Raw genomic sequence first — 57,671 nt, forward strand, 5'->3', positions numbered from 1 at the left:
GGAGAGGGCGCCTGGGCCCTCGGTGACAGCAAGCGGCCGGAGCTGGAGCCGTTGCGGTTCACCTCGGCGGAGCTGGAGGCGGCCGGCATCGACCCGGCGCGCTTCGGCCTCGGCGTCTGATCCCCTCCGTCGGCCGGGCCGCTCTGCGTCCGGCCCGGCCGGCGCTTCTGGCAACGGGAACGGCTGATGCACCACCACGGCTATCTCTGGACCGGTCCGAAGGAGCGCTTCGACACCGAGGCCCTACGGCGGCCCCCGCATCCGGAACCCCCTCCGCCGCCGGGCCCCGAGGACCCGGCGGCAGAGCGGCTGTTCCGGCGCTACCGTGACGTCGCGAGCGAGTTCCCCCTCGTGGATCTGCCGCCGCTGGAAACGGCGTACTGGCTCGTCAAGCCGCGTTCGCTGATCCGTGGCAGCTGGGACGAGGCCACGGACGCGGCGGTCTGGCTGGGGGAACGGCTCGCCGAGTTCGCACCCCGGTTCGCCAACGGCTGGGAGCGTGACAGCGGCCGGCTGGCCGCCCTGGTCGATTCCGCCGTCGAGCGGCTGCGCTCCGGTGGGGACGTGTCGGTCGGGGCCTACCTGGAGCACCCCTCGTTCCTGTCGCTGGCCGTCGTGACCTGTTCCCCGAACCTCGGTCTCCGCCACCTCCCCTGCCCCGCGGCGCCGGGAGCGGCGCAAGCCTCTGGAACTCCTCAAGTTGTTTGAAGAGGGCGGCTCACGGCGGTCACCCTGGTGCGTATGAAGGGATTCGCGGGGTTCGGCAAGAAGCAGGATCTGGTGTTGGTCATCCGGGACTCCGACCTGGTCGCGGCGGCGCTGCGGGAGGCGTTGGACGGAGCCCCGGAGGAGGAGCGGGCGGGGCTGGAGCGGGCGGTCGCGCTCGTCGGGGCCACCGCCGGCGCCAGTGAGGGACGGCTGCGGGCCGACTGGGTCCGCGCCAGGCTGGCCGACGTCGGGTTCACCGGGGACCTCGCCTCCGTCGCCGCCGTGAAGGCGCTGCGCCAGGCCGAGCCCGGTCTGAGCCTGCTGGCGGCGGTGCAGTTGCAGAAGGACGCCGTGGCCCACCAGGAGTAGGGGCTTCCGGTCAGCCGGCCGGGGTCGCCTCCGGGACCGGGGGGCGCTCGGCCGGCGGTGCCGCCACCCCGCCCGTGCGGCGGAGCTTCTGCCAGCGCAGTCGGCCGCCGGTGAGGGCGGTGATCCAGGACTGGAGCAGGACGACGTACATCAGTTGGCGGTAGAGCAGCTGTTGGAGGGGGAGGGTGAGGAGCGGGGTGAGGGGTTCGCGGTCCAGGTGGAAGGCGTACGCCGCGCAGAGCGCCTGCACGGCCAGGACCGCGCACCAGGCCAGGATCGTCTTGCCCGTCGGGCCGAAGACCAGGCCGTAGACCAGGAAGAGGTCGATCAGGGGGGCGAGGAGCGGGGCCACGACCATGAAGAGCGAGACGAGGGGCAGGCCCACACGGCCGAAGCGGCCCGACGGGCCCCGGTCGAACAGCGCGCGGCGGTGCTTCCAGATGGCCTGCATGGTGCCGTACGACCAGCGGTAGCGCTGGGACCACAGCTGCTGGACCGACTCGGGCGCCTCCGTCCAGGCGCGGGCCTTCTCGGCGTACACCACGCGCCAGCCGTCGCGGTGCAGGGCCATCGTGACGTCGGTGTCCTCGGCGAGCGTGTCGTCGCTCATGCCGCCGACCCGGCGCAGGGCCGAGCGGCGGAACGCCCCGACCGCACCCGGGATCGTCGGCATGCAGCGCAGGATGTCGTACATGCGGCGGTCGAGGTTGAAGCCCATCACGTACTCGATGTGCTGCCACGCGCCGATGAGCCGGTTCTTGTTGCCGACCTTGGCGTTGCCGGCGACGGCGCCGACGCGCGGGTCGGCGAAGGGCTGGACGAGTTCGCGGACGGTGGCCGGTTCGAAGACGGTGTCGCCGTCCATCATCACGACCAGCTCGTGACGGGCGTTCGCCAGACCCCGGTTGAGCGCGGCCGGCTTGCCCGCGTTGGCCTGGCGGATCACCCGTACGTCCGGCAGGTCCAGCGCCTCGACGATGTCGGCCGTGCCGTCCGCCGAGCCGTCGTCGATGACCAGCACTTCGATGGGGTGCTCGCTGCGCATGAGCGAACGGACCGTGTTCTCGATGCACTTGGCCTCGTTGTACGCCGGCACCAGCACCGACACCGGCTCGGTGACCGGCTCCCCGCCCCAGCGGAAACCGGGGCGCCGGGTGCGGCGGGCGTGCGCGCCGGACAGCAGCAGCATCAGGCCGAAGCGGGCGAAGACGAGGCAGCCGACGACGGCGAGACCGGCGACGAGGACCGTGGTGATGTCGTCGGACGCCTTCACCAGGAAGATCCAGGCCCTCCCCTTCCACAGGTCGAGGCCGGTGACCGGAGTGTCGGCGCTCGGGGCCCGCAGCGCTCCGGTGAGGGTCTGGAAGGTGTAGCCCTGCTGCTGGAGCCGGGGCAGGAGACGGTCGAGCGCCTGGACGGTCTGGTGCCGGTCGCCGCCCGAGTCGTGCATGAGGACGACCGCGCCCCGGCCGCCGTGGGGCGTGGCGTTGCGGATGATCCGCCCGACGCCCGGCTTGCGCCAGTCCTCGCTGTCGGTGTCGTCCACGACCGTGAGGTAGCCCCGGCTGCCGATGTACCGCGTCACCGGCCAGGACCGGTTGTCGATGGCGTCGGCGGAGGAGGAGTACGGCGGCCGGAACAGCGAGCTGCGGATACCGGCCGCCCCGGCGAGCGCCAGCTGGTTCTGCGACAGCTCCCAGTCGATGCGCTTCGTGGAGTGGTACGACAGGTCGGGGTGGCCGAAGGTGTGCAGGCCGACCTCGTGGCCCTCGGCGACCATGCGCCGGACCAGCTCGGGGTGGCGGGAGGTCATGGTGCCGGTGACGAAGAAGACCGCGTGCGCGTGGTGCTTCTTCAGCACGTCGAGCACCTTCGGGGTCCAGGTCGGGTCGGGGCCGTCGTCGAAGGTGAGGACGATGCGGTGGTCGGGTATGCGCAGGCTGTCGCTGCGACCGTCGCGCGTGTCGATGACCGGGCCGCCGTCCAGGATGCGCTGCGGAACCCTGTCGTGCGCCGCGGAGGGCCGGATGCGGTGGTCGGCGAGGATCTCGTTGTGCACGTAGCCGCGCAGCATGAGCATCGCCAGGGTCGCCACCAGGACCAGGAGGGGGAGCAGGTAGCGCAGCGGCAGCCGGGTACGGCGGCGGGGGTGTGAGGCCATCTGGGGGTGTTCCGCCTGGTCGTCAGAGGGAGAGCTTGGGGTGCGGGCGCCGGGTGTGACCGGGCGGGGTGTGGGTACGGCCCGACGGGGTCGGCGTGGGTGCCGGAGCCGTGGCGGTGGCGGTGCCGGTGGCGGACGGTGCCGGGGACACGTCGGTGGCCGGGGCCGACGGGGTCGGCGAACCGGTGGTGCCGGCGTCGGCGGCGGGCGCGGAGGCGGTGCCGCCGTCCGGCCCGGTGGACGCGGAGGCGTCGGCGCCGGCGGGCGCTCCGCTGCCCGGTACGGCCGTGCCGCCCGCCTCTGCGCCGACGACGGGTGCGGTCACCGTGCCGGCTCCCGGCGGGGTCGGGGTCGTGGAGACGCTGGGCAGCGGCGAGGTGTGCACCTTGCCGGCCGGCTTGTCCTCGTGCTGGCCCGGCACCGGCAGCCAGGGGGCGGCGGAGTTGCCGGACAGCAGGGTGGCGACGATGACGGCGGCGTAACCGGCACACGCGACGGCCACGGCCACGCCGAGCCGACGGAACCGGCGGCTGCGACGGCCCGACTCGTCCACGAAGACCGGCCCGTCCGAGCCACGGGTGTCGCGTACGGCCGACTCCGCGCCCACAGCGCCGAGTTGTACGTCACCCAGCTCGATGGTCTCGTCCTGCGGGGCGGAAGCGGGGGCGGGGGCGGGGGCGGGGGAAGGTGCCGGGGCGTCTGCGGCGCCGTCGGAGGTCTCGGAGGGCTCCTTCACTGCGGCGGGGTCGACCTGGTCGGCCGGCTCGGCGGGCATGCCGGGTCCAGCGGCGACGGGCTCGGCAGACTCGGCGGACGCACCCGGTCCGGCCGGGTCGGCGGTCTTGCCGGCTTCGGCGGACTCCGCCGACGTGCCGGGCTCGACGGGTTCCGCGGGCTCGGCCGCTTCAGCGGGCCGCTCCGCTTCGGCGGACGCCTCGGATTCGGCGCGCGCCTCGGTCCCGGCGGGCTGCCCGGGTTCGGCGGAGTCGCCCGGCTCACCGAGCCCGGCGGACCCAGCCGACTCGGCCACCGTCTCAACAGCCTCCGAAGCCTCGCCGGACTCGACGGCAACGTCGGCACCAGAGTTCGCGACAGCCCTCGAAACGTCACCACCGGCATCGGCACCGGCGCCGGAGTCGGCGACAGCCCCCGCGTCCGAATTCATCCGCTCGTCGCCCCCGCCCACCGGCTCACCGCGCCCCGTGGACGCCACCTCTCGCCCCTCAGGTTGGGCGTCTTCAGGACACTTTTTCACGCGCGTTCATCCCCCCACGGGACAGTTCCGGGCGCGCTCACGATCCGGGCACCCGTCGACCGGACCAGGCCCCCACCCGGCCCGAGCGCCCCCACTACCACCCTGTGCCCGGGCCAAGAATGTAACGCACGCGAAGGGGTGCTGCGCGCCGGGCCGGCACGGGCGCCCGCCCGTCGCCACCCGTCACACGCCGTTCATCACCTCTTCATCCATGGCGGGAATCCATCCATCGACGGGCCGCCGCAGCCACCCCTCCACCCGTGCGATCTCGGCCACCGCCTTCCGCAGCGCGGTCAACCCGGGATGTACCAGGCCCTTCCGCCAGACCAGGGAGACGGGCGACAGCGGGACGGGGTCGACGAGGGGCCGTCGTACCGTCCCGGGCATGGGCGGGAAGTCCACGACGGCCAGCACCGGATTGCGGGTCTTCGCCATGATGCGGCCGAACTCCTCGTCACCGACGGCCAGGGGGGACGGCGGGGCGAGCCGGACGGCGCGGTCCTGGAAGAGGCGCCGGGCCAGGTCGGTCCACTCCCGGGTGCGCGGGTTGCCGGCACCGGCGTACACCGTCTCGCCGGCCAAAGCCGACAGCGGCACCCGCGCCGACGCGGCCAGCGGATGGTCCTCGGGCAGCACGACGGCCATCGGCTCGTACCGCACCGGCCGCTGCTCCAGACCGGAACGGAGCGCCGGGTCGAGGCCGGCGAACCGGCCGAAGGAGACGTCCAGACGGCCGGCGAGCAACTCCGCGGCGGCTCCGGTGAGGCCGCTCTCGTAGCGGGCCATCAGCTCGCAGTCGGGGGCGAGTTCGCGGGCCCGGTGCAGTACGCGGCGGCCGGTGGCCAGGCCCGGTGAGTTGAGGTCGACCAGCAGCGGGCGGGCCTGGCCGGCGGAGAACGCGGCGAGCAGGTCGTCCTGGGCGGCGAGGACCCGGCGCGCGTGCGGCAGCAGGCGTTCGCCGTCCCGGGTCAGCGTGACCTGCCGGGTGGTCCGTACGAACAGCTCGGCGCCCAGCTCCCGTTCCAGCCGCCGTACGTCCCGGCTGAGCGCCTGCTGGGCGACGTACAGCCGGGCCGCCGCCCGGGTGAAGTGCAGTTCCTCGGCGACGGCGACGAAGGCACGCAGCAGGCGGGGGTCTATGGGGGCGGCGGGGGCGGACATGGCGGCGAATTTACAACGAGAGCGCGTGGATCGGGTCGCGGAAGGTGTTGGACCTGCTGATCCACTCCGGGCGACTGTTGGGCCATGCCCCAAGAGACCACCCAAGACGCTCAGGACAGCCGAATAGACGGCGAGGGAGGTCAGGCCGGCGGATACCGCCGCTTGTTCCGTCTCCCCGGCACCCGTGCCTTCACCGCCGGCAACCTCCTCGCCCGCCTGCCGATGGGCATGTTCAGCGTGAGCGCGGTCGTGATGATCGCCGGTTCCCGTGGCTCGTACGCCCTCGCCGGTGCCGTCACCGCGACGGGGCTCGCGGCGACCGCGCTGGCCGGCCCCTGGCTCGCCCGGCTGGTCGACCGGCACGGGCAGGCCCGGGTCGCGCTGCCGGCCACGGTCGTGTCCGTGCTGGGCAGCCTCGCGCTGCTGCTGTGCGTCCGCTACGACGCCCCGGACTGGACCCTGTTCGCCGCCTACGCCGGCACCGCGGCCACCCCCAACACCGGCGGCCTGTCCCGCGCCCGCTGGGCCCATCTGCTGCGGGACGAGCCCGGGGCGCTGCACACCGCGAACGCGTTCGAGCAGGCCGCGGACGAGCTGTGCTTCATGCTCGGGCCGGTGCTCGCGTCCTTCCTGACCGGCACGTTCTTCCCGGAGGCGGGCACGCTCACCGGGGCGCTGCTGCTGCTCGCCGGCATGCTGCTGTTCCTCGCCCAGCGGGCGACCGAGCCGCCGCCGACGCCCCGCTCGCAGGGGCCCTCGCCGCTGCGCAGCCCGGGTGTCCCGCCCCTGCTGGCCTGCTTCACCGCGACCGGCGCCGTGTTCGGTTCCATGGAGGTCGTCACGATCGCCTACGCCGACGCGCAGGGGCACCGCGCGGCGGCCGGTGCCGTGCTCGCGCTCCAGGCGGCGGGCTCGTGCGCGGCGGGGCTGGTGTACGGGGCGCGGAAGCCGGCGGGGGTGCGCTTCTCCTGGTGTCTGGCGGCCATGGCCGGGCTCATGACGCTGCCCTGGCTCGCGGCCACCACCCGGTCCCTGCCGGCGCTGGCGGGTGCGCTGCTGGTGGCAGGGATGGCGACGGCGCCGACCATGGTGACGGCGATGACGCTGGTGCAGCGGCGCACCCCGGGCGACCGGCTCAACGAGGGGATGAGCCTGATGGTGACGGGGTTGCTCGCCGGTATCGCGTGCGGTTCGGCGACGGGCGGCTGGGCGGCGGAACACCTCTCCCCCACCACCGCGTACGCCGTACCGGTGGCCGCCGCCGCCCTCGCCCTCGGCGTGGCCACGCTCACCCGCGCCGACAGGGCCACCCCATGACAGAGGCCCCGCCGCTCGGAAGCGACGGGGCCTTTGCCCACATGGGGTCGACCCCCGAAGGGGCCTCGTGGAGATGGCGGGAATCGAACCCGCGTCCAACGGTGCGGAATCAGGGCTTCTCCGTGTGCAGTCCGCTGCGATTTTCTCGGCCCCGGAGATCACGCGGACAAGTCTCCGACGGGCTCAGTCACTGTTTGATTTCCCTCTACACCCCGTGACCGGGTCTAGAGGTTTAGTTCCCTAGCTGATGCCAGGATCCGGGTCGGGAACAGCCCCGGGCTGACACTTCGCAAGTCGCTACTTAGGCAGCGAGGGCGAAGGAATCGCGCTTGGTGTTGGCGATTATTTTTTGCGACATATGGTTTACGAGATCATTGCCGCTTCCTCGACACGCTTCCCCTGCTTCGACAGCCGCTGTCGAAACCGATCATCCCCATGTTGCTGTGTTTAATTAACAACAGTTCAATCCCTCCCGGAGGAGGGTTCGCGCACCCTCTGTGGAGTGCGCTGCCATCGTACGTGACCAACGCCCGACGATGCCAGCCTATTCCCGTCGGCCCGTCGGCCCGTCGGCCCGTCGGCCCGTCGGCCGGTCGGCCGGCTAGACGCCGCGCTGCCTGCGCTTCGCCGCCGCGATGGCCCGGTCCGCCTCCCGCCGGTCCTGATGCTCCCGCAGCGTCTGCCGCTTGTCGTACTCCTTCTTGCCCCGCGCGAGCGCGATCTCGGCCTTCGCCCGGCCGTCCTTGAAGTAGATGGCGAGGGGCACGATCGTGTGTCCCGTCTCCTGGGACTTCGACTCCAGCTTGTCGATCTCCTCGCGGTGCAGGAGCAGCTTGCGCTTGCGGCGCGCGGAGTGGTTGGTCCAGCTGCCCTGGTGATACTCGGGGATGTGGGCGTTGTGCAGCCACGCCTCGCCCCGGTCGATCTGGACGAAGCCGTCGGTCAGCGAGGTCCGTCCCTCGCGCAGCGACTTGACCTCCGTGCCGCTGAGCACGAGCCCGGCCTCGTAGGTGTCGATGATCGCGTAGTCGTGCCGGGCCTTCTTGTTCTGGGCGACGATCTTGCGCTTGCCGCCCTTCTCGCCGTCCCTGCCTTTGGCGGCCCCGCCGCCCTGCTTGGGCTGGGACTCCTTCGGTACGTACATTCCCTTGTTCATAGTGCCCACCATTTTCGCACCACACAGGGGGTGTGCGTACAGCCGATTACGGCTGGCTACGAGGGGTCGCCCAGCCCGGTGAGGACGGTCCGCGCCCGGGACAGGGCCTGCCCCGGCCCCGCCTCCAGGTCGGGGGTGATGCCCCGGCCGTCCACGGTGCGGCCGGAGGGGGTGCGGTAGTGGCCGACGGTCAGCTCGGCCACCGAGCCGTCGGGCAGCTCGGTCGGCATCTGGATCGAGCCCTTGCCGAAGGTGCGGGAGCCGATCACCACCGCGCGGCCCCGGTCCTGGAGGGCGCCGGTGAGCAGCTCGGCCGCGCTCATGGTGCCGCCGTCGACGAGGACGACCAGGGGACGGGTGGTGTCGCCCCCGGAGGCGGCGTGCAGGGCGCGCTGGGCGCCGTCGACGTCGTAGGTGGCGACCAGGCCGCCGTCCAGGAAGGCGGAGGCGGTGTCCACGGCCTCGGTGACCAGGCCGCCGGAGTTGCCCCGCAGGTCCAGCACGGTCCGGCCGTCGGCGGGGGCGGCGCGCAGCGCCTCGCGGACCGCGTCGGCCGAACCCTTGGTGAACGCGGCGATCTTGAGCACGGTGACGCCGTCGGACAGCCGGCGCACGGTCACGGAGTCGGTGGACAGCCGGGCCCGGTGCAGGGTCTCGGTCCACGCGCGCGTGCCGCGCTCCAGACCGAGGGTGACCGTCGTACCGGCCGGGCCGTCATCGCTGTCGCCGCGCAGCGCGTCGCCGCGGAGCCGGGCGACCACCTCGGTCACCGGCCACCCCTCGACCTTCTTCCCGTCGACGCTGCGCAACCGGTCGCCCGCCCGGATCCCGGCGTCGGCGGCGGGCGAGCCGGACCGCACCCGGGTGACCTCGATCCCGCCGTCCGCCTCCTGCCGCGCCCACAGGCCGACACCGGTGTACCGGCCGTCGAGCGCGTCCTGGAACTCCTCGTACTCGCCCTCGGAGTAGACCGCGGCCCAGCGGTCCCCGCTGCGGCTGACGGCCCTTTCCGCCGCCTCCATCGGGGACTTGCCGTCGGCCAGCGCCTCCGCGGCGGCCCTCTCGACGGCCTCGTGCCGGGCCGCCGGGCCGGCGGCGGCCTTCCGCGCGGGAGGGTCGGATTCCGGGAAGGAACCGGTGGCGGCACCGGCGATCAGCACACCGGCGAAGACCAATGTCAGGGTGGCCCCACGGCGGACGCGGCGGGGCTGACAGAACGGGTCATGGCCTGACATGGCGGCGAGTCTAGGGCAACGCGAAGGGGCCGTACGGCCGGATGCCCGTACGACCCCGTTGGCGTGCGTCACACCTTCAGATACTTGCGCAGCGCGAAGAACGCGGCGAGCGACGGCATCAGGACACTGGTGGCGAGGATCAGCGGCAGCTTGGTCAACACCGCGTCCCAGCCCACGAAGTTGATGAGCGTGAGCTTGTGGGACAGCTCCATGCCGTGGTCGATGGTGAAGTACCGGCCGACGACGAGCGCCACGCAGGCGAGGCCGCCGCCGATGAGTCCGGCGACCGCGGCCTCGGCGATGAACGGCGCCTGGATGTAGAAGCCCGAGGCACCGACCAGGCGCATGATCCCGGTTTCCCGCCGTCGGCTGAACGCCGAGACGCGCACGGTGTTGACGATCAGCAGGAGCGCGACGATCAGCATCATCGCCATCACGCCGAGCGCGCCCCGGTTCATCAGGTTCAGCAGCTGGAAGAGGTTGTCCAGGATGCCCTTCTGGTCCTGCACCGACTGCACGCCGTCCCGCCCGTTGAACGCGGACGCGATCACCTGGTACTTCTGCGGGTCCTTGAGCTTGATCCGGTACGACTCCTGCATCTGGTCCGGCGTCAGCGAGCCGGCCAGCGGGGAGTTGCCGAACTGCTCCTTGTAGTGCTTGTACGCCTCGTCCTGCGACTCGTAGGTCACCTTCTCGACGACCGGCATCTTGTCCAGGTCCACGAGGATCTGCTTCTTCTGGTCCTCGGTGACCGCGCCCTTGGCGCAGTGGACGTCGTTCTCCGCGTCGTGCTTGTTGCACAGGAAGATCGAGACGTTGACCTTGTCGTACCAGTAGCCCTTCATGGTGCTCACCTGGTCGCTCATCAGCAGCGAGCCGCCGAACAGGGCCAGGGACAGGGCGACGGAGACGATGACGGCGAAGGTCATCGTCAGATTGCGGCGGAGACCGACACCGATCTCCGACAGGACGAACTGGGCGCGCATGGCGGGTTCTTCAGGCCTTTCCGGAACTGGATGCTGGTGCGGTCAGTGCTGGTAGCCGTAGACGCCGCGGGCCTGGTCGCGGACGAGGCGGCCCTTCTCCAGCTCGATGACGCGCTTGCGCATCTGGTCCACGATGTTCTGGTCGTGCGTCGCCATGATGACGGTGGTGCCCGTCCGGTTGATGCGGTCGAGCAGCTTCATGATGCCGACGGAGGTCTGCGGGTCGAGGTTGCCGGTGGGCTCGTCGGCGATGAGCAGCTTCGGCCGGTTGACGAACGCGCGCGCGATGGCGACGCGCTGCTGCTCACCACCGGACAGCTCACCGGGCCTGCGGTCCTCCTTGCCGCCGAGCCCGACGAGATCGAGCACCTGCGGCACGGACTTGCGGATCTCGCCACGGGACTTGCCGATGACCTCCTGGGCGAAGGCCACGTTCTCGGCGACCGTCTTGTTCGGCAGCAGCCGGAAGTCCTGGAAGACCGTGCCCAGCTGGCGGCGCATCTGCGGCACCTTCCAGTTGGACAGGCGCGCGAGGTCCTTGCCCAGCACGTGCACCTGACCGTGGCTGCACCGCTCCTCGCGGAGGATGAGCCGCAGGAAGGTCGACTTTCCGGAGCCGGAGGACCCCACGAGGAAGACGAACTCGCCCTTCTCCACCTCCAGGGAGACATCCCTGAGTGCGGGCCGGGTCTGCTTGGGGTAGACCTTGGAGACATTGTCGAATCGGATCACGGATGCACCACGGGTCGCCGGGGGTAGATGAGCGTGACCATACGCGAACCGGGTGTGCAAGTGCAGTCGCGGGACGAGGTTGGGCAATACTTGTACGTTTTTGTACCGGCCGCTTCCCGCGCCCCCCTTCCCGGAGGCCCCGCGCACGCGCCGCGGGAACCTGGCACAGTGGAAGGGAGACGAAGGACGACGGGAACGCGGGGGAACGTTCTCGTCCCCGTGAGCGTTGTGCATGTGATGGCCGGTGCAAGGAGGGCGAGCGCATGACGTACGACCGGTTGGTGTGCGCGAACTGCGCGGCGCCCGTGAGCGAGGGCCGGTGCCCGGTGTGCCGTGCCAACCGCGAGCGACTGCAGCAGGAGGGCTTCTTCGGAGGCCTCGGCGGTGTGAACCCGATGGCGCTGATCGCGCTGCTGGCGGTACTGATCGCCGCGGTGGCACTGCTGGCGCACCAGACCGCCTGACCCGAAGCGCCGCAAGGGCCCGGAGCCGAGGCTCCGGGCCCTTGCGCGTGTGCCGTGCGTGACCTTGTGGCTACGGTCAGGCGGCGGCGCCGCGACCGCTCACCAGGCGCGGCAGGACGCGGAAGCCGATGCCGCCGGCGATCATCGTCGCGGCGCCGACGAGCAGGAACGCGGTCTGGCCGGCACCGGTCTCGGCGAGCTGCTTGTCGCCGCCCTGGGCCGAGGTGTCGGAGCCGGTGTCGGTCAGCGCCGAGGAGCCCTCGTCCTGCGGGACGTTGTTGTTGCCGCCGTCGGGGCCGGTGTGGTTGCCGCCGGTGGTGGAACCGCCGCCCGTGGAACCGCTGGTGCCGCTGTCGCCACCGTCGGTGGAACCGCTGGTGCCGCTGTCGCCACCGTCGGTGCCGTTGCCACCGCTGTTGCCGTTGCCACCCGAGTTGCCGTTGCCGCCGTCGGTGCCGTTGCCGCCACCGTTGCCGTTGCCACCCGAGTTGCCGTTGCCACCGTCGGCACTGTTGCCGCCCGAGTTGCCGTTGCCACCCGAGTTGCCATTGCCGCCGGAGTTGCCGTTGTCGCCGCCGGTGGAGGCGTCACCGCCGTTGCCGTTGCCGCCGGAGGTGCTGTCGCCACCGCCGATGGAGGCGTCACCGCCGATGGAGGCGTCACCGCCGATGGAGGCATCGCCACCGATGGAGGCGTCACCGCCGATGGAGGCGTCACCGCCCGTGGAGGCGTCACCGCCCGTGGCCGCGTCGCCACCCGTGGAGGCGTCGCCACCGCTGGCAGCCGCGCCGCCCGAGCCGTCGGTGCCGGCCGAGCCGGTGGTGGTGCCGCCGTCGGTGCAGATACCGACCGGGCAGCCGCCGCCACCGTCCGTGTTGCCGCCGTCGGCGCCCACACCGCTCACGCCGAGGCTGATCGGGCCCGCCTGGACATCGAGGTCCAGGGCGGAAGCCGCGCCGGCCGCCGTCAGCGACGCACCGGCCGCGATCACGGCGCCGGCGGCTATCCGCGCGACCCGGATCCGCGTCTTCTTCGTCATATGGTTGCTACCCCCAGTAGCTGTACGTCAATGAGGCTTCGCGTGGGGCGTGCCGTGATCGACGGAGGCAGCTGGTGACGAAGTGGCGTCAACTCGATCCCCCGGTTCACATGCGCCCCAAGAGTACGCATGCCGCGCCCCACCCTTCCGACTTTTCACAGCAACGTCAAGGCCGTTGCGGGCGCAATGTCCGGTGGGAGGGCGTTTGCGGAGAGCCGAAGCCTGTGAGTGTGATGCAAAACCCAGACAAACGAACAACTGCCGCCTCCCGGGCGGCAGTTGTCATGTCGACAAAGTTACTTCTCGTGCTGCTTGCGCCAGCGAATCCCGGCCTCCAGGAACCCGTCGATCTCGCCGTTGAACACGCCCTCCGGGTTGCCCACCTCGAACTCGGTGCGCAGGTCCTTGACCATCTGGTACGGGTGCAGCACGTACGAACGCATCTGGTTGCCCCAGGAGTTGCCGCCGTCGCCCTTGAGGGCGTCCATCTTGGCCTGCTCCTCCTGCCGGCGCCGCTCCAGCAGCTTGGCCTGGAGGACGTTCATCGCGGTGGCCTTGTTCTGGATCTGTGACCGCTCGTTCTGGCAGGAGACCACGATGCCGGTGGGCAGGTGCGTGATGCGGACCGCGGAGTCGGTCGTGTTGACGCCCTGGCCGCCGGGACCGGAGGACCGGTAGACGTCGATGCGCAGCTCGGACTCGTCGATCTCGACGTGGTCGGACTGCTCGACCACGGGCAGCACCTCGACACCGGCGAAGGAGGTCTGCCGGCGCCCCTGGTTGTCGAAGGGCGAGATGCGCACGAGGCGGTGCGTGCCCTGCTCGACGGAGAGGGTGCCGTAGGCGTACGGCGAGTGCACGGCGAAGGTGGTCGACTTGATGCCGGCCTCTTCGGCGTACGACGTCTCGATCAGCTCGGTCTTGTAGCCGTGCTGCTCGGCCCAGCGCAGGTACATGCGCTGGAGCTTCTCGGCGAAGTCGGCGGCGTCGACGCCACCGGCCTCGGCGCGGATGTTGACGAGCGCCTCACGGGCGTCGTACTCGCCGGACAGGAGGGTGCGGACCTCCATCTCGTCCAGCGCCTTCTTCACCGCGGTCAGCTCGGACTCGGCCTCGGCGCGGGTGTCCGGGTCGTTCTCCTCCTCGGCCATCTCGAAGAGGACCGCGAGGTCGTCGATCCGGCCGCGCAGCGCCTCCGCCTTCCTGACCTCGGCCTGGAGGTGGGAGAGCTTGCTGGTGATTTTCTGCGCCTCGTCCGGGTTGTCCCACAGGGACGGGGCCGCCGCCTGCTCCTCAAGCACGGCGATATCTGCCCTCAGCTTGTCGAGGTCCAGGACGGCCTCGATCGACTCCATGGTCGAGGAGAGGGACTTCAGCTCTTCGGATACATCGACGACTGCCACGCCTTCCAGCGTAACGGCTGTGGCAAGCGACCCCGGCCCGCCTCCCGGCCGACGGGGTCGGAGGCAGGCGGGCCGGGCCCCTGTCAGGGGGCCGACGTGCTGTGGGTGCCCGGGGCCGGCTGGTCGTCGTCCCCGCCGGAGGAGGCGAACCAGGCGCCGACGGCCACGGCGGCGGCCACCACCACCCCGGCCACCCCGAGGGTCACCCGGCGCCGCCGCACCGCGGCCTTGTGGCGGGCCGAGCCCGGCCGGGGCGCACCCGTGGCCCGGGGGGCCCGAGCGGTCCCGTGCGCGCCCCCCGCCAGCTCGTCCGGCCCCGGCACCCGCATCGAGGTGTGCGTGTCCCGGTTGGAGTCGGGCTTGGCCCCGGGGACCAGGGACACCGCCCCTCGCCGCCGTACCGGCTCACTCTGCGGAGCCGGCGGCACGGACTCCTCGGCGGCCTCCTCGGAGAGGTCGGGCTCGTCCACGTCCAGCGGCGGCATCCCGGCCAGCGTGGGCAACTGCTCGCGCAGCCGCGCCGCGAGCTCCGAGGCGCGCAGCCGGGAGGCCGGGGCCTTGGCCAGGCACTGCACCAGCAGCTGCCACAGCTCCTCGGGGATGCCGGGCAGCGGGACGACGGTCTCGGTGACGTGCCGTCGCAGGACCGCGCCCGGGTGGCCGCCGCCGAAGGGCGTGAAGCCGGCCAGCAGCTCGTACAGGACCGTGGCGAGCGCGTAGATGTCCACGGCGGCCCGGGGCGGCAGGCCCTCCACGATCTCCGGGGCCAGGTAGTCCGGCGTACCGATGATCTTCGTGGCGCGGGTCCGCCGGGGCGAGTCGATCAGCTTGGCGACGCCGAAGTCGGTGAGCAGGGCGGGGTGGGAGCCGCCCGGCCCGATCGGGCCCCGCATGTCGAGCAGGACGTTCTCTGGCTTGACGTCCCGGTGCACGACCCCGGCCGCGTGGGCCGCCGCCAGCGCGTCGGCGACGTCGGCGACGATCGCCACGGCCGCCTCGGGCGCGAGCCGCCGCTCCCGCTCCAGCCGGGTGCGCAGGTCGGTGCCGCGCACGAGGTCCATGACCAGGGCCAGGTCGTTGCCGTCGACCACCAGGTCGCGCACGGTGACGATGTGCGGGTGCTCCAGGCCGAGCAGCGCGGTGCGCTCCTGCACGAAGCGTCCGACGAGCTCCTGGTCGGAGGCGAGGTCCTCGCGCAGCAGCTTGATGGCGACGGGTCCGTCCGGTCCCTCGCCCAGCCACACCGTGCCGGCGCTCCCCCGCCCCAGGATCTGGTTCGCGGTGTACCGGCTGCCGATCTTCCGTGCCAAGACTGCTCCTACAGACGCGTGTTGTCGCCAAAACTACGCGTCCGACGAGCCAACCTTCACCGCGGAGGCGGAAATCACCCGGCAGATGTCGACAAATCTCCGAACCGGCGATCAGTTTCCGCTGCCGGAGCCGCCCAGATCCTTGATCCAGCCGCCCACCGTGCCGATCCAGTCGGTCATCTGGTCCCAGTAGCCCTTGCCGGTGCCGATCCAGTCCTGCAACGGGGTCAGCTCCCAGATCAGCCAGCTCGCCACGATCAGGATGACGATCGTGAACAGGCAGCCCTTCAGACAGCCCAGCCCGGGGATCTTCATCCGGTTGGCGCTGCGCTGCCGCGGCTCCCGGGGCTCCCGCGCGGGCCGCTGCGGCGCGGGCGGGGCGGGAGGCGCGTACCGCTGCGGCTGCTGGGGCTGCTGCGGCGGGGCGTACTGCTGGGGCTGCTGCTGCGGATAGCCGTACCCGGCGCCCTGCTGCCGGCCGCGCGGCTGCGGCTGCTGCGGGCGGCCCTGCGGGGCCGGGCGCGGCTGCTGCTGGGGCCGGGCCACCTGCCGCTGGGGACGGCGGCGCAACGGGTCCTCGTCCGGGTCCAGGTACTGGATCTGCGTCTGCTCGTTGCGGTCGCGGGCGGCCCGCAGCTGGGTCTGCCAGGGATGCTGCTGCTCGCCCTGCCCCTGCTGCCCCTGCTGGCCCTGTTGCTGGCCGTACGGCCCCTGCTGGCCCTGCGGGACGGGCGGCAGGACCGCCGTCGGGTCCGCCGCGCCCGTGTTCGGCAGTACGGCGGTGGGGTCGGCGGCACCGGCCGGGCCGCCGGTGTGCGGCAGCACGCTGGTCGCGGCATTCGGGTCGTACGCCCCCTGCGGCGCGTTCGTCGGCAGCACCTGGGTGGGGTCGGCGGCACCAGGCACGCCCGGGACGGCGGCCGGGGCCGGGTCCGGGGCGAGCAGCGCGCCGACGCCCTCGGCGGCGGCGATCTGCGCGGCGTTCGCGTGCACCCCGACGCCCTCGGCGACGACCCGCAGCCCGCGCGCGAGGTTCTCGGCGCTCGGCCGCTCGTCCGGGTTCTTGCGCAGGCAGCGCTCTATGACCGTCCACAGCGGCTCGGGGACGGTGGAGGGACGGCGCGGCTCGGCGCTCAGGTGCTGGTGCAGGACCTCCAGCGCGGAACCGCCGGAGAACGGCGGACGGCCGGTGACCAGCTCGTACAGCAGGATGCCGGCGCCGTAGACGTCGACGGCGGAGGTCTGCGGGCGGCCCTCAGCGGACTCCGGCGCCACGTACGCGGGCGTGCCGACGAACTCGTGGGTGCGGGTCAGGCCCGGGGAGTCGGCGAGGCGGGCGATGCCGAAGTCGGTCAGCATCGGGTGCATCTGGCCGCCGTGCTGCATGAGCAGCACGTTGGCGGGCTTCAGGTCGCGGTGGACGACGCCGTCGGCGTGGCTCGCGGCGAGGGCGTCGGCGATCTGGGCGGTCAGCAGGGCGGCGGCGACCGGGGTGAGGGGTCCGTTCTCGCGCAGGTAGCGGTGCAGGTCCGGGCCGTCGACGAGGTCCATGACCAGCGCCAGCAGATCGCCCTCGACGACCAGGTCACGGACCCGGACGATGTTCGGGTGGGTGAGCCGGAGCAGCACGGAACGCTCGCGCAGGAAGCGCATCACGATGTCCGGGTCGCCCGCCAGCTCCTCCTTCAGAACCTTGATCGCGACCGTCTCTCCCGGCTGTCCGGGCACGGCCGCCTCGGCGCCCGCGGTCTCGCGCTGGCGGGCACGCCAGACGGTGCCTGTGGCGCCGCGTCCGAGCGGTTCCTCAAGCAGGTATTTGCTGCCGACTGGCCGCACGTCTCGCGCTCCCTGCTGGTTGCTGTTGCTTCGCTTGCCTGCGTTCCGGTGCTCCGACCCACTGTAGGCCGTGCTCCACGGCACCACGCACGCGTTCCCGACCGCGTTCGAGGGCTCGACGGGAAGACGCGTGTCCTGGTCCGCTGGTTGCCGCGGAGGGACGTGACCGATCTCAACTGATCGCCGATGACGTATTGGTCAGGCATTTTTGGGGGCAGAGCCGACCAATCAAGATCACTTCTGTCCGGGTCACGGGCGCGTTGTCGGTGGCAGGTGCGAGGATGCGTGCAGCAGCTCCCTGGGATGCCTTCAGTGACTGCTGGCCGACGTGCTCGTGCGGGGGTGGGGGGAAGTCCGCGCCCGCGCAGATCCGCGCAGAAGGGACCGCTGACGCCGATGCAGATCCGGCTGACCGTCGTAGACCCGCTCGGCCCGTCCCCGCAGCGGGGCCGCGCCGCGAGCCGCGACGTGCTGGTCACGGCTCCCGCGGGCACGGAGCTGGCCGCGGTCGCGTCGGCGCTGGCCGGGGCGGTCACCGGAGAGGGCGGCACGGGGCGGGAGACCGGCGGCGCGTCCGTGGTGCTGTACGCGGGCACCGAGCGGCTCGACCCGCGCCGCAGCACGCTCGGCGAACCTCCGCTGGTCGACGGCGCCGTGCTGTCCCTGGGCGCCCCGGCGGCACCCGAGCCGCATCCCGAACTGGACGACGCGCCGACCCAGCTGCACGTGGTCGCCGGCCCCGACGCGGGCGGGGTCCATCTGCTGCACGGCGGCCGTATCACGGTCGGCCGCTCCGCCGACGCCGACGTCCCGCTGGACGACCCCGACGTCTCCCGGCTGCACTGCGTGGTCACCGTCGGCGCGGACGGCCGGGTCTCGGTCGCCGACCTCGGCTCCACGAACGGCACGTCCCTCGACGGCGTACGGGTGACGGAGCGGCCGGTACGGGTCCCTGCCGGGGGCCTGCTGCGGATCGGCGAGTCCGCCCTGCGGGTGACTCCGTCCGGGGGACCCGGGATGCGGGTGCGGACGGTGGCCGACGGCGAGGGGTGCGTGCGGGTCGCCGTGGGCGAGGAGCGGGGGTCGTCGGAGGCGGGTCCGCCGGGGGCCGGCTCCGCTGTGCCACCCCCACGGACGCCTTCCGCCGCCGGGGCCGCGGGGCATCCGCACGGCGTGGCGCCGTCCGGCAGTGGGCGTTCCGGTGCGTGGGGGGCCTCCGGCGGTGCCCGGCACGCCTATGACGACGGCTCCGCCGGCTGGGACGCGGGCGCCCAGGAGCACCGGCGTGGGCAGTCGCCCGTCGTGCCGGGGCAGGGCGGCGCGCCGAGCGTGGAGAGCCCGGACGGTGGCTCCGCCGGTGCGCGCGGCACGACGTCCGGTGCGGCGTCCGGTGCGGACACGCACGCGGGCCGGTTCGGTGTCGCCGGCACCGGTGACGAGGACGCACGGGCGCACGGGCGCAAGGGGACCCCGCTGCGGGGCACCGACGTCCCGCACGGTGTCCGGCGGCGCGGGCTCGGGGCCTGGGCGCGTCGGCTGGCCGGCGGGCGCGGGGAGCAGCCGGCCGGACCGCAGGAGTACGGCGGCACGGCCGCCCCCGCCGGCGGCGCCCCGGCGGCCGATGCCCCGCGGCAGCCGGAGACCTGGCCGGACCCGGCCGCCGTGCTGCTCACCGCGCTGGGCCCCGGGCCCCGGCTGTGGGAGCGCGGGCCGGGACACCCCGAGGCGCTGACCGTGCGGCTCGGCACGGCCGACCGGAGCACGCCGGACGGCACGGGCCTGCTGCCGGCGGTGCCGGTGACGGCCGCGCTGCGAGAGGCGGGCGCGCTGGGCCTGGCCGGTCCGCGCCCCCGGCTGTCCGGGCTGGCCCGCGCGGTGCTGGCCCAGCTCGCCGCGCTGCACTCCCCCGACCTGCTGGAGATCGTGCTGATCAGCGCGGACCACTCGCGGCCGGTGGCGGACCGTACCGCCGAGTGGGCCTGGCTGGGCTGGCTCCCGCACGTCCGGCCGGGCCACGGCCAGGACTGCCGGCTGCTGCTGGCCTACGACCGTGAACAGGCGGCGGCCCGCGCGGAGGAACTGCTGCGCCGGGTGGAGGACCACGCGGCGACGGGCCGTACGACGGCCCACCCCACGCTCGCGCACGACGCGGCTCCCACGGCGGGGGCGACGGGCGTCCAGGGGCCGACCGCGGTCCCCGGCACCCCGACCGCCCCGGGAGCGGCCGGCACCGACGCCTCCCGCGGGACCTACGACCGGACCCACGGGACCTATGGGTCCTACGGTGGCCCTGGACACGCGGTACGCCACGGCACGCCCACCCCGGCCGCCGCCCCCTCGCACACCGAGCCGCCCGCCCGCCGCCCCTCCTGGGCCAAGGAAGGCCCCGGTGCCGGTGGCGGCTTCGGCGGACCGTTCACCGTCGTCGTCGTGGACGGGGATCCGGGCGGTGCCGGACTGCGGGACGCGCTCGCGCGGCTGGCCGTGGCCGGACCGCGGGCCGGGGTCCATGTGGTGTGTCTCGCCGAGACCCCGACCGCGTCGCCCGCCTCCCCGGTGACGGAGACGTACGAGGCCGCCTGCGCGGTGACGCCGACGTTCCGGCACTGCGGTGCCGTGGCGCTGCTCAGCGGAGACGTCGCCGCCACGCTGCGGCTGACGCGGGTCGCGCCGAGCGGTCCCGTGGGTCCCGGTTCGCCCGCCACCGTCGACGCCGTCTCCGCCGCCTGGGCCGAGCGGTTCGCGCGGGCGCTCGCACCGCTGCGCCCGGACGGCCCCGCAGGCGAGCACCACGCGCGCGTGGCCACACCGCTGCCCCAGTCGGCCCGGCTGCTGGACGAGTTGGGGCTGGCCCGGGCCACCCCGGCGTCGCTGATGGCCCGCTGGGCCGACGCGGCCGACGACACGCGGTCGCTGGGCGGCCGGGCCCGCGCGGTGCTGGGCGCGGGGCCGCGCGGGCCGGTCACCGTCGATCTCGTGGCCGACGGGCCGCACCTGCTGATCGAGGGGCCGGCCGGCAGCGGCCGTACCGAGCTGCTGCGGGCCGTGGTCGCCTCGCTGGCCGCGGCCGAGCGGCCGGACCGGCTGGCCATGGTCCTGCTCGACGGCCGGGACGGGGTCGGCACGGGCGCCGGCCGCGGTGAGGGCCTGCGCGTGTGCACGGACATACCGCATGTGACCACGCACCTCATCGCCAACGACCCGGTCCGGATGCGGGAGTTCGCGCAGTCGCTGGCCGCCGAGCTGAAGCGCCGGGCGGAGCTGCTGGGCCGGACCGACTTCGCCCAGTGGCACGCCGGGCAGGAGGTCTCCGGCCGACTGGTCTCCCAGCGCACGCCCCACCCCGGTGCCGCGCCCTCCTCCGGTGACATCGAGACGCCCCCCAGTTCCACGCTCCGGCTGCGGCCGGGTGCCGCCGCCCGGCAGCGGGCCGCGGCCGTGTCGCCGTTGCCCCGGCTGGTGGTGGTCGTGGACGACCTGGACGCACTGGTCTCCCCGGCCCTCGGCTCGCCGGGCCGGCCCGCCGCCGGTTCGGTGATACGGGCGCTGGAGGCGGTGGCCCGGGAGGGCGAGCGGCTCGGCGTCCACCTGGTGGCGGCGGCCGGGACCGGCGGCCGTACGGCGGAGTCCGAGCCGGCGCGCCGGGCCGCGCTGCGGGTCACGCTGGACGCCCCGCAGCCGGGACCGGACCAGCCGGCGCCGGGACGGGGCACGCTGCTGCACGCGGACGGGCGGCCCACCGGCTTCCAGGGCGGCCGGGTGACGGGCCGCATCCCGCGGACCGCGACCCAGCGGCCCACCGTCGTCCCGCTGGACTGGGAGCGCATGGGCGACCCGCCGGCCCGTCGGCCCGTGCGGGAGCTGGGCAACGGCCCGACCGACCTGGCGTTGCTGGCGAGCGCGGTGGAGCGGGCGGCCCGTGAGGTCGCGGCGGCGGAGGTGCCCTCCCTTCTCTGACGGAACCGCGTCACCCCTCCAGGTGAACCCGGCCCCTCCCCGGCGTACCCGCCCGGCCCCCGCGCCGTCGGAAGTCCGCGGGCATGCGCCCCTGGTCACGAGCCGGTCACGATGAGCCGATGGACACCGCAGGCGCTCTTGCCCACCCGTCGCGGCCCGGCGTACACCGGACCGCACGGGACAGAGTTCTGACGTTCAGCAGCGTTCAACGAAAGAACGACGAACGGGGAAGTGATGCGCAGCAAGAGCAGCACGTTCCGGACACACAGGGCCGTCACCACACTCGCCGCACTGCTCACGGGAGCGCTCGCGCTCTCCGCCTGCTCCGGAAGCGACGACGACAAGAAGGACAACGGGGACAAGAGCAGCGGGGCCACCGCCGGCTCCACCGTCCCGTTGCCGAAGCTGAACGGCGCCCATCTGGAGGTGGCCGCCGTCTGGACCGGCGGGGAGCAGGCCAACTTCAAGAAGGTCCTCGCCGAGTTCGAGAAGCGGACCGGCGCGCAGGTCACGTTCGTGCCCGCGCAGGACCCGATCATCAACTTCCTCGGATCGAAGATCGCGGGCGGCCAGCCGCCGGACGTGGCGCTGCTGCCGCAGCCCGGCGCGATCAAGCAGGCCGTCGACAAGGGCTGGGCCAAGCCGCTCGGGGCCGAGGCCCGGCAGGAGCTGGCGAAGAACTACTCGCAGGGCTGGCAGGACATCGGCAAGGTCGGCGGCAAGCAGTACGGCGTCTACTACAAGGCCGCCAACAAGTCGCTGATCTGGTACAACGCCAGGGTCTTCGAGAACGCGGGCGCCCAGGAGCCGAAGACCTGGAAGGACCTGCTGAAGGCCACGCGGGCCGTGTACGACTCGGGGGTCACCCCGTTCTCGGTGGCCGGCGCGGACGGCTGGCCGCTGACCGACTGGTTCGAGAACGTGTACCTCTCGCAGGCGGGGCCGGAGAAGTACGACCAGCTCGCCCAGCACAAGATCAAGTGGACCGATCCGTCGGTGAAGCGGGCACTGACCACGCTCGCCGAGATCTGGGGCAAGAAGGACTATCTCGCGGGCGGCCAGAAGGGCGCGCTCCAGACGGAGTTCCCGCAGTCGGTCACCCAGACCTTCACCGGAGGCGACCAGCCGAAGTCCGCGATGGTCTACGAGGGCGACTTCGTGCAGGTGAACATCGGTGAGACCAAGGCGAAGGTGGGCACGGACGCGAAGGTGTTCCCGTTCCCCGCGGTCGGCGCGGGCGCGCCGGTGGTCTCCGGCGGTGACGCGGCCGTGATCCTGAAGGACTCCAAGGCGGCACAGGCCCTCGTCACCTTCCTCGCCTCCCCGGACGCGGCCACGATCCAGGCGAAGCTCGGCGGGTACCTCTCGCCGAACAAGAACGTGCCGATCTCGGCGTACCCGAACGCGGTGCAGCAGAAGATCGCCAAGGCGCTGATCGCGTCCGGTGACGACTTCCGCTTCGACATGTCCGACCAGGCCCCGCAGGCCTTCGGCGGGACGCCCGGCAAGGGCGAGTGGAAGGACCTCCAGGACTTCCTGAAGAACCCGGGGGACGTGGCGGGCGCCCAGGCGAAGCTGGAGAAGGACGCGGCGGCGGCGTACGGGAACGGGGGCTGATCCGGTCATGGCGTCGGCAGCGGCGGCCGGGGCCCCACCGGGTCCCGCCGCGCCCCGCAGTCGCAAGAGCGTGACCGGCACCCGCAGGACCGTGGCGGTGCTGTTCCTGCTGCCCGCGCTGGTGCTGCTGGGCGCGCTCGTGGTCTACCCGATCGGGTACTCGCTCGTCCGCAGTTTCTCCAACGCCTCCGGCGACGGCTTCGTCGGCTTCGACAACTACAAGACCCTCTTCACCGACGACGGCATCCGCACCGCGCTGAAGAACAACGTCCTGTGGGTGGTGTTCGCGCCGACGGTCTCCACCGCCCTCGGCCTGGTCTTCGCGGTGCTCACCGAACGGGTGCGCTGGGGAACGGCGTTCAAGCTGGTCGTCTTCATGCCGATGGCGATCTCGATGCTGGCCGCCGGGATCATCTTCCGGCTGGTGTACGACCAGGACCCGGACAAGGGCGTCGCGAACGCCGTGTGGGTGGGCGTGCACGACACGTTCGCGCAGTCGTCGGCGTTCCCGAAGGCGCACCCGGGCCGCCGGTCGCCGCTCGTGGCCCAGGGCGGGGGCTTCGTCACCAAGGCCGCGGTGCACGCCGGGCAGCCGGTCGCCCTGCCGCTCGTCGGCGTCGCCCCGGACCAGTTGCCGGACGACGCGAAGAAGGCCGCCGCCGCACGACCGGAGCCGGGGAAGGTCACCGGCACCACCTGGCAGGACTTCACCCGGGGCAAGGGCGTCGGGAAGCTCGGCGCGCCCGATCCGTCCGAGGTGGGCTATGCCGGGATGCGGATCGAGGCGGTGAAGGACGGCAAGGTGGTCGCCTCGGCGAAGGCGTCCGGCGACGGCACCTTCACCCTGCCCGCGGCGGCCGACGGGGCGCTGCTCCGGCTGCCGGCGAGCAACTTCAGGGAGCCGTACAACGGGGTCGACTGGCTCGGCCCGGCACTGGTCACCCCGGCGATCATCGGGTCGTACGTGTGGATGTGGGCGGGCTTCGCGATGGTGCTGATCGCGGCCGGGCTCGCGGGCGTCCCCCGGGAGCTGCTGGAGGCGGCACGGGTGGACGGCGCCACCGAGTGGCAGGTGTTCCGCAAGGTCACCGTGCCCTTGCTGGCACCGGTGCTGGCGGTCGTCGTCGTCACGCTGATGATCAACGTGCTGAAGGTGTTCGACCTGGTGTTCATCATCGCGCCGGGCTCCTCCCAGGACGACGCGAACGTGCTGGCGCTGGAGCTGTACCGCAAGGGGTTCGCGGAGGGCCGGCCGGGCGTCGCGAGCGCGATCTCGGTGTTCCTGCTGCTGCTGGTGATTCCGGTGATGCTGTTCAACGTTCGTCGGCTCAGGCGGGAGGTGCGGCGATGACGGCGACCGCCGGAAGCATCGGGAAGGCCGACCCGGCCGGGACGGTGAAGGCCGGGCAGTCGCTGGCGTCCCGGATCACGGAGCGGCTGAGCGGCGGACTGGTCCGTGTGGTCCTCATCGTGGTGGGCCTGTTCTGGCTGGTGCCGACCATCGGCCTGCTCATCTCCTCGCTGCGCGCCCCGCAGGACATGAGCGCGAGCGGCTGGTGGACGGTGTTCACCAAGCCGTCCCAGCTCACCGTGGACAGCTACCAGAAGCTGCTGGAGAACTCCGACATCACCCACTCCCTGGTGAACACGGTGCTGATCACGGTTCCAGCGACCGTCCTGGTCGTGGTGGTCGGGGCGCTGGCCGGGTACGCGTTCGCGTGGATGGAGTTCCCGGGCCGGGACTGGTGGTTCCTGGGCGTGGTGAGCCTGCTGGTGGTGCCCGTGCAGGTGGCGCTGATCCCGATCGCCGAACTGTTCGGCAAGATCGGTCTGTTCGGGTCGATCCTCGGGGTGATCCTGTTCCACACCGGCTTCGGTCTGCCGTTCGCGGTGTTCCTGCTGCGGAACTTCTTCGCGGAGATCCCGCGCGAGCTGCTGGAGGCGGCCCGGCTGGACGGCGCCGGTGAACTCCGGCTGTTCGCCCGGGTGGTGATGCCGCTCGGCGGGCCGGCCATCGCGAGCCTCGGCATCTTCCAGTTCCTGTGGGTGTGGAACGACATGCTGGTGGCGCTGGTGTTCACCAAGTCGGGCACGCAGCCGATCACGGTGGCGTTGCAGACGCAGGTACGGCAGTTCGGCAACAACATCGACGTACTGGCGCCCGGCGCGTTCATCTCCATGGTGATCCCGCTGGCCGTGTTCTTCGCGTTCCAGCGGCAGTTCGTGTCCGGGGTGATGGCGGGCGCGGTCAAGTAGCCGCAGGAAGGGCGCAGTCGAGGGGCGGGCCGTCGGCGGTCCGCCCCTTGGCGTGCGCCCCGGTGTAGCCCGAATGCCGCAGGGGCCGTAACCAAGTCACTCCATCGGCCGTTCCCGGGCACAACGCCCGCGCCGAGCCGACCCATGGATGTCCCTTGCCCAGGTTCAGTGTCATTGTCCCCGCGTACAAGGTCCAGGCGTATCTCCCCGAGTGCCTGGACTCGGTGCTCTCGCAGTCGTATCCCGATCTGGAACTGATCGCCGTGGACGACTGCTCACCCGACGCCTGCGGCGCGGTCATCGACGAGTACGCGGCCCGGGACGCGCGCGTGAAGCCCGTCCACCTGGACGCGAACCAGGGGCTGGGCCGGGCCCGGAACGCGGGGCTCGCCGAGGCGACCGGCGACTACCTGGTCTTCCTGGACGGCGACGACACGCTCACCCCGGGCGCGCTGCGGGCCGTTGCCGACCGGCTGAAGGAGACCGGCGACCCGGACGTCCTGGTCTTCGACTACGCGCGCACCTACTGGGACGGCCGCCAGGTCCGCAACCAGCTCGCCGCCCAGCTCACCGAGCAGGGCCCGGCGCCGTTCCGGCTGGAGGACCGGCCGGGCCTGCTGCGGGTGCTGATGGTGGCCTGGAACAAGGCGTACCGGCGGGAGTTCGTCGCCCGGCACGGCTTCACGTTCCCGCCGGGCTACTACGAGGACACCCCCTGGACCTTCCCGGTGCTGCTGACGGCCGAGTCGCTCGCCACCCTGGACCGGGTGTGCGTGCACTACCGGCAGCGCCGGCGGGGCAGCATCCTCGGCACCACCAGCCGCAGCCACTTCGACCTGTTCGAGCAGTACGACCGGGTGTTCGCGTACGTCGAGGAGCGGCCCGAACTGGCCCGCTGGCGCCCGGAGTTGTTCCGCCGGATGCTCGACCACTACGCCGTGGTGTTCACCAGGCGGGGCCGGCTGCCGCGCGGCAGCCACGGCGAGTTCCTGCGCCGGGCCCGCGCCCACTACCGCCGCCACCGCGTGCCGGGAGCGCGCCCGCGGCTGCGGCACGGCCTGATCCGCTTCGGGCTGCACCGCACGTTCCGTGCGCTCCGGCTGGCCGCGGCCGTCCGCCGGCGCGTGCTGAGGTCGGCGCTGAAGCTCGCCCGCGCCCTGCGCGCCGGCGCGCTCCGGCTGCACTACGGCATCCAGCTGCGGCTGCCGCTGCGGTCCGACCGGGCGGTGTTCGCCGCCCGGGAGGGGTACGGCGACCCGGCCGCGCTGGAGGAGGCGTTCCGGGCGCACACCCCGCGGCTGCGCACGGCGTGGGTCGCCACGCCCGGGGGCACGGTGCCGCCGGGCCCGCGCCGGCTGACGCCCGGCACGGCCGCCTACTGGACGGCGCTGGCCCGCTCCCGCTACCTGGTCAGCGACGCCCGCTTCGAGCGGCGGCTGCGCAAGCGGCCCGGGCAGGTCGTCGTGCGGGCCCTGGAGGGCACCCCGCTCGGACACGCGGGCCTGGACCTGCTGGAGCGCCCGGCGGCGGCCCGTGACCTGGACTTCTCGGAGCTGCTGCGGGACGTCGACCAGTGGGACTACGTCCTGTCGGGCAACCGGCACGCCACCCTGACCTGGGAGCGGGTCCTGCCGGGCGGCTACACCACGCTGGAGTACGGGCTGCCCCGCAACGACGTCCTCCAGCGGGCGACCGCGGCGGACGTGGCCCGGATCCGGCAGAAGCTGGGCGTCCCGGAGGGCGCGGTCGCCGTCCTGTACGCGCCCGCGCACCGCGACCACCGGCGCACCCAGCGCCCGCTGCTCGACCTGGAGCGGATCCTGCGCCGCCTCGGCCCGCGCTTCGTGGTCCTGGCCCGCACCCACGCCCCGGTCCGGGGCGCCCGGATCATCGACGTCTGCGGCCATCCGGACCTGGCGGAGCTGTGCCTCGCCTCGGACGCGCTGCTCACCGACTACGCGCCGGTCCTGTTCGACTACGCGGGCCTGGACCGGCCGATCGTGGTGCACACCGAGGACTGGGCGGCGTACGAGGCGTGCCGTGGCGCCTACTTCGACCTGCGCCGGTTCCCGCCGGGCGCGGTGGCGCGCAGCGAGGACGAGCTGATCGACATCTTCGCCTCCGGGCACTGGCGCGGCTCGCGCTCGGCTCAGTTGCGGGCGGCGTTCCGGGAGCGGTTCTGCCCGTGGGACGACGGGCACGCCGCCGAGCGGGTGGTGCGGCGGGTGGTCCTCGGCGAGACGGAGCCGCCGCCGGCGGTGCCCCTGGCGGACCGCACCCCGGCCCCGTCGTCCTGCGCGCGCTCCCCGCTGGCCACCGTGCCGCAACCTTCCGGCCCCGTCCCCGTCACCGAGAGCCGCTGAACGGCGTTGGTCATACCGGGAGTTCCCATGCCCCTCGGCTCGACGCGGCCCACCCCGAGCCGGCCGTCCACCTGGCGTCCGGCGGGACGGCCCGGCCGCGTCCGCAAGACGACAGAAAGAACAGAATGCCCCGCTTCAGCATCATCGTCCCGTCCCACGGGGTCACCGGCCGGCTGTCCCAGGCGCTGGACTCGGTCCTCGGCCAGTCCTTCGGCGACCTGCAACTGATCCCGGTCTGCGACGCCCCCGACGCCCCGGCCGCCGAGGTCGCCGCCGGGTACGCCGAGCGGGACTCCCGGGTGACCCCCGTGCACTCGCCGCCGTCCGCCGGGCTGAGCGGGGCGCGCAACGCCGGGATCCGGGCGGCGACCGGCACGTACCTGCTGTTCCTGGACGGCGACGACCTGCTGCTGCCGGGCGCGCTCGCGGCGCTGGACGCCCGGCTGTCCGAGACGGCCGGCGTGGACGTGCTGTACACCGAGCACGAGCGCGCCCCCTGGTGGGAGGGCGAGCCGACGAACCCGGCCGCGCCGCTGCTCGCCGGGGCCCCGAAGGGCGCCTTCGCCCCCGCCGACCGGCCCGCGCTGACCGGCGTCCCGTTGCCCGCGTGGAGCGCCGTCTACCGCCGCGCCTTCCTCGCCGAGCGGGAACTCACCTTCCCGGAGGGCCACTTCACCGACCTCGGCTGGGGCGGGCTGGTGACGGTCGCCGCCGAGCGGATCGCGGTGCTGCGCCGGACGGTCGTACGGCACCGGCTGCGCCGCCAGGGCAGCCGGCTCAATCTGCCCGGACCGCACCAGCACACCCTGCTGGACCAGGTGGAGCGGGTGCTGACCCGGGCGGCCGAGCGCGCCCTGCCGGCCGAGCGGACCGGGCCGCTGTTCGACCAGCTGTTCGCCGTGGTGCTGAAGACGGCGTCCCGCCCGGAACGGCTGCTCTCCGGGCGCCGGGCGTTCTTCCGCCGCGCGGCCCGCCTCTACCGGCGGCACCGGCCGGCCGGCCACCGGGTGCCGGGCGGCAGCCTGGGCGTGCAGCACCGGCTGCTGGCGGCGGGCGCGTACACCGCGTTCCGCGCCCTGCGCGGCGCCAACCGGGCCGCCGACGGCGCCACCGACCGGCTGCCCCGCCCGCACAGCGTGCGCACCCGGCTGCGCTACGCCCGCGACCTGCGCCGCCCGCTGGACCCGAACCTCGCGGTGTACTGCGCCTACTGGGGCCGCGGCTACACCTGCAACCCGGCCGCGATCCACGCCAAGGCCCGGGAACTCGCCCCGCACATCCACTCGGTGTTCCTGGTCGAGGCCGGCCAGGAGCACGCCGTGCCGCAGGACGTGGAGTACGCGGTGATCGGCTCCCGCCGCTACTGGGAGGTGCTGGCCCGCGCCACGTACCTGGTCAACAACGCCAACTTCGCCGAGGGCGTCGTCAAACGGCCGGGCAGTGTGCACGTGCAGACCCAGCACGGCACCCCGCTGAAGACGATGGGCGTGGACCAGTCGACGTTCCCGGTGGTGGCCGCGCGGTCCGGCAGCTTCACCAAGCTGCTGGGCCGGGTCGACCGCTGGGACTTCAACCTGTCGTCCAACCGCCACTCCACCCAGATGTGGGAGCGCGCCTTCCCCGGCTCCTACGAGCACCTGGAGTACGGCTATCCGCGCAACGACGTCTACTGCACGGCGACCGCGCGGGACGTGGCCCGGATCCGGCGGGAGCTGGGCGTCCCGGAGGGCCGGACGGCCGTGCTGTACGCGCCGACCCACCGCGACCACCACACCGGCTTCGAGCCCGGCCTCGACCTGGAGGCGTTCTGCGCGGCGGCCGGCGAGGACGTCGTCGTGCTGCTGCGCGCCCACTACTTCTACGACCGGGGCGGTGTCCGGGGCTCCGACCGGATCATCGACGTCACCGCCCACCGCTCCTCCGAGGACGTGTGCCTGGCCGCGGACGCGCTGGTCACCGACTACTCGTCCATCATGTTCGACTACGCCAACCTGGACCGGCCGATCGTCGTCTACGCCGACGACTGGGACGTCTACCGGGAGACCCGGGGCGTCTACTTCGACCTGCCGGCCGAGCCGCCCGGACTGGTCGCCCGGACCCCCGCGGAACTGGCCGCCGTCTTCCACGACGGCTCGTACGCGGGCCCGGAGGCCAAGGCGCTGCGGGCGGCGTTCCGGCAGCGGTTCTGCCAGTTCGACGACGGGCGGGCCGCCGAGCGGGTCGTGAGGCGGGTGCTGCTCGGCGAACCGCCGGAGGCGGTCCCGGCCGTGATCCCGCTCGCGGAACGCATCCCCGCCCCCGCCGCCGCGACCCTCGTGAGGAGCTGACCCGCCGTGCCCCGCTTCAGTGTGATCGTGCCCTGTTTCAAGGTGCAGGGATTCCTGCGCGAGTGCCTGGACTCGGTGCTCGGCCAGTCCTTCGGCGACTTCGAACTGATCGCCGTGGACGACTGCTCCCCGGACGGCTGCGGCGCGATCCTGGACGAGTACGCCGAGCGCGACCCGCGCGTGCGGGTGCTGCACCTGCCGGAGAACGTGGGCCTCGGCCTGGCCCGCAACGCGGGCATGCCGCAGGCCACCGGCGACTACCTCTTCTTCCTGGACAGCGACGACACCCTCACCCCGGGCGCGCTGCGGGCCGTGGCCGACCGGCTCACCGAGGCCGAGGACCCGGACGTGCTCGTCTTCGACTACGCGCGCACCTACTGGTGGGGCGGCACCCGGCGCAACGTCCTCGCACACGTCCTGGCGGAGGCCCCCGGCACGTTCGCCGTCTCGGAGTACCCACAGATCCTCGACCTGCTGATGGTGGTCTGGAACAAGGTCTACCGGCGCGAGTTCGTCACGGAGAACGGCTTCGCGTTCCCGCCGGGCTACTACGAGGACACCCCCTGGACCTTCCCGGTCATGCTCAGCGCCCGCCGGATCGCCGCCCTGGACCGGATCTGCCTGAACTACCGGCAGCGCCGGCAGGGCAACATCCTGTCCACCACCAGCCGCAAGCACTTCGACATCCACGACCAGTACGAGCGGGTCTTCGCCTTCGTGGCCGAGCGGCCGGAGCTGGCGGCCTGGCGGCCGTACCTGCACCGCAAGATGGGCGAGCACTGCCTGGACATCCTGGCCAAGCCGGACCGGCTGCCGCCCGCCGACAAGGCCGAGTTCTTCCGGCGGACGGCGGAGATGTTCCGCCGGCACCGTCCGGAGGGCGCACGGCCGGCCGGCGAGGTCTCCGTGCTGACCGGTTCCTGGGCCGGGTACCGGGTCAAGCGGCAGGCGGCGCGGGCCGGGCGGGAGGCGGCCCGGCGGGCGGACCGGGCGCGCCGGGCCGCCGCCGCGCGGGCCCGCACCGGCTGGACGGCCCTGCACGCCCGCCGGCCGCTCGACGAGAACCTCGTGGTCTACTCGGCGTCCTCGCACCAGGGCCTGCTCGGCGACCCGGCGGCCGTCCACGCCGCCGCCCGGGAGATCGCCCCGGGGCTGCGCGGCGTGTGGGTGGTGCGGGACGCGGAGACGGCCGCGCGGCTGCCGCCCGACGTCGAGCACGTGATCGTCGGCTCCCGGCGCTACCTGGAGGTGACCGCGCGCGCGAAGTTCTTCGTCAACGACGTCAACTGGCCCGGCGGCCTCGCCAAGCGCGCCGGCAGCGTGCACATCCACACCCATCAGGGCACCCCGCTGAAGTACCTGGGCGCCGACCTGCTGGACAAGCCGGGCGCCCGGCTGGGCTTCGACGTGCCGCAGATGCTGCGCCGGGCCGACCGCTGGGACTACAGCCTGGTCGCCAACCGCCACTCCGAGCTGGTGTGGGAGCGGGCCTACCCCTGCCACTTCACCTCGGTGCGCACCGGCAGCCCGCGCAACGACGTGCTGGTGAACGGGGGTCACAGCGACTTCCGGGAGCGGCACGGCATCCCGGCGGACCACACGGTCGTGCTGTACGCGCCGACCCGGCGGGACTACCGCCGCGGCGGGTACGTGGAGCGGTTCGACCTGGCCCGGTTCGCGGCCGACCTCGGCGAGGGGCACACCCTGGTGGTCCGGCTGCACCCGTCGCTGGCGAACGGTCCCGCGCGCGGCATGGGCCTCGCGGAGCTGGCCCGGCGCGGGGTCGTGGTCGACGCGACCGACGAACCACGGCTGTCCGACGTGCTGCTGGCGGCGGACGCGCTGGTCACCGACTACTCGTCCGTGATGTTCGACTACGCCAACCTGGACCGGCCGATCGTGGTGCACGCCGACGACTGGGCCGCGTTCACGGCGAGCCGGGGCACGTACCTCGACATCACCGCCGAGCCGCCCGGCCGTGTCGCGCACTCCCACCGGGAGCTGGCCCGGCTGTTCGCCTCGGGCGGGTGGCGGGACGAGGAGTCGGCGCGGCTGCGCGCGGACTTCCGGGCCCGGTTCTGCGCGTACGAGGACGGGCGGGCCGCCGAACGGGTGGTACGGACCCTGCTGCTGGGCGAGCCGATGCCCGCTCCGGCGCCCCGGATCCCGGGCCAGGCGGCCTCCCCGGACGCGCTGACGTCGGCCTAGCGGGGACACCGAGGGGGCCGGCCCCGACCGGGCCGGCCCCCTCGGACGTGCGTGGTGCCTACTCGATGACGAGGTCGACCTCGATGTTGCCGCGGGTGGCCTTGGAGTACGGGCAGACCTGGTGGGCGCCCTCGACCAGCTTGCGGCCGGTCTCCTCGTCCACGGTGTCGGGCAGCTCGACGCGCAGGGTCACCTTCAGCCCGAAGCTCTCGCCCTCCTTGCCTATGCCGACCTCGGCGGTCACGGCCGCGTCGCTGACGTCGACCTTCGCCTGGCGCCCGACGAGTCCGAGGGCGCTGCCGAAGCAGGCGGCGTACCCGGCGGCGAAGAGCTGCTCCGGGTTGGTGCCCTGGCCGTTGCCGCCCAGCTCCACCGGCATGGCCAGGGCGAGGTCGATCTTGCCGTCGGAGGAGACGGCGCGGCCCTCGCGGCCGTGGGTGGCGGTGGCGACAGCGGTGTACAGCGCGTCCATGAAGACCATCCCTCTGGGGTGTTCGGTTCGTTGCGCACACAAGTAGAGCACACAACTGAGTTGCACACAACTAAATCGACCGCAAGAGCTACCATGGACTCATGACCGACACGGAGTGGCTGCGACTGGACCGCCAGATCTGCTTCTCGCTGCACGCGGCGTCACGCGCCTTCAACAGCGTCTACCGCCTGATCCTCAAGGACCTCGGGCTGACCTACCCCCAGTACCTGGTGATGCTGGTCCTGTGGGAACAGGGCGACCTGCCGGTCAAGAAGCTCGGCGAACGGCTGCGGCTCGACTCCGGCACGCTGTCCCCGCTCGTCAAGCGGCTGGAGGGGGCCGGTCTGGTGCGGCGCGAGCGCAGCGCGCAGGACGAGCGCTCGGTCCGGGTCCACCTCACCGAGGAGGGCGCGGCACTGCGCGAGCGGGCCCTGGAGGTGCCCCGGCGGATCATGTCGTCGACCGGCCTGGACCTGACGGAGGTCGTCGACCTGCACGCCCGCCTGGAGCGGCTCACGACGGCCCTGGACGCGGCGGCGGAGGCTGAGGCGCGAGCAGCGGGCTGACCGGGCGGACGTACAGCCGTACGGTCACCCCGCCCCGCACGGCCTCGTCCTGGCCGAGGAACTCCCGCCCCAGCACGTCGGCCTTCGCCCGCTCGACCGGACTGCCCGGGGCCCCGCGGCCGGCGAGCAGCTTCCGGTCCGCGACGACCCACACCCGGTCCACCCGCGCCAGTCTGCGCCGCACCTCCGCCGGACCGGCCTCCCGCCCGTACAACGTCCCGGACCCGGCGGCCCCCGCCACCAGCGCCACGTCCCGCGTCCCCCGGAACGCCCCCGGGTACGTGAGCGCCACGTTCCGCGTCGACGCCGGCAGGAAGAGCACGGGATCGCCGGGCTCCACCTTGCGCGCGACCGCGCGGGAGACGGCACCGAGATCATCCGGCCGGCTCCGGGGATCGCGGTCCTCCTGGAGGAGGGGGAACTGGTGGAGGAGGGAGAGGGCGATGGCGAGGACGCCGGCGAGGGGGACGGAGGGGGACTGAAGGAGCGGACGCCGTCCGACCGCCCCCGCCACCCGCTCGGCCCCCGACGCCACGAGCAACGGCGCCCCCGACAGCGCGTAGAGCACGTAGCGGTCGACATACAGCGGTGAGAACTGGGACGCCAGCATCAGCACCACCGGCGGCACCACCACCAGCGGCAACGCCACTCCCGCACACGTCGGTTCACCCCGCCGCCCCACCAACCCGACCAGCCCCACCACGGCCAGCGCGAGACACACCCAGAACACCTCGTCCGTCGGCCCCAGGAACCTCCGCAGCAACCTTTCCGCTGTATCCGCCGTAGGCGTGCGCAACCAGGCCAGCTGCGCCGACTGCCCCCGCGAGACCACCACCATCGGCACCAGCGCGGCCACGACCGCCGCCGCCGCGCTCCCCCACCCCCGCCACACCCGCGCCCCGGCCCGGGCCAGCGCCAGCGACACCGCGTGGGCGAGGAGCAGCAGCACCGCGAACTCGTGGAGCCAGCAGGTGAGCCCGAGGACCGCGCCGTACGGCCACCACGACCCGTCCCGCACGGCCCGGACGAACAGCAGGGTCGCCGCGGTGGCGCCGGCCGCGACCAGGGCGTAGGAGCGGCCTTCCTGCGCGAAGTGGCCGGCCATCGGCGCGACGGCGTAGAGCAGCCCGGCCCACAGACCGACCCGCGGCCGGGCCAGCCGGGCGCCGAGGGCGGCGACCAGACCCGCCGTGACGGTCGCCGCGCACAACGACGGCAGCCGGAGGGCGACCTCCCCGGGATGGACGGCGAGGACGGGCCGCAGCAGCAGGTAGTACAGGCCGTGCACCGCGTCCACGTCGTGCAGCAGGAGCCAGATCCGCGGCACCGTACGGCGTCCGACCTGGAAGCTGACGGCCTCGTCGCGCCACATGCCGCCCCGGTCCAGGCCCCAGAGGCCGAGCGCGAACATCACCAGCGCGGGCACGCCCACGACGGCGGACCGGTGGAGACGGGTGTGCCCCAGTGCCCCGTGCGGGGGGTGGCTCGTTGCACCTGTCGGTACGTCCGTGGTCGTTCCAGCCGCCCGACGCGACTGCGGTTTCGCAGGATGCCCGACGTTCACCATGGCCCGATCTCTTGCGATTAGCCAATATTTGCGGCCCTTGACGGCGTATCAGCATGAATACACCATGCGTACCGCTTAGGCTCCCATGTGATGAACCGTCTCCGTGTCACCCCCGGCCCGGTCCTCACCCTCGCCGTCCTGTGGCTCACCACCCGCGCCCTGATGCTGTGGCTGCTCGTCCACGGCGGCGCCCCGCCGCTGGGCGGCGGTTCGGTGACCCGTGAGGTGTGGCGGCTGTACTTCCACTGGTACGGCGTCCTCGCGCACGGTTCCTTCCCGGTGCACGACACGCTGTGGCAGTACCCGCCGGGCGCGGGCGCGGTGCTGCTGGCGCCGGGCCTGCTGCCGGGCCTGACGTACTTCGAGGCGTTCGTGGCGCTCACGCTGGCCGTGGACGCGCTGACCGCGCTCGCGCTGCTCCGCGCGGGCACCCGGCCCGGGCGGAGCCTGCTCGGGGCGGCCCTGTGGACCGGCGGTCTGCCGCTGCTGCTGCACATGCCGCTCGCCCGGTACGACGTCCAGGTCACCGCCCTGGCCGTGCTGTCCCTGCTGGCCTCGGCGCGCTCCCCGCGCGCGGGCGGTGTGCTCGCGGCACTGGGCGCGCTGGTGAAGGTGTGGCCGGCGCTGGTGCTGCTGGGCACGCCCCGGGGCCGGCCGACGCGCACGGCGTGGGCGTGGGGGGCGTGGGCCGGGGTCGCGTGCCTGGCCGTGCTCGCGGCCCTCTTCACGCATCCGCTGTCCTTCCTGCGGGAGCAGGGCGGCCGGGGCGTGCAGATCGAGTCGCTCGGCGGTACGGCGCTCAATCTGGCCCGGCACTTCGGCTGGCCGGGCCGGGTCCGCTACCAGTACGGCGCGATGGAGATGACCGGCCCCCATGTGCACGCCGTCGCCACCGCCTCGCTGGCGCTGACGGCTGTCGCCTTCGGGCTGCTGGTGCTGTGGCGGGTGCGGGCGCGGCACTGGAGCGCGGCGACGCCGTACGACGCGGCGCTGAGCGCGGTGCTGCTGTTCACGGTCACCAGCCGGGTCATCAGCCCCCAGTACATGATCTGGCTGATCGGGCTGGCCGCCGTGTGCCTGACCTCGCGGCACACCGGCCAGCGGCCGGTGGCGGTGCTGATCCTCCTGGCCTCCGCGCTGAGCACGGTCGCGTTCCCGATGCACTACCGCGAGGTGATCGACGGCAGTTGGACCGGGTGCCTGCTGATGCTGTCCCGGAACGGGCTGCTGACGGCCGCCGCCGTGTTGTCCTTCGTACGGCTGTGGCGGTCCACGCGGCCACCGGCCGAGAAGTCGGTGCCGCGGACGCAACCCAGGCCCGGTTCCGACCGTCTTCCGGAGCGAGTACTGACCATCTCTTAAGCGAGTACCAAGCTCCTCTTAACGGCGTATTGCCGAAGCTTCCTATGCTCCCGGCCCGTGGACTCCATGCATCCAGAACCGCGAGACCCGCATCCGGCACCGGTGGCCCAGGTCGCCGTGGTCGTCATCGGCTACAACGACCGCGCCCATGTGGGCGAGGCCGTCCGCTCGGCGCTGGCGCAGGGGCCCGCGGTCGCCGAGGTGATCGCCGTGGACGACTGCTCCACGGACGGCAGCGACGCACTGCTCACCGGGCTGGCCGCCGGAGAGCCGCGGCTGCGGGTGGTGCGCCGGAGCGTGAACAGCGGCGGCTGCGGCAGTCCGCGCAACACCGGGATCGACGCGGCGACCGCGCCGTACGTGATGTTCCTGGACAGCGACGACGTGCTGCCGCCCGGCGCGGTGGACGCGCTGCTGGCGGCGGCCACGGATGCGCGCGCCCAGGTCGCGAGCGGGCTGTGTGTGCGCCGGGAGCTGCCGTCGGGGCGCGAACAGCCCTGGCAGGCGCCCCTGTACACGGCCCACTGCGTCCTCGCGCGCCCCTCGCAGCACCCCCGGCTGGTCCACGACACGCTGTGCGTCAACAAGCTGTACCGCACCGACTTCCTGCGCGACCACGGCATCCGCTTTCCCGAGGGCCGCTTCCTCTACGAGGACTTCGTCTTCACCGCGCGCGTGCTGGCCGCGTCCCCGCGCATGGCGCTGGTGCCGGACCGCGTGTACGTGTGGCAGGTACGCCGGTCGGCCGGGCGGCTGTCGCTCTCGCTGGACCGGGGCGGCATCGAGAACTGGACGGCGCGCGTCCAGGCGTGCGCGCTGGCGTACGACATCCTGCTGGGCACCGGGCAGAAGGAGCTGGCGCGGGCGGCACGCGCCAAGTTCCTCGACCACGACGTGCGCATGTACGCGCGCGAGCTGGGGTTGCGCGACGCGCCCTACCGGCGTGCCTGGTGGGAGCACACCCGGGCGTACCTCGCGCGCTACGACGCGGCCGACCGGGAGCTGGACCCCGACGCCCCCGGCCGGCTGCTCGCGCGGGTCGTCCTGGCCTCCCCCGAGCCGCGTGACCTGCCCCGCCTGCGCGAACTCGCCGCCCGCCCGGCCCGTCTGCTCCCGCCGTACGCCCGCACCCCCGAGGGCGACCCGGTCTGGTCCGCCGACCTCCCCGAGGTATTCCTGGGCCCCCTGCTGACCCGGCCCGTCGCCGCGCTGCCGCTCGCGGTGGACGCGGAACTGCGCCCCCGCGCGCGGGCCTCGGTGCTGCGCCTGAGGCTGCACGAGCTGTACGGGAAGGTGGCCGAGGCGGGCCCGCCCGAGGTGGACGTGGCGTGGCACGCGCGCGAGGACGAGCGCGGGCGCGGACGCACGACGGTGGCACTCACGCCCTCCGGCCCGGACAGCTGGTCCGCCGAGGTGCCCGTCGACCTGGCGGGGCTCGGCTCGGGCACCTGGGACCTGCGCCTGACCCTCCGCTTCCCGGACGGCACCCGGCGCGAGACCACGGCGCACGCCCTCGCGGGCGCGGGCCTGCTGCGCCGGCGCGCCGTGCCGAGCGCCCTGCACGGCGTGCTCCTGGCACAGCCGTACGCCACGCACTCCGGCGCGCTGGCCCTGCGGGTGGCCACCGGACTCCACGGCGTGCTGACCGTGGTCCGCGGCCGGCTCCGCCGCCTGCGCCACTGAGACACGGGCCGACCGGAGAGGGGGTGGCCGGGACGATCCGGTTGACCACCGGCGGCGCCGGACGCACCGGGGCGCACGTCGCACGGGCGACGTGATCGCGTCGGCGCCGGAGGGCCGGGTACGGCGGCGTCCGGAGGCGGCTCGGTCGCAGAAGGCCCGCCGCCGGGGCCCGGGGCCGTACGCCCCGCACCCCTTCGGGGCGCCTCAGCGCCTCACAGCGCCTTCAGCGCGCCCGCCGTCGCCCGCGCCAGCTTCTCCAGGTACCCCTTCGGCGGTTTCGGGGAGCGGATGACCACCGAGCGCCAGTACAGCGGCCCGGAGATCAGGTCCAGGGCCAGGTCGGGATCGATGCCCGCGCGGACCTCGCCCCGCCCCTCGGCCGCCGCCACGATCCTGCTCGCGACCCCTTCCTGCCCGTCCCGCAGCGCCTTCTGGAAGGCCTCCGCGATCTCGGGATTGCGGGCCGCCTCGGCCTGGAGGTCGGGGATGATCTGGGACGCGACCGGATGGCGCAGGGCGCGGGACGTGAGCTCGTAGAGGAGCCGCAGGTCACCCTCCAGGGAGCCGGTGTCGGGCACCGGGAACCCGGTCACCGCCATCGCCGAGACGACGTCCAGGACCAGGTGGAGCTTCGAACGCCACCGCCGGTAGACCGCCGTCTTGCCGACCCCGGCCCGCCGGGCGATCCCCTCGATGGACATGCGCGCGTAACCGACCGCCGCCAGTTCCTCGAAGACGGCGGCGCGGATCGCCTCGGTCACGTCCTCCCGGAGCACGGCCGCCCCGGCGGGCGCCCGGCGGCGCGGACGCGCCGGTGGCTCGTCGGCGGACTCGGCGGCGTTCGTCGTCATACCCACAGCATAGGGCGTTACGACGAAACGGTTGCGTTCCGACGTCTGTTGCGCCTACGCTCGCGTTGCGACGATACGGTCCCGTCCCGACGTAAGAGAACGTGAAGAGAAGCGTAAGGAAACGCCGGACGACGGGCACGGACGCGGCGGTCCGGCGAAGGCCGGGCGCAGCACCCCCCTCCCCCCGAGCGAAAGCAGCGGATGTGAGCCAGGTCCTCCACACACCGCCCCCCACCCGGGCCCCGGCAGACGACGATCTCGCGGCGCTGGCCGCCCGGCACGGCCTGTCGGTCAGCGGCGCCCGCCCCACCCTGCCGGAGTACGTCCGCCAGCTGTGGGCCCGCCGCCACTTCATCGGCGCCTTCGCCACCGCCAAGCTCACCGCGCAGTACAGCCAGGCGAAGCTCGGCCAGGTCTGGCAGGTCATGACCCCGCTGCTGAACGCGGCGGTCTACTACTTCATCTTCGGCGTGCTGCTCGGCACCAAGCACAACGTGCCCGACTACGTGCCGTTCCTGGTCACGGGCGTGTTCATCTGGACCTTCACGCAGAGCTCGATCATGGCGGGCACCCGGGCCATCTCCGGCAACCTCGGCCTGGTCCGCGCCCTGCACTTCCCGCGCGCCGCCCTGCCGATCTCCTTCGCGCTCCAGCAGCTCCAGCAGCTGCTGTTCTCGATGGCCGCGCTGGTCGTCATCCTGCTCTGCTTCGGCGTACCGGTCTCCGTCTCCTGGGTGCTGGCCCTGCCGGCCCTGGCGCTCCAGTTCACGTTCAACGCCGGCGTGTCGATGGTCATGGCGCGCATGGGCGCGAAGACCCCGGACATCGCCCAGCTGATGCCGTTCGTGCTGCGCACCTGGATGTACGTGTCCGGCGTGATGTGGAGCATCGACAAGCTGGCCGACAAGGACGACCTGCCGCACATCGTCACCGTCCTGCTGGAGATCAACCCGGCCGCCGTCTACATCGACCTCATGCGGTTCGCGCTGATCGACAGCTTCCACGCGAGCCAGCTGCCCCCGCACGTGTGGGCGGCGGCGATCGGCTGGGCCCTGGCCGCGGGCATCGGCGGCTTCATCTACTTCTGGAAGGCTGAGGAGACGTACGGCCGTGGCTGAGCGCAGCGAAGAGAAGGTCCCCACCGTCGTCGCCGACCGCGTCGACATCGTCTACCGGGTGAACGGCACCGGCGCCGGGCGGGGCTCCGCCACCGCCGCCCTCAACCGCATCCTCCGTCGCAAGCAGACCGAGAAGGCGGCCGGCGTGCGCAAGGTGCACGCGGTGAAGAAGGTGTCGTTCGTCGCCCACAAGGGGGAGGCGATCGGGCTCATCGGGACGAACGGCTCCGGCAAGTCGACCCTGCTGAAGGCGGTCGCGGGCCTGCTCCCGGTGGAGAACGGGCGTATCTACACCGACGGCCAGCCCTCCCTGCTGGGTGTCAACGCGGCCCTGATGAACGACCTCACGGGTGAGCGGAACGTCTTCCTCGGCGGGCTCGCCATGGGCATGTCCCGGGAGCAGATCAAGGAGCGCTACCAGGGCATCGTGGACTTCTCGGGCATCAACGAGAAGGGCGACTTCATCACCCTGCCGATGCGCACGTACTCCTCCGGCATGGCGGCGCGCCTGCGCTTCTCCATCGCAGCAGCCAAGGACCACGACGTCCTGCTGATCGACGAGGCGCTGGCCACCGGCGACCGCTCCTTCCAGAAGCGCTCCGAGGCGCGGATCCGCGAGCTGCGGCAGCACGCGGGCACGGTCTTCCTGGTCAGCCACAACAACAAGTCGATCCGTGACACCTGCGAGCGGGTCCTGTGGCTGGAACGCGGCGAACTGCGCATGGACGGGCCGACCGAGGACGTCATGAAGGAGTACGAGGCGTTCACCGGCGACAAGAAACCGGCCCCGAAGAAGCCCGCGCCGAAAGCGGATGCCGCAAAAGCGAAGTCGGCCGCCACAAACGCGGACACACCGCAACCGGACGCCCCGAAAGTCGGTCTTCCTTCCTGAGCGCAGCTCTTACGCCAACCGTAGTTATCCCTTTCATCCTCTTAATGACAGTATGTTATGAAGGGGGCGCCGGGAGACGACGAGTCGAAGGAGTCCATCGCGATGCCCCAGTTGAGCGTGATCGTCCACGGGCCGAACGCACAGGGGCATCTGACCGACCTGCTGGACTCCTTGGAGGCCCACCCCCTCACCGACGTCGAGGTGATCGTCGCCGCCGTCGGCGACTGGGCCCTGGAGACGGCCGAGCACCACGCACTGGAGACGATCGTCGTCGCGCTGCCGGACGGCACCGGTGACCCGGCGGCCCGGGCGGCCGGCGCCGCCCGGGCGTCCGGCCGCTGGCTGCACTTCGTCCACGCCAAGGACGGCCTGCCGGCCGGCGCGCCCCGCCTGATCGCCGAGCGGACCGCGGAACTGGACGCCACCGCCCGCGCCGAGCCCGTCGACGTCCTCCTCTTCGACCACGTCACCACCACCTGGCAGACCGCCGCCAGACCCTCCCGCGACGGCCGCCACCTCGCCGCCGTCGGCCGGGCGGGCCGGCCCCTGGACGAGGCCGCCGACCTGCTGCGGCTCACCCCGCTGCTGGGCAACCGCGCCCTGCGCACCGCGTTCTGGCGCGCCCACGAGGAACGGCTGAACACCGACGACGAGCCGCGCGCCGCCCACGCGGCCCTGCTGTACGCCGGCCGGGTCGCCTGCCTCAACCAGACGGCGTACGAACACCGCGTGCTGCGCCCCGAGAGCCTGCCCCCGCGCTCCCCCGAGGACCGGCTCCGGCTCATCGACCGCTACGAGTCCCTGCTGCCGCTCACCAGGGACCGCCGCGCCCCCCGCGCGGTGCTGTACGACCTGATGGTGCGCGACCTCATCCGCACCTTCGCCCGCGAGGAACTGCCCGACCCGGTGGCCCGCGAGTTCTTCCGCCGCGCCTCCGTGGCCGCGGTCCGCTGGCGCCCCGAGGACCACCGGCGCCCGGCGGGCCTGGAGGGCGTCCGGCACGCGCTGCTGGAGGAGGGCGCGTACACCAAGTACCGCGCGTTCCAGGCCGCCAACCGCACCCGCCGCGCCGCCCGCAAGGCCGTACGCACCCGCAAGCGGCAGCTGAGCACCAGGATCCGCGACCACCAGTACCAGCGCGCCCTGAGCCGCCCGGTGGACCCGAACCTCGCCGTGTTCGCGGCCTACTGGGACCGCGGCGTGGCCTGCAACCCGGCCGCCATCGCCGCCAAGCTCGCCGAACTCGCCCCGCACATCCGCCCGGTGTGGGTGGTGACCAAGCAGAGCGAGGCCCTGCTGCCGCCCGGCACCGACCACGTCGTCCCCGGCACCCGCCGCTACTGGGAGACCCTCGCCACCGCCAAGTACCTGACGAACAACGTCAACTTCCCGAACGCGGTGGTCAAACGCCCGGACGCCGTCCACCTCCAGACCCACCACGGCACCCCGCTCAAGCGCATGGGCCTGGACCAGATGGACCACCCGGCCGCCGCCAAGGGCCTGGACTTCGCCGCCCTGCTGACCCGGGTCGACAAGTGGGACTACAGCGTCAGCGCCAACAGCCACTCCACCCGTATGTGGGAACGCGCCTACCCGTCCCGCTACACGTCCCTGGACCACGGCTACCCGCGCAACGACGTCTTCTACACGGCCACCGCCGCCGACGTCCGCGCGGCCCGCGACCGCCTCGGCATCGCCCCGGGCAGCACCGCCGTCCTGTACGCCCCCACCCACCGCGACTACGAGGCCGGCTACACCCCCCGCCTCGACCTCGCCGCCCTCGCCGACCGCCTCGGCGACGACACCGTCCTCCTCGTCCGCGCACACTACTTCTACGGCGGCGCCGCCTCCCCGCTGACCGGCCTGCGCCGCTCCGGCCGGATCATCGACGTCTCCTCCTACGACCCCGTCGAGGAGCTGTGCCTGGCCGCCGACGCGCTGGTCACGGACTACTCGTCGATCATGTTCGACTACGCCAACCTGAACCGGCCGATCGTGATCTACGCCGACGACTGGGAGACGTACCGGACCACCCGCGGCGTCTACTTCGACCTGATGGCCGAGCACCCCGGCCAGGTCGCCCGCACCCAGGAGGAGCTGGCCGAGACCTTCCTCTCCGGCGCCTGGCGCGACGAGAGCGCGGCCAAGGCGCGGGCCGCGTTCCGGCGCCGGTTCTGCGAGTACGACGACGGGCGCGCCGCCGAACGGGTCGTACGCCGGGTGTTCCTGGGCGAACCGGAGGACGCGCTGCCGCCCGTGCTCCCCATCGAGGACCGCACCCCCGCCCCGACGCCCGAGGAGGCCACGGCATGACCCGCCCCGACGTCACGGTCACGGTCATCGTCTACAACGACGCGGCCCGGCTGCCCCGCGCGGTCGCCTCGCTGCGCGCGCAGACCCACGCGAACATCGAGATCGTCATCAGCGACGACCACTCGACGGACGGGACCCCGACGGTGGCCCGGGAGCTGGCAGCCCAGGACCACCGCATCCGCTACATCCGGCTGCCCGAGAACAGCGGCGGGTGCAGCGCGCCGCGCAACCGGGCCATCGAGATCGCCCGCGCGCCGTACCTGATGTTCCTCGACAGCGACGACGAACTCCCGCCGCGCGCCGTCGAGTCGCTGCTCGCCGCGCACCGCGAGCGGGACGTCGACTTCACCATGGGAGCGGTCCGCCGGGTCCGGGTGGACAACGGCCGCCGCTCGACCTGGATGCCGCACCTGGTCGCCGAGCGCCGCACGCTGGAGGGCATCGAGGCGGACCCGCGTCTCCTCTTCGAGCACCTGTCGACGAGCAAGATGTACGCGCGCGCCTTCCTCGACCGGCACCAGCTGCGCTTCCCCGAGGGCATCCACTACGAGGACCAGCTGTTCTCGGCGCAGGCGTACTGCCTGGCGGAGGCGTTCACGATCATCCCGGACCCGGTGTACGTCTGGTACATCGAGCCGTTCGCGGACGCGTCCTCCGCGTCCATCTCCAACCAGCGGCACAAGATCTCCAACGTCGGCGACCGCGTGCACGTCCAGCGGCTGATCGACGAGTTCCTGGTGAGCAGCGGGCACGCGGGGCTGCGGGAGGACAAGGACTACAAGTTCCTCAAGCACGACTTCCGGATGTACGCCGGTGACCTGCCGTACCGGGACGAGGAGTGGCTGACGTCCTTCGCTCAGATCATGAACCCCTACCTGGACACGCTCTCCCCCGAGGCGTACGGCCGGCTGCCGCGCGCCGAGCGGGTGGTGCTGGAGCTGCTGCGGGACGGCCGCACGGCCGAGGCCCGGCTGGCGGCGCGCGGACTGGGGCACGCGGTGGCACCGCGGCGGGTGACGGCCGACGGTACGGGGGTCCCGTACTGGGGTGACACCGTGCCCTCGACGGACCGCGCCCGCCGCGAACTGGACCTTTCCGAGCTGGAGTTGGACACCCGGCCGTTCCCGACCGCCCTGTTCCGTCACGAGATCACGGAGCTGACGCCCGGGGCGGGCGCGACCCTGACCCTGGCGATCCGCACCTACGACCCCGGCCTGCGCCTGCCGGTCGGGCCCCAGCGCGCGTCCCTGCTCCTGAGCCCCGGCCGACGCCGCATGACGGTCCCCTTCCGTCTGGACCCGGTCCGCCCCGGCGTCTTCGAGGGCACGGTCCGCCTCGACCTCGTGTCCGCGCCGGTCCCGCTCCACGGTTTCCAGGGCGTACGACACCCCCTCGTCCGCCTGGAACAGCAGGGCCTGTCCAACTCCGGTCTGCTCCTGGCCCCGTTGGACTTCCCCACCCGCACCGCCCGCATCGACTACCACTCCGGGGCGGCCCCGCACGAACTCACCGTCGAACCGGAAGGCCGCAACCCCGGCCGCCTCCAGCTCCGCTGGCGTCCGGTGGGGGTGACGGCCCGGATCACCCGGCCCGCCGTCCGCCGTCTGGCCCGGCCCCGCGTCCGGAACGCCGCGCGGCTGGTGGCCAGTGTGCTGAAGTAACGGGGAGAACAGCGCCGTCGGGGTTCTCGTGAGCAGCTCAGGGGGCCACTCGGTACAGGATCTGCCCGCCCGGACCGACGGCCGTCCTGCGGAGCCACGGTGCCTCGCTGCCCCCCACGACCCACTTCACCCCGTACTCCCGCAGGATCCCCCGCCGTTCCGCGACGCCCGCCGCCGGCGAGAAGTACCGCTCCACCGCCGCCTCCCTCCGCCCGGCGTCCGGAAGGAAGAAATCCGGGTACCCGGGCGCCACGGTGTACGGACCGTACGCGGGGATCTGCCGGGCCGGGAACCTACGCGCCATCACCACGTCTCCGTACCGCACCCCCGCCCGCATGATCCACTGGTAACCCGCCCACGGCGTCCGGTACTTCGCCGCGACGACCCCGGGCAGCGCGCCCCGCGGCACCGCGTACCCGAGTGTCCCGGCCTGCGTCCACGCCCCCACCGCCAGCGCGGCGAGCAGCACGCACGCCCACCCCCGCCGCACCAGGACCCGCCCCGCCGACACCGCCTCCAGCGCCGCCGCGAGCTGCGCCGGGATCAGCGCGGCGGGCAGGGCGCGGCCCCAGGAGTAGTGGCCGGTCAGACCCCCCGCCGCGAACACCAGCGCGCCGAACAGGAAGAAGAGGGCGAGGGGGTCGCGGTGGTCCCTGCGCAGGCGGAGGCCCAGCGCCGCCACCCCGAGCAGCACCAGCCCGAACCGCCCGGCCAGGTGCTGGTACAGCGGCCGGTGGACGGCCTCCAGGTCCGCGCCCGCGGAGAACAGCGCGAAGAAGTCGTAGTACGGCCAGAGCCACAGCACCAGCAGGCCCAGGAGCAACCCGGCGCCCAGCCGGAGCAGCGCCCCGCGCGCCGGCCGCGCCGCGAGCACCATCGCCAGTCCGCCCAACGAGGCCACCACGCCGGTGAACTGGTGGCACAGCAGGATCACCGCCCACAGCGCACCCAGCCCCAGGCACGCCCCCCACGTCGCCTCCCCGCGCACCGTCCGCGTCAGCCAGGTCCAGAAGTGGAAGGTGAGCCCGAGCGCGAACACGCTGGGGTACGACACCGTCAGCGCGAGGGAGTTCAGCCCGAGGAAGCCGCTCCAGTTGAACAGCAGCGGCCCCCAGAGGAAGACCAGGCTCAGGAAGGCCAGCGCGGGGGCGGCGCGGTGGCCGCTCAGCGTACGGACGTAGCGTCGGACGCCCGTCACCAGCAGCCCCAGCCCGGTGAGCGCGGCCAGGCGCAGCACCACGAAGACCGACAGGCCCGTCAGCCTGGCGACGGTGCCGAGCAGCAGCATCCAGGGCGAGTGGTACGGGCTCGGCGTGTCAGCGTCGACCAACGGGTTGCCGGGGTGCAGCAGGCTGTGCCGGAAGCGCTGGACCGTAGCCGCGTGCATGCCGAGGTCACCCGCCCACGGCAGGCGGACGACGACACACAACATCAGCACCACGACGAGCGCGGCGGCGACCTGCGGCAGCTCACGGCCCACGCGTGAAGCGGAGCCGCCCGGTGGTGCCGTACGGCCCACCTGTTCGGTGTCAGACGGCGCGGTGTGCACACGCCGACCCTATCCGAACCCTCGCGAAGAGCAGGAAAAGGTAAATTCACCGCACGTTCCGGACGAGAAACGGGCAAGAAGAAGGGCGCCCCGGGGAGACGGTCCCCGGGGCGCCCTTCCTTGCCCTACGGCTACGAGTGCGTCCGCAGCAGCGTCCGCATCGTGCGCATCGCCACCGACAGGTTGGCGAGGTCGAACGAGTCCGAGCTGCGGATCTCGTCCAGCGTGGTGCGGGCACGGCCCAGGAGCGCGCTGTTCTTCTGCTCCCACGCCTTGAACCGCTGCTCCGGCGTCGAGGTGCCGTTGCCCACCGCGAGGACGTCCGCGGTGAGGGCCGCGTGCGCCGCGTACAGGTCCTCACGGATGGAGGCGCGGGCCATGGACTGCCAGCGGTCGGCGCGCGGCAGCTCGATGATGCGGTCCATGAGCTGGGTGATGTCCAGCCGGTCGGCGAGGTCGTAGTAGACCTCGGCGACGTCCAGCGGCTCCTTGCCCATGCGGTCGGCCACCGACACGATGTCGAGCGTCGGGAAGGCGGAGGAGAAGCCGGCCACGCGGGTGGCGAGTTCGTCCGGGACGCCGGCCGCGGACAGCTCGTCGTACACGTGCTGGTACCACTCCACGTCCGCGCCGCGCAGCAGCTTCGGCAGCTCCTGCCAGACCCGCTCGACCCGCTCGGCGAAGAACTCCACCGTCTCGGCGAGCTGGAGCGGCTGCGGCCGGTTGTTGAGCAGCCAGCGGGTGCCACGCTCGACCAGGCGGCGCGAGTGCAGGCGGATGCGGGTCTGGACGGCCGCGTCGACCTGGTTGTCCAGGCCCTCGACGGCGTCCCACACGGGCGCCGAGCGGAAGATCGCGCGGGCCGCGGTCTGGGCGCGGACGATCTCCTCCAGGGAGGCGCCGGTCTCCTCGCGCAGCCGGTGCAGATACGTCGTACCGCCCGTGTTGACCGTGTCGTTGACCAGCACGGTCGTGGTGATCTCGCGGCGCAGCGGGTGGTTGTCGATCGCGTCGGCGAACCGCTCGCGCAGCGCCGTCGGGAAGTACGCGTGCAGCAGTCCGCGCAGGTACGGGTCGTCCGGCAGCGAGGTGTGCAGCAGTTCCTCGGCGACCGTGATCTTCGTGTACGCGAGCACGACGGCGGTCTCCGGGCTGGTCAGCCCCTGGCCCTGGGCGAGGCGCTCGCGGATCTGCCGGTCGGTGGGCAGGAACTCCAGCGCCCGGTCCAGGTGGCCCTCGCGCACCAGGTGGCGGATGAACCGCTGCTGGGCGTGGAGCATGTCCTTCGCCTGGAACAGGGCGTTGGCCAGGGCGGTGTTCTGCGCGTAGTTGTTGCGCAGGACCAGCGCGCCGACCTCGTCGGTCATCTGGGCGAGCAGCTTGTTGCGCTGCTTGACGGTCATGTCGCCGTCCGCGACCAGGCCGTTCAGCAGGATCTTGATGTTCACCTCGTGGTCGGAGGTGTCCACACCGGCGCTGTTGTCGATCGCGTCGGTGTTGATCTTGCCGCCGTGCAGGGCGAACTCGATCCGGCCGAGCTGGGTCAGGCCCAGGTTGCCGCCCTCGCCGACGACCTTGACCCGCAGGTCCTGGCCGTCGACGCGGATGGCGTCGTTGGCCTTGTCGCCGACGTCCCCGTTCGACTCCGGCGACGCCTTCACGTACGTGCCGATGCCGCCGTTCCACAGCAGGTCCACCGGCGCCGTGAGGATCGTCTTCATCAGGTCGGCCGGGGTCATCTTGGTGACCTTGCCCTCGATGCCCAGCGCCTCGCGGATGTGGCTGTTGAGCGGGATCGACTTGGCCGTGCGCGGGAAGATCCCGCCGCCCGCCGACAGCAGCTCGGTGTTGTAGTCGGCCCAGCTGGAGCGGGGCAGCTCGAACAGGCGGCGGCGCTCGGCGTAGGAGACGGCCGCGTCCGGGGTGGGGTCGATGAAGATGTGCCGGTGGTCGAAGGCGGCGACCAGACGGATGTGCTCGGACAGCAGCATGCCGTTGCCGAACACGTCACCGGACATGTCGCCGATGCCGACGACCGTGAAGTCCTCGCTCTGCGTGTCCACGCCCAGCTCGCGGAAGTGCCGCTTCACGGACTCCCAGGCGCCGCGCGCGGTGATGCCCATGCCCTTGTGGTCGTAACCGGCGGAGCCGCCGGAGGCGAAGGCGTCGCCGAGCCAGAAGCTGTAGGTGTTCGCGACCTCGTTGGCGATGTCCGAGAAGGTCGCGGTGCCCTTGTCCGCGGCGACCACCAGGTAGGTGTCGTCGCCGTCGTGCCGGACCACGTCCCGCGGCGGCACGACCTCGCCGGCCACCATGTTGTCGGTGATGTCGAGCAGCGCGGAGATGAACGTCTTGTAGCTGGCGATGCCCTCGGCGAGCCAGGCGTCGCGGTCCACGCTCGGGTCGGGCAGCTGCTTGGCGACGAAGCCGCCCTTGGCGCCGACCGGCACGATGACGGTGTTCTTCACCATCTGCGCCTTGACCAGGCCGAGGATCTCGGTACGGAAGTCCTCACGCCGGTCGGACCAGCGCAGACCCCCTCGGGCGACCTTGCCGAAGCGCAGGTGCACGCCCTCCACGCGCGGCGAGTACACCCAGATCTCGTACGCCGGGCGCGGTGCGGGCAGGTCCGGGATGGCCTGCGGGTCGAACTTCATGGAGACGTAGTCGTGCGGCCGGCCGCCGGACGCGTCCTGGAAGAAGTTCGTGCGCAGGGTCGCCTTGATGACGGTCAGGAAGGACCGCAGGATGCGGTCCTCGTCCAGGCTGGCCACCTGCTCCAGGGCCGCGTCCAGCTCCTCCAGCAGCGCGTCGGTGATCTCCACACCGGCCTGCTGCCGCTCCGGGGACATCCGCGCCTCGAACAGGGAGACGAGGAGCCGGGTGGTGTGGACGTTGTTGCGGAGGGTGTCCTCCATGTAGTCCTGCGAGAAGGTCGAGCCGGCCTGCCGCAGGTACTTGGCGTAGGCGCGCAGCACCATCGCCTGCCGCCAGGTCAGCCCGGCGCTCAGCACGAGCGCGTTGAAGCCGTCGTTCTCGGCCTGGCCGGTCCAGGTCGCGGCGAAGGCCTCCTGGAAGCGCTCGCGGGCGTCGTCGCCGAGGTACTCCCCGCCGCCCGCCGCCCTGGGCATGCGCAGACCGAAGTCGTAGATCCATGCGGTCGTGCGGTCCGCGCAGCGCAGCTCGTACGGCCGCTCGTCGGTGACCTCGACACCGAGCCGGCTCAGCACGGGCAGCACCTTGGAGAGGGAGACCGAGCCGCCCTTCTGGTAGATCTTGAAGCGTCGCTCCTCGGGCGCGGCACCCACCGGCTCGTACAGGCTCAGCGAGAAGGTCCTGTCCTCGCTGAGCTGCTCCAGGTGGACCAGGTCGGCGACCGCGGCCCGCGGGCTGTGGTCGGCCTTGTAGCCCTCGGGGAAGGCGTTGTTGTAGCGGCGCAGCACCTCGGCCGCGCGCTCCTCGCCGCACTCGGCGGTCAGTGCCTCGGCGAACGCGTCGGCCCAGGAGCGGGCCGCCTCGACCAGGCGGGCCTCGATGCGCTCCTTGTCGGCGTCCGACAGCTCGGGCAGCTCGGTGCCCGGCGGGACCCGGACGACGAAGTGCAGCCGGGACAGGATCGACTCGGTGTTCCAGGCGGTGAAGTCGACGCTGATGCCGCCCAGCTCCTCCTTCAGGATGTCGATGATCCGAAGGCGCACACCGGTGGTGTAGCGGTCGCGCGGGAGGTAGACGAGGGCCGAGTAGTAGCGGCCGTACTCGTCCTGGCGCAGGTACAGCCGCAGCCGGCGGCGCTCCTGGAGGTAGAGCACGCTCGTGGCGATCGACTGGAGTTCCGCGACGGGCGTCTGGAACAGCTCGTCGCGCGGGTAGGTCTCCAGGATCTGGAGCAGGTCGCGGCCGTCATGGCTGTTGGGCGAGAACCCGGCGCGCTCCAGCACCTCGTCCACCTTGCGGCGGATGACCGGAACGCGGCGCACGGACTCCGTGTAGGCGGCGGAGGAGAACAGGCCGAGGAAGCGCCGCTCACCGACGACGTTGCCGTCCGCGTCGAACTTCTTGACGCCGATGTAGTCCAGGTACGACGGCCGGTGCACGGTGGCCCGGCTGTTGGCCTTGGTCAGCACGAGCAGCTTGTGCTCGCGCGCCTTGGCCCGGGCGTCCGCCGGGAGCCGCTCGAAGGAGGGGCTGACCGGGTGCTGGTCGTCCTCGGCGTGGTGCGGGTCCGAACGCAGTATGCCGAGACCGGTGCCGGGCACGGCGGCGAGCGTGTCGTCGTCGCGCAGCTGGTACTCGCGGTAGCCGAGGAAGGTGAAGTGGTCGTCGGCCAGCCAGTGCAGCAGCTCGCGGGCCTCCTCGACCTCCGGCCCGGGCAGGTCGCCGGGGACGGGCTCGCCCTCCAGGTTGTCGGCGATCCGGATCGCCGACTCCCGCATCTTCTCCCAGTCCTCGACGGCCTCGCGGACGTCGGACAGCACGCGCAGCAGGTCGGCGGTGATCTGCTTCAGGTCGGCGCGGTCGGTCTCGCGGTCGATCTCGACGTGGATCCAGGACTCGACGTGCGTGTCGTGCGGGAGGTCGCCGGTGAGCCCGGCGGACCGGGCCGGCAGCACCTCGATCAGCTTGCCGGTCAGGTCCCGCCGCACGACGAACTGCGGGTGGATCACGACGTGGATGCCGCGCCCCTGCCGGGTCAGCTCATTGGTGACCGAGTCCACGAGGAAGGGCATGTCGTCGGTGACGACCTCCACGACGGTGTGGCTGCACGTCCACCCGTTCTCCTCCACCGTCGGGGTGTGCACCCGGACGTTCGCGGTGCCCTGGGGGCGGGTCTCGGCGAGACGGTAGTGCGAGACCGCGGCGCCGAAGACGTCGACCGGGTCGCGGTCGGCGAAGTCTTCCGGGGCGGTGTGCAGGTAGTAGCGCTGGAGGAACGCGAGCACGGATTCGCTGTCCGGGGCCGGGGTGCCGGGGGTGCCCTCGCTCGTCGTCCCGGTCGGTAGGTGCCCCCCGACCGGGCTGTTCTCAGCTACCCGGGCGGCCCGTTCGAGCAGCTCGGCCTTGGCTTCGTCCAGCTTGGTCTGCATTGTCCTCTGGCTCCTGTCGCGCGCCGTTGCGTGACGTAGAAGGAAGTACGGTCTCTTTCCCTCCGGCTCGACGCCACGGCCCGGGGTGTCCGGTCCGATCCGACGCTATGCCGCGAGGTGAGATGAGCGGGGGGAATTCGGCCATTCTCGGCACGTCCGTGGAGTGTGACGCTGCTCTCGGCACCGCCGTGTCCCGGGCCGCCCTCGGCGTCCTGGAGGCGTCCGCGCCCCCGTCCCGCCCGCGAAGACCAGCGACCGCGGCCCGGTCACGGAGGTGTTCCGTGCAACCCGGGCGCAGGGCAGGAGCAGGATCGCCCCCGCGAGATATCGCGCTGATCACGCCACAAGGCTATCGCCACTTACCCCGGGCCCGTCATGAGCCGTATGTGTACAAAACCGAGGGGCGAAGTTTGACGTTCTGCACAGCGGCGGGGCGGGGGCGGGTGGCGTAACCGACGGCTGGTTCCCGTCCGGGTCACCCGGTCGCGCCCCCGTGTCCGTGGTCGCACCCTGAAAATCACCGGGCCCTCTTGGCAAGGGGCGCCCGGCGGAGGCACGGTGCCCAGGACACTGTGCGGAGTCTCCCCGGAGGAGCCGACATGCCCACCAAGATCCTCATCGTCACCGGCGACGCGGCGGAGTCCCTGGAGGTGCTCTACCCCTACCAGCGGCTGCGCGAAGAAGGCTACGACGTCCACATCGCCGCCCCGACCCGCAAGACCCTCCGCTTCGTCGTGCACGACTTCGAACCCGGTTTCGACACCTACACCGAGAAGCCCGGCTACACCTGGCCCGCCGACCTGGCCTTCTCCGAGGTCGACCCGGGCGACTACGCGGCCCTCGTCATCCCCGGCGGCCGGGCCCCGGAGTATCTGCGCAACGACCCCGAACTGCGCAAGATCCTCAAGGCCTTCTTCGACGCCGACAAGCCGGTCGCCCAGATCTGCCACGGCCCCCTGCTCACCGCCGCGATCGACTCGCTGCGGGGCCGCCGGGTCACGGCCTACCCGGCGCTGGAGCCGGACATGCAGGCAGCCGGCGCGGGCTTCCAGGACGCCGAGGCGGTCGTCGACGGCACCCTGGTCTCCTCCCGCGCCTGGCCGGACCACCCGGCGTGGATGCGGGAGTTCCTGACGGTGCTCCGCTCCAAGGCACCGGTGAGCTGAGAGACGTCCACCTGGCGCCGTCAGGCTGGCGGTACGCCGGTGGCGTCAGGTCCGCGGTCGGGGTACGCCGGCGGTGTCAGGTCAGCGCTCGTAGTACGCCGGTGGCGTCAGGTCCGCGGTCGGGATACGCCGGCGGCGTCAGCCCGTACTTGCGGTGCGCCTGCGGCGTCAGGTCCGCGCTCGCGGTGCGCCTGCGGCGTCAGGTCGCTGCGGCCGGTCGCGCGGTTCCCCGCGCCCCGGGGAGCCGCAGCGGCCGGCATGGCACGCCCTCCCCCGGTCGGCCACAGCGCCCGGCGCCCTCGCAGACCCGCCTCCGCGCCCCGCAGGGCTACGCCGCCATCCTCCGTGCCTCGGCCACCGCCTCGGCCAACGTGTCCACCACCGGCACCCCCACGCCCTCCAGGCTCACCCGGCTGTGCGACCCCCCGCTGTACAGCACGGCCCGCGCCCCCACGTGCCGCGCGGCGACCGCGTCGTCCGCGGCGTCCCCGATGACCACGGTCCGCTCGGGCGCCACCCTCCCCGCCAGCGCCTGAAGATGCCGCACCATGTGCTCGGCCTTGCTGCCGCCGGACGGCCCCGTACGCCCGTCGACCCGTATGAAGTGCGCCTCGATCCCGAAGCCCCGCACCAGCGGCACCAGGTCCTCGTGCCCGTACATGCTCAGCAGCGACTGGCTGTGCCCCGCCGACCGCCACCCCGAGAGCAGGTCCTCCGCGCCCTCGGTCAGCCGGCACCGCACCCGGTGCTCGGTGTAGTAGCGGTGGAAGACCCCGTCCATCAGCTCCCACTCGGCGTCGGTCGGCAGCCGGCCGAGCAGCCGCTCGTAGAACTTCGGCACCGGCACGCAGTACAGCGCCCGGTACTGCTCCGGTGTGATCGGCGCCAGCCCCAGCTCCGCGAAGGCCGCGTTCGTCGCCCCGATGATCGCGTCATTGTCGTGGAACAGCGTCCCGTTCCAGTCCCAGACGATGTGCGCGCTTCCCTGCGTCCCCATGTCCAAGACCGTACCCGCCCCCACTGACAATCAGGGCACCACCGCGATCAGCGCAGGTCAGCCCAGTCCCACCAGGTTGGGGATCTCCTGTGTGGCGTACCACAGCAGCTCGTGGTCGTCCGCCCCGTCCACGACGAACTGCGCGTCGTCGTCCCCGCCGTCCGCCGCCTCCAACGCGTCCGCCGCGGCGGCCACGTCCGGCTCCGCGTCCTCGGCGTCGACGTGCACGGAGGCCGCCTTCGCGAGCGGCACCGCGACCCGCACGGTGATCTCGCCGAGCGCGGCGGGTTCGAGCGCGCGGTCCGGGTCGACGCTCGCGGCGCCGTCGGGCACGTCCACGGCGACCACGACCCGGCGCCGTACCGCGTCCGGGTCCGCCGCGAGCAGCCGCAGCGAGGCCAGCGCGGCCCGGCTGAGCGCGGCGTACTCCAGCTCCTCGATGTCCTCGGAGAGGTACCACTCGCGCAGCGCGGGCGTGACGGCGTACGCGACGAAGGGGCCGGTCCCCAGCTCACCCGTCTTGTACGCCTCGGCGAGAGCGGGGAGGGTCACGGGGACGTAGACGCGCATGCTGGCCGCTCTTTCCTGTTCCTGGTCAAAGGATCCGCTGGGGCCCCGGGGAGGGCGGCTGGCGCGTCTCCCGGAGGGCCTTCAGGATACGTGCGGCCGTCCCCCTTCGGGCCCCTGCCCGCACCCGCGGAGGCGTCCACTCCAGGCCGTCGATTCACCCCCGCCGGCCGCTTGGCCCTGGGGCGCGGGGCTCCCCCGGTCCCTCGGATAGGTGAACATCGCCGGCCCCCTCCCGCCCGCCGCCGCTCCTTGCCACCCTCTCCGGCGCCCCGTACAAGATCCCCACCACCCAGTTACCGCCCGGTATCCCCCGGGCCCGCCGAACGGGGACGCCCCATGAACAAGGTCATGAGCCGTACCGCCCAGCCCCGCCCGCGGCACCGCCCGCCGACCCGCCGCGACTCCCGCCGCCCCGGCGGCGCCCCGCCCCGCACGGCCGGCCGCCCGGCGGCCACACGGCCGGCGGCGGCCCGTACGCTGCCCGGAACGGCCGTACGGCAGCCCCGGCCCACCGACCTCTTCGCCGAGCGCCTGCTGGCCGTCCTGAGCGGTCAGCGGCCCGTCCACTGGATGCTGCGGCACACCGCGGGGCGCGCCTACGACGACCTGGCCCGCCTGGCCGAACGCAGCCCCCTGCGCACCCTCGGCTCCCGCCCGGTCGTCCAGGACATCGGCTACTACGTCCCCAGCCGGGGCGCCCTGGAGGTCTTCGCCCGCATCGCCGCCGGTGACCAGCTGCGCGCCATGGCCTTCCGCCTGGAACTGGGCAAGGACCTCCGCTGGCGCTGCACGGCGGTGGAGACGGGCACGACGTAGGGCCGGGGCGGCGCGCTCCGCCCCTCGGGGGCGGCCGGTACCCGCGCGGCTGCGGCGGCACAGGGCACCGACCAGCAGGCAACGCAGCAGGGCCGGGCTCCCGGAAGGGAACCCGGCCCTGCTCGACCGCTGAAGCGCCGCGGGCGACCGTTACTTCTTGCGGCGCCGCCCGCCCTTGGCCTGCCGGCGCCGCTCGGCCCGCGTGAGCCCGTCCGACTCGGACCGCACCGGCTCGTCCTCCTCCAGGTCACGCTCGACGATGCCGCCCTCACCGTCCACCGTCGGCGCGGAGAAGTGCAGATCCCGCCGCTGGGGAACGTCCAGCCCCTTCGCACGGATCTCGGGACGCGCGCCCGCCTGCGCCGGAACGGTGTCCTGGACGCCCTCGCCCACCGGCTGGGCCTCCTCGACCGGGACCTCCTCGACCTGCTGCTCGACCTGGACCTCCAGGTTGAACAGGTAGCCGACGGACTCCTCCTTGATGCCGTCCATCATCGCGGTGAACATGTCGAAGCCCTCGCGCTGGTACTCGACCAGCGGGTCCTTCTGCGCCATCGCGCGCAGGCCGATGCCCTCCTGGAGGTAGTCCATCTCGTAGAGGTGCTCGCGCCACTTGCGGTCCAGGACCGACAGCACGACCCGGCGCTCCAGCTCACGCATGATCTCGGAGCCGAGCTGCGCCTCCCGGGCCTCGTACTGCTGGTAGATGTCCTCCTTGATGGACTCCTCGATGAACTCGGCGGTGAGACCGGCCCGGTCGCCGGCCGCCTCCTCCAGCTCCTCGATGGTGACCTTCACCGGGTACAGCTGCCGGAAGGCACCCCACAGCCGGTCCAGGTCCCAGTCCTCGGGGAAGCCCTCGGAGGTCTCGGCGCGCACGTACGCCTCGATGGTGTCGTCCATGAAGTGCCGGACCTGCTCGTGCAGGTCCTCGCCCTCCAGGACGCGCCGGCGCTCGCCGTAGATGACCTCGCGCTGCCGGTTGAGGACCTCGTCGTACTTCAGGACGTTCTTACGGGTCTCGAAGTTCTGCGTCTCGACCTGGGCCTGCGCGGACGCGATGGCGCGGGTGACCATCTTGTTCTCGATCGGCACGTCGTCCGGCACGTTGGCCATCGACATCACGCGCTCGACCATCTGGGCCTTGAACAGGCGCATCAGGTCGTCGCCCAGCGACAGGTAGAAGCGGGACTCGCCCGGGTCGCCCTGACGGCCGGAACGGCCGCGCAGCTGGTTGTCGATGCGCCGCGACTCGTGCCGCTCGGTGCCGAGGACGTAGAGGCCGCCCAGGTCCTCGACCTCATCCTTCTCCGCCTTGACGGCCTGCTGGGCCTTCTCCAGGGCGGACGGCAGGGCGGCGGCCCACTCCTCGATGTGCTCCTCGGGGTCGAGGCCGCGCTGGCGCAGCTCCGCCTCGGCGAGGTCCTCGGGGTTGCCGCCGAGCTTGATGTCCGTACCACGGCCGGCCATGTTGGTGGCCACCGTCACGGCGCCCTTGCGGCCGGCCTGGGCGACGATCTGCGCCTCGCGCTCGTGGTGCTTGGCGTTCAGCACCTCGTGCTGGATGCCGCGCTTGCTGAGCTGCTGCGAGAGGTACTCCGACTTCTCGACGGAGGTCGTGCCGACGAGGATCGGCTGGCCCTTCTCGTGCTTCTCGGCGATGTCGTCGACGACCGCCTCGAACTTGGCCACCTCGGTGCGGTAGATCAGGTCGGACTGGTCCTTGCGGACCATCGGCTTGTTGGTCGGGATCGGGACCACGCCGAGCTTGTAGATCTGGTGGAACTCGGCTGCCTCGGTCATCGCCGTACCGGTCATGCCGGAGAGCTTCTTGTAGAGGCGGAAGAAGTTCTGGAGGGTGATCGTGGCGAGCGTCTGGTTCTCGTCCTTGATGTCCACCCCTTCCTTCGCCTCGATCGCCTGGTGCATGCCCTCGTTGTAGCGGCGGCCGGCGAGGATACGGCCGGTGTGCTCGTCGACGATCATGACTTCGCCGTCGATGACGACGTAGTCCTTGTCCTTCTTGAAGAGCTCCTTGGCCTTGATGGCGTTGTTCAGGTAGCCCACGAGCGGGGTGTTCACCGACTCGTACAGATTGTCGATGCCCAGCCAGTCCTCGACCTTGCCGACACCGGACTCGTGGATGGCGACCGTGCGCTTCTTCTCGTCGACGTCGTAGTCGCCGGTCTCCTCCATGCCCTTGAGCGGGTTGCCGGCCTCACCGCGCTTGAGGCGCGTGACCAGCTTGGCGAAGTCGCCGTACCACTTGGTGGCCTGGTCGGCCGGGCCGGAGATGATCAGCGGCGTACGGGCCTCGTCGATGAGGATGGAGTCGACCTCGTCGACGATGGCGAAGTTGTGGCCGCGCTGCACCAGCTCGTCCTTCGACCACGCCATGTTGTCGCGCAGGTAGTCGAAGCCGAACTCGTTGTTCGTGCCGTAGGTGATGTCGCACGCGTACTGCTCGCGGCGCTGGGCCGGCGTCATGTTGGCGAGGATGCAGCCGACGCTCAGGCCCAGGAACTTGTGGACGCGGCCCATCATCTCGGAGTCGCGCTCGGCCAGGTAGTCGTTGACCGTGATGAGGTGGACGCCGTCCCCGGACAGGGCGTTCAGGTACGCGGGCAGCGTGCCGACGAGGGTCTTGCCCTCACCGGTCTTCATCTCGGCCACATAGCCGAGGTGGAGGGCGGCACCGCCCATCAGCTGCACGTCGTAGTGACGCTGGCCGAGGACGCGCTTGGCGGCCTCGCGGACCGTGGCGAACGCCTCGGGGAGCAGGTCGTCCAGGCTCTCACCGTCGGCGTAGCGCTGCTGGTACTCCGCGGTGAGGGCACGCAGCTCGGCGTCGGAGAGGTCGACGAAGTCCTCTTCGATGGAGTTGACCTGGTCCGCGATGCGGTGCAGCTTGCGCAGGATCTTGCCTTCGCCTGCACGCATGATCTTCGAGAGGACGGACACGGGGGCTGGTCTCCTTGCCGGTCGGGCCTGGGACGGTCGGTTTTCCTTCTGACGTACTGAGCAACGGCCATCGTATGCGAGGACCCGGCTGCGCCGGGAGGCCTGGCGACCCGACGGCTGCCTCACCCAGGACAACGGACGGGGTGACCGGATGGTGCCGCACCGACACGGGGAATTACGCGA

The 57,671-nt window shown here is 72.6% G+C and carries 40 protein-coding genes and 1 other RNA gene (1 of these 41 cut by a window edge); 21 read left to right on the plus strand and 20 right to left on the minus strand.

Annotated elements, in window-relative coordinates; genetic code table 11:
* The 3 genes from IE273_RS03625 to IE273_RS03635 all read left to right on the plus strand — a co-directional run.
* Positions 1-120 carry the 3' portion of a DUF397 domain-containing protein gene (locus tag IE273_RS03625; protein WP_189813628.1) on the plus strand. The gene continues 105 nt to the left of window position 1, outside the view, so only the last 120 of its 225 coding nucleotides appear in the window; its start codon lies off the left edge, out of view; the stop codon is at positions 118-120.
* Between the two features lie 66 nt (positions 121-186).
* Positions 187-708 carry a hypothetical protein gene (locus tag IE273_RS03630; protein ID WP_189813629.1) on the plus strand — a complete coding sequence of 174 codons (522 nt, stop codon included), beginning with the start codon at positions 187-189 and terminating at the stop codon, positions 706-708.
* 33 nt (positions 709-741) lie between these two features.
* The gene (locus IE273_RS03635; RefSeq protein WP_189813630.1) at positions 742-1,077 is read left to right on the plus strand and encodes a hypothetical protein; all 336 of its coding nucleotides are present in this window, start codon (positions 742-744) and stop codon (positions 1,075-1,077) included.
* A gap of 10 nt (positions 1,078-1,087) precedes the next feature.
* Here the strand turns inward: IE273_RS03635 and IE273_RS03640 are convergent, their stop codons facing one another.
* The 3 genes from IE273_RS03640 to IE273_RS03650 all read right to left on the minus strand — a co-directional run bounded on the left by IE273_RS03640 (position 1,088) and on the right by IE273_RS03650 (position 5,654).
* A complete protein-coding gene (locus IE273_RS03640) occupies positions 1,088-3,238 on the minus strand; it encodes a bifunctional polysaccharide deacetylase/glycosyltransferase family 2 protein (protein WP_189813631.1) in 2,151 nt (716 codons plus the stop codon).
* Positions 3,239-3,260: 22 nt separating this feature from the next.
* Positions 3,261-4,268 carry a hypothetical protein gene (locus IE273_RS03645; RefSeq protein WP_268257488.1) on the minus strand — a complete coding sequence of 336 codons (1,008 nt, stop codon included), beginning with the start codon at positions 4,266-4,268 and terminating at the stop codon, positions 3,261-3,263.
* Positions 4,269-4,676: 408 nt separating this feature from the next.
* Entirely contained in the window at positions 4,677-5,654 is a 978-nt protein-coding gene (locus IE273_RS03650) for a LysR family transcriptional regulator (RefSeq protein WP_189813632.1), read from the minus strand.
* A gap of 84 nt (positions 5,655-5,738) precedes the next feature.
* On the opposite strand from IE273_RS03650, the gene IE273_RS03655 reads away from it, so the two are divergent.
* Positions 5,739-6,971, plus strand: coding sequence for an MFS transporter (locus tag IE273_RS03655; protein WP_373309290.1), 1,233 nt, complete (start codon positions 5,739-5,741; stop codon positions 6,969-6,971).
* A 65-nt stretch (positions 6,972-7,036) separates the two neighbouring features.
* On the opposite strand, the gene ssrA is transcribed toward IE273_RS03655, so the two are convergent.
* The 5 genes from ssrA to ftsE form a co-directional block, all read right to left on the minus strand.
* Positions 7,037-7,406: a transfer-messenger RNA gene (gene ssrA, locus IE273_RS03660) on the minus strand.
* 166 nt (positions 7,407-7,572) lie between these two features.
* The gene (gene smpB, locus IE273_RS03665; RefSeq protein WP_229887063.1) at positions 7,573-8,115 is read right to left on the minus strand and encodes an SsrA-binding protein SmpB; all 543 of its coding nucleotides are present in this window, start codon (positions 8,113-8,115) and stop codon (positions 7,573-7,575) included.
* Positions 8,116-8,183: 68 nt separating this feature from the next.
* On the minus strand, positions 8,184-9,362 hold the full coding sequence (locus IE273_RS03670; RefSeq protein WP_189813634.1) for a S41 family peptidase: 1,179 nt from the start codon (positions 9,360-9,362) through the stop codon (positions 8,184-8,186).
* Positions 9,363-9,430: 68 nt separating this feature from the next.
* Entirely contained in the window at positions 9,431-10,348 is a 918-nt protein-coding gene (ftsX, locus tag IE273_RS03675; RefSeq protein ID WP_189813635.1) for a permease-like cell division protein FtsX, read from the minus strand.
* Between the two features lie 42 nt (positions 10,349-10,390).
* Positions 10,391-11,080, minus strand: coding sequence for a cell division ATP-binding protein FtsE (ftsE, locus tag IE273_RS03680; protein WP_030610589.1), 690 nt, complete (start codon positions 11,078-11,080; stop codon positions 10,391-10,393).
* 263 nt (positions 11,081-11,343) lie between these two features.
* On the opposite strand from ftsE, the gene IE273_RS03685 reads away from it, so the two are divergent.
* Positions 11,344-11,544 (plus strand): hypothetical protein, encoded by a 201-nt coding sequence (locus IE273_RS03685; RefSeq protein ID WP_014673040.1) that lies wholly within the window; start codon positions 11,344-11,346, stop codon positions 11,542-11,544.
* Between the two features lie 76 nt (positions 11,545-11,620).
* Here the strand turns inward: IE273_RS03685 and IE273_RS03690 are convergent, their stop codons facing one another.
* From IE273_RS03690 to IE273_RS03705, 4 genes are all read right to left on the minus strand, one after another.
* Positions 11,621-12,583: a hypothetical protein gene (locus IE273_RS03690; RefSeq protein WP_189813636.1), complete on the minus strand. Its 963-nt coding sequence runs from the start codon at positions 12,581-12,583 to the stop codon at positions 11,621-11,623.
* 296 nt (positions 12,584-12,879) lie between these two features.
* Positions 12,880-13,986, minus strand: a complete 1,107-nt coding sequence (gene prfB, locus IE273_RS03695) for a peptide chain release factor 2 (protein ID WP_189813637.1) — start codon at positions 13,984-13,986, stop codon at positions 12,880-12,882.
* 83 nt (positions 13,987-14,069) lie between these two features.
* A complete protein-coding gene (locus tag IE273_RS03700) occupies positions 14,070-15,296 on the minus strand; it encodes a serine/threonine-protein kinase (protein WP_189813638.1) in 1,227 nt (408 codons plus the stop codon).
* Positions 15,297-15,407: 111 nt separating this feature from the next.
* Positions 15,408-17,132: a serine/threonine-protein kinase gene (locus IE273_RS03705; protein ID WP_189813639.1), complete on the minus strand. Its 1,725-nt coding sequence runs from the start codon at positions 17,130-17,132 to the stop codon at positions 15,408-15,410.
* 396 nt (positions 17,133-17,528) lie between these two features.
* On the opposite strand from IE273_RS03705, the gene IE273_RS03710 reads away from it, so the two are divergent.
* The 7 genes from IE273_RS03710 to IE273_RS03740 all read left to right on the plus strand — a co-directional run bounded on the left by IE273_RS03710 (position 17,529) and on the right by IE273_RS03740 (position 31,860).
* The gene (locus IE273_RS03710) at positions 17,529-21,089 is read left to right on the plus strand and encodes an FtsK/SpoIIIE domain-containing protein (protein WP_189813640.1); all 3,561 of its coding nucleotides are present in this window, start codon (positions 17,529-17,531) and stop codon (positions 21,087-21,089) included.
* Positions 21,090-21,323: 234 nt separating this feature from the next.
* The gene (locus IE273_RS03715; RefSeq protein WP_189813641.1) at positions 21,324-22,706 is read left to right on the plus strand and encodes an ABC transporter substrate-binding protein; all 1,383 of its coding nucleotides are present in this window, start codon (positions 21,324-21,326) and stop codon (positions 22,704-22,706) included.
* 7 nt (positions 22,707-22,713) lie between these two features.
* The gene (locus tag IE273_RS03720) at positions 22,714-24,057 is read left to right on the plus strand and encodes a carbohydrate ABC transporter permease (protein WP_189813642.1); all 1,344 of its coding nucleotides are present in this window, start codon (positions 22,714-22,716) and stop codon (positions 24,055-24,057) included.
* Positions 24,054-24,962 carry a carbohydrate ABC transporter permease gene (locus IE273_RS03725; protein ID WP_189813643.1) on the plus strand — a complete coding sequence of 303 codons (909 nt, stop codon included), beginning with the start codon at positions 24,054-24,056 and terminating at the stop codon, positions 24,960-24,962. Before IE273_RS03720 ends, IE273_RS03725 begins: the two co-directional genes overlap by 4 nt.
* A gap of 155 nt (positions 24,963-25,117) precedes the next feature.
* Positions 25,118-27,325 (plus strand): bifunctional glycosyltransferase/CDP-glycerol:glycerophosphate glycerophosphotransferase, encoded by a 2,208-nt coding sequence (locus IE273_RS03730; protein ID WP_189813644.1) that lies wholly within the window; start codon positions 25,118-25,120, stop codon positions 27,323-27,325.
* Positions 27,326-27,450: 125 nt separating this feature from the next.
* A complete protein-coding gene (locus tag IE273_RS03735) occupies positions 27,451-29,652 on the plus strand; it encodes a bifunctional glycosyltransferase/CDP-glycerol:glycerophosphate glycerophosphotransferase (RefSeq protein ID WP_189813645.1) in 2,202 nt (733 codons plus the stop codon).
* A gap of 6 nt (positions 29,653-29,658) precedes the next feature.
* Positions 29,659-31,860, plus strand: coding sequence for a bifunctional glycosyltransferase/CDP-glycerol:glycerophosphate glycerophosphotransferase (locus IE273_RS03740; RefSeq protein ID WP_189813646.1), 2,202 nt, complete (start codon positions 29,659-29,661; stop codon positions 31,858-31,860).
* Between the two features lie 58 nt (positions 31,861-31,918).
* Here the strand turns inward: IE273_RS03740 and IE273_RS03745 are convergent, their stop codons facing one another.
* Positions 31,919-32,332, minus strand: coding sequence for an organic hydroperoxide resistance protein (locus IE273_RS03745; protein ID WP_041665938.1), 414 nt, complete (start codon positions 32,330-32,332; stop codon positions 31,919-31,921).
* A 101-nt stretch (positions 32,333-32,433) separates the two neighbouring features.
* Here IE273_RS03745 and IE273_RS03750 point away from each other — a divergent pair, with 101 nt between their 5' ends.
* A complete protein-coding gene (locus tag IE273_RS03750; protein ID WP_189813647.1) occupies positions 32,434-32,898 on the plus strand; it encodes a MarR family winged helix-turn-helix transcriptional regulator in 465 nt (154 codons plus the stop codon).
* Here the strand turns inward: IE273_RS03750 and IE273_RS03755 are convergent.
* Entirely contained in the window at positions 32,846-34,330 is a 1,485-nt protein-coding gene (locus IE273_RS03755; RefSeq protein ID WP_189813648.1) for a glycosyltransferase family 39 protein, read from the minus strand. The two genes, IE273_RS03750 and IE273_RS03755, sit on opposite strands and share 53 nt — an antisense overlap.
* Positions 34,331-34,555: 225 nt before the next feature.
* On the opposite strand from IE273_RS03755, the gene IE273_RS03760 reads away from it, so the two are divergent.
* Together IE273_RS03760 and IE273_RS03765 are read left to right on the plus strand one after the other, a co-directional pair.
* Positions 34,556-35,827, plus strand: coding sequence for a glycosyltransferase 87 family protein (locus IE273_RS03760; protein ID WP_189813649.1), 1,272 nt, complete (start codon positions 34,556-34,558; stop codon positions 35,825-35,827).
* 66 nt (positions 35,828-35,893) lie between these two features.
* The gene (locus IE273_RS03765; RefSeq protein WP_189813723.1) at positions 35,894-37,510 is read left to right on the plus strand and encodes a glycosyltransferase family 2 protein; all 1,617 of its coding nucleotides are present in this window, start codon (positions 35,894-35,896) and stop codon (positions 37,508-37,510) included.
* Between the two features lie 212 nt (positions 37,511-37,722).
* Here IE273_RS03765 and IE273_RS03770 read toward each other — a convergent pair whose 3' ends face one another.
* Positions 37,723-38,361, minus strand: a complete 639-nt coding sequence (locus tag IE273_RS03770) for a TetR/AcrR family transcriptional regulator (protein ID WP_189813650.1) — start codon at positions 38,359-38,361, stop codon at positions 37,723-37,725.
* A 203-nt stretch (positions 38,362-38,564) separates the two neighbouring features.
* Here IE273_RS03770 and IE273_RS03775 point away from each other — a divergent pair, with 203 nt between their 5' ends.
* From IE273_RS03775 to IE273_RS03790, 4 genes are all read left to right on the plus strand, one after another.
* Complete coding sequence (locus IE273_RS03775; protein ID WP_189813651.1) at positions 38,565-39,479, plus strand: ABC transporter permease; 915 nt, start codon at positions 38,565-38,567, stop codon at positions 39,477-39,479.
* Positions 39,472-40,371 carry an ABC transporter ATP-binding protein gene (locus tag IE273_RS03780; protein WP_189813652.1) on the plus strand — a complete coding sequence of 300 codons (900 nt, stop codon included), beginning with the start codon at positions 39,472-39,474 and terminating at the stop codon, positions 40,369-40,371. The genes IE273_RS03775 and IE273_RS03780 overlap by 8 nt, the downstream gene beginning before the upstream one ends.
* A 102-nt stretch (positions 40,372-40,473) precedes the next feature.
* Positions 40,474-42,684 (plus strand): CDP-glycerol glycerophosphotransferase family protein, encoded by a 2,211-nt coding sequence (locus tag IE273_RS03785; RefSeq protein ID WP_189813653.1) that lies wholly within the window; start codon positions 40,474-40,476, stop codon positions 42,682-42,684.
* The gene (locus IE273_RS03790) at positions 42,681-44,345 is read left to right on the plus strand and encodes a glycosyltransferase family 2 protein (protein ID WP_189813654.1); all 1,665 of its coding nucleotides are present in this window, start codon (positions 42,681-42,683) and stop codon (positions 44,343-44,345) included. The genes IE273_RS03785 and IE273_RS03790 overlap by 4 nt, the downstream gene beginning before the upstream one ends.
* A gap of 37 nt (positions 44,346-44,382) precedes the next feature.
* Here the strand turns inward: IE273_RS03790 and IE273_RS03795 are convergent, their stop codons facing one another.
* Together IE273_RS03795 and IE273_RS03800 are read right to left on the minus strand one after the other, a co-directional pair.
* On the minus strand, positions 44,383-45,825 hold the full coding sequence (locus tag IE273_RS03795) for a hypothetical protein (RefSeq protein WP_189813655.1): 1,443 nt from the start codon (positions 45,823-45,825) through the stop codon (positions 44,383-44,385).
* Between the two features lie 200 nt (positions 45,826-46,025).
* Positions 46,026-50,978 carry an NAD-glutamate dehydrogenase gene (locus tag IE273_RS03800; RefSeq protein ID WP_189813656.1) on the minus strand — a complete coding sequence of 1,651 codons (4,953 nt, stop codon included), beginning with the start codon at positions 50,976-50,978 and terminating at the stop codon, positions 46,026-46,028.
* A gap of 599 nt (positions 50,979-51,577) precedes the next feature.
* On the opposite strand from IE273_RS03800, the gene IE273_RS03805 reads away from it, so the two are divergent.
* Positions 51,578-52,144 (plus strand): DJ-1/PfpI family protein, encoded by a 567-nt coding sequence (locus IE273_RS03805; RefSeq protein ID WP_014673064.1) that lies wholly within the window; start codon positions 51,578-51,580, stop codon positions 52,142-52,144.
* Between the two features lie 328 nt (positions 52,145-52,472).
* Here the strand turns inward: IE273_RS03805 and IE273_RS03810 are convergent, their stop codons facing one another.
* Together IE273_RS03810 and IE273_RS03815 are read right to left on the minus strand one after the other, a co-directional pair.
* Positions 52,473-53,141: an HAD family hydrolase gene (locus tag IE273_RS03810; RefSeq protein ID WP_189813657.1), complete on the minus strand. Its 669-nt coding sequence runs from the start codon at positions 53,139-53,141 to the stop codon at positions 52,473-52,475.
* Between the two features lie 57 nt (positions 53,142-53,198).
* Positions 53,199-53,711 carry a DUF6912 family protein gene (locus IE273_RS03815; RefSeq protein ID WP_189813658.1) on the minus strand — a complete coding sequence of 171 codons (513 nt, stop codon included), beginning with the start codon at positions 53,709-53,711 and terminating at the stop codon, positions 53,199-53,201.
* Between the two features lie 336 nt (positions 53,712-54,047).
* Here IE273_RS03815 and IE273_RS03820 point away from each other — a divergent pair, with 336 nt between their 5' ends.
* Positions 54,048-54,527 (plus strand): Rv3235 family protein, encoded by a 480-nt coding sequence (locus tag IE273_RS03820; protein ID WP_189813659.1) that lies wholly within the window; start codon positions 54,048-54,050, stop codon positions 54,525-54,527.
* A 150-nt stretch (positions 54,528-54,677) separates the two neighbouring features.
* On the opposite strand, the gene secA is transcribed toward IE273_RS03820, so the two are convergent.
* The gene (gene secA / locus IE273_RS03825; protein ID WP_189813660.1) at positions 54,678-57,488 is read right to left on the minus strand and encodes a preprotein translocase subunit SecA; all 2,811 of its coding nucleotides are present in this window, start codon (positions 57,486-57,488) and stop codon (positions 54,678-54,680) included.
* Between the last annotated feature and the right edge of the window lie 183 nt (positions 57,489-57,671).

It is taken from the genome of Streptomyces olivaceoviridis, from assembly GCF_014650115.1.
Classification (GTDB): Bacteria; Actinomycetota; Actinomycetes; order Streptomycetales; family Streptomycetaceae; genus Streptomyces; species Streptomyces olivaceoviridis.

Bases quoted from the DNA above. Each gene is read 5' to 3' on its own strand.
- IE273_RS03715 (WP_189813641.1), top strand. From the start codon at position 21,324: ATGCGCAGCAAGAGCAGCACGTTCCGGACACACAGGGCCGTCACCACA.
- IE273_RS03690 (WP_189813636.1), bottom strand. From the start codon at position 12,583: ATGACGAAGAAGACGCGGATCCGGGTCGCGCGGATAGCCGCCGGCGCC.
- IE273_RS03760 (WP_189813649.1), top strand. From the start codon at position 34,556: ATGAACCGTCTCCGTGTCACCCCCGGCCCGGTCCTCACCCTCGCCGTC.
- IE273_RS03810 (WP_189813657.1), bottom strand. From the start codon at position 53,141: ATGGGGACGCAGGGAAGCGCGCACATCGTCTGGGACTGGAACGGGACG.
- IE273_RS03655 (WP_373309290.1), top strand. From the start codon at position 5,739: ATGCCCCAAGAGACCACCCAAGACGCTCAGGACAGCCGAATAGACGGC.
- smpB (WP_229887063.1), bottom strand. From the start codon at position 8,115: ATGTACGTACCGAAGGAGTCCCAGCCCAAGCAGGGCGGCGGGGCCGCC.
- IE273_RS03630 (WP_189813629.1), top strand. From the start codon at position 187: ATGCACCACCACGGCTATCTCTGGACCGGTCCGAAGGAGCGCTTCGAC.
- IE273_RS03800 (WP_189813656.1), bottom strand. From the start codon at position 50,978: ATGCAGACCAAGCTGGACGAAGCCAAGGCCGAGCTGCTCGAACGGGCC.
- IE273_RS03750 (WP_189813647.1), top strand. From the start codon at position 32,434: ATGACCGACACGGAGTGGCTGCGACTGGACCGCCAGATCTGCTTCTCG.
- IE273_RS03685 (WP_014673040.1), top strand. From the start codon at position 11,344: ATGACGTACGACCGGTTGGTGTGCGCGAACTGCGCGGCGCCCGTGAGC.
- IE273_RS03815 (WP_189813658.1), bottom strand. From the start codon at position 53,711: ATGCGCGTCTACGTCCCCGTGACCCTCCCCGCTCTCGCCGAGGCGTAC.
- IE273_RS03805 (WP_014673064.1), top strand. From the start codon at position 51,578: ATGCCCACCAAGATCCTCATCGTCACCGGCGACGCGGCGGAGTCCCTG.
- IE273_RS03735 (WP_189813645.1), top strand. From the start codon at position 27,451: ATGCCCCGCTTCAGCATCATCGTCCCGTCCCACGGGGTCACCGGCCGG.
- ftsX (WP_189813635.1), bottom strand. From the start codon at position 10,348: ATGCGCGCCCAGTTCGTCCTGTCGGAGATCGGTGTCGGTCTCCGCCGC.
- IE273_RS03670 (WP_189813634.1), bottom strand. From the start codon at position 9,362: ATGTCAGGCCATGACCCGTTCTGTCAGCCCCGCCGCGTCCGCCGTGGG.
- IE273_RS03765 (WP_189813723.1), top strand. From the start codon at position 35,894: ATGCATCCAGAACCGCGAGACCCGCATCCGGCACCGGTGGCCCAGGTC.
- IE273_RS03720 (WP_189813642.1), top strand. From the start codon at position 22,714: ATGGCGTCGGCAGCGGCGGCCGGGGCCCCACCGGGTCCCGCCGCGCCC.
- IE273_RS03635 (WP_189813630.1), top strand. From the start codon at position 742: ATGAAGGGATTCGCGGGGTTCGGCAAGAAGCAGGATCTGGTGTTGGTC.
- IE273_RS03640 (WP_189813631.1), bottom strand. From the start codon at position 3,238: ATGGCCTCACACCCCCGCCGCCGTACCCGGCTGCCGCTGCGCTACCTG.
- IE273_RS03710 (WP_189813640.1), top strand. From the start codon at position 17,529: ATGCAGATCCGGCTGACCGTCGTAGACCCGCTCGGCCCGTCCCCGCAG.
- IE273_RS03650 (WP_189813632.1), bottom strand. From the start codon at position 5,654: ATGTCCGCCCCCGCCGCCCCCATAGACCCCCGCCTGCTGCGTGCCTTC.
- IE273_RS03785 (WP_189813653.1), top strand. From the start codon at position 40,474: ATGCCCCAGTTGAGCGTGATCGTCCACGGGCCGAACGCACAGGGGCAT.
- IE273_RS03770 (WP_189813650.1), bottom strand. From the start codon at position 38,361: ATGACGACGAACGCCGCCGAGTCCGCCGACGAGCCACCGGCGCGTCCG.
- IE273_RS03725 (WP_189813643.1), top strand. From the start codon at position 24,054: ATGACGGCGACCGCCGGAAGCATCGGGAAGGCCGACCCGGCCGGGACG.
- IE273_RS03745 (WP_041665938.1), bottom strand. From the start codon at position 32,332: ATGGACGCGCTGTACACCGCTGTCGCCACCGCCACCCACGGCCGCGAG.
- IE273_RS03820 (WP_189813659.1), top strand. From the start codon at position 54,048: ATGAACAAGGTCATGAGCCGTACCGCCCAGCCCCGCCCGCGGCACCGC.
- IE273_RS03790 (WP_189813654.1), top strand. From the start codon at position 42,681: ATGACCCGCCCCGACGTCACGGTCACGGTCATCGTCTACAACGACGCG.